Origin of the sequence: Pseudomonas simiae, assembly GCF_900111895.1 — a bacterium.
In the GTDB taxonomy this organism is placed as follows: domain Bacteria; phylum Pseudomonadota; class Gammaproteobacteria; order Pseudomonadales; family Pseudomonadaceae; genus Aquipseudomonas; species Aquipseudomonas simiae.
Genome location: NZ_FOKB01000009.1, coordinates 1 through 57,370 on the forward strand (window position 1 = coordinate 1; position 57,370 = coordinate 57,370).

Sequence of the window (57,370 nt, forward strand, 5' to 3'; positions counted from 1 at the left end):
CCTTTTGGCTTCGATGAACTGAAGCAACCTGCTGCCGAAACCTACATAACTCATTGTTTACCAAGGAGTTTTCCGTTTCGACTGCGCCGGAAGTGGGGCGAATTATAGACGTCTGGAATCTGCCGTCAACACCTTTTTCATATTTCTGTCATATCGGTCAAAAAACCCCAAAAAAGCGAAAGCCGGCCCGAGGGGCCGGCTTTCTACTTGCATTAAGACAAGCTAGGGAAAGCAAACTGCGACGCTTCATGACTGGCACGTTGCGGCCAACGCTGGGTGATTGCTTTGCGACGGGTATAGAAACGCACCCCATCCGGCCCATAGGCATGCAGGTCGCCAAACAACGAACGCTTCCAGCCACCAAAGCTGTGATACGCCACCGGCACCGGCAGTGGAACGTTCACGCCCACCATGCCCACTTCAATCTCGTCACAGAACAAACGTGCGGCCTCACCATCGCGAGTAAAGATGCAGGTGCCATTGCCATATTCGTGATCGTTGATCAGTTGCATTGCCGCTTCCAGGCTATTCACCCGGACCACGCACAGCACCGGGCCAAAGATCTCTTCCTTGTAGATGCGCATCTCAGGCGTCACACGGTCAAACAGGCTGCCGCCGAGGAAGAAACCCTCCTCATGTCCGGCGACACTCAAGCCACGACCATCAACCACCAACTCAGCACCCGCCGCCACACCGTCATCTATATAGCCACTGACTTTGTCACGTGCTTGCCCCGTCACCAGCGGCCCCATATCCAGGCCGCAGGACGTGCCCGCGCCGATCTTCAGCGCCTTGACCTGCGGCACCAGCTTGGCAATCAACGCATCCGCCACCTGGTCGCCCACGCACACGGCCACCGAGATCGCCATGCAGCGCTCACCGCAAGAACCGTATGCTGCCCCCATCAAGGCACTGACGGCGTTATCCAGGTCCGCATCCGGCATCAGCACCGCATGGTTCTTCGCACCACCCAGCGCCTGAACGCGTTTGCCGCGCTTGGTCGCTTCGGAATAGATGTACTCGGCAATCGGCGTCGAACCCACGAAACTCAACGCTTTCACTTCCGGTGCTTCAATCAGCGCATCCACAGCGCCCTTGTCGCCATGCACCACGCTCAATACGCCTTTAGGCAGACCGGCTTCCTGCAGCAGTTGTGCGATCAACAACGTCGAACTCGGATCACGTTCCGATGGTTTCAGAATGAAACAGTTGCCGCACACGATCGCCAACGGATACATCCACAGCGGCACCATCGCAGGGAAGTTGAACGGCGTAATACCAGCAACTACACCCAGTGGTTGGAAATCCGACCACGCATCGATGTTCGGTCCTACGTTACGGCTGTACTCGCCCTTCAGAATCTCCGGCGCCGAGCACGCGTACTCGACGTTTTCAATGCCGCGCTTCAATTCGCCGGCGGCATCTTCCAAGGTCTTGCCATGCTCTTCGCTGATCAATTGCGAGATACGTGCTTCGTTCTGCTCCAGCAATTGCTTGAAACGAAACATCACCTGCGCACGCTTGGCCGCAGGGGTGTTGCGCCAGGCAGGGAACGCCGCCTTGGCCGAGTCAATTGCCTGCTGGATGGTTTCACGGCTGGCCAACGGCACCTGGTGGATCACCTGGCCGGTGGACGGGTTGTACACGTCGGCACTGCGACCGCTGTCGTTGACCAACTCACCGTTGATCAAATGCTGGATAAGGCTCATGCAGGGCTCCTGAAAAATTGTTCTATATAGAAGGAGAAATCAGTCGATCTTGTTCAGCACTTCGCCGACCGCATCGAACAGGCGATCCAGGTCCTGCGGCTTGCTGTTGAAGGTTGGGCCGAACTGCAGGGTGTCGCCACCAAAACGCACGTAGAACCCGGCTTTCCACAAGGCCATGCCGGCCTCGAATGGACGCACGATCGCATCGCCGTCACGCGGAGCAATCTGGATCGCGCCGGCCAGGCCGTAGTTGCGGATATCGATGACGTTTTTGCTGCCCTTCAGGCCGTGCAGCGCATTTTCAAAGTGCGGTGCGACTTCGGCTACGCTCTGCACCAGGTTTTCCTTCTGCAGCAGGTCCAATGCCGCCAGCCCGGCCGCGCAAGCGACCGGATGCGCCGAGTAGGTGTAGCCGTGGGGGAATTCCACCGCGTACTCAGGCGTCGGCTGGTTCATGAACGTCTGATAGATCTCGCTGCTGGCAATCACCGCGCCCATCGGGATCGCGCCGTTGGTGACTTGCTTGGCGATGCACATCAGGTCCGGGGTCACGCCGAAACTGTCGGCACCGAACATCGAGCCAGTACGACCGAAACCGGTGATCACTTCGTCGAACACCAACAGGATGTTGTGCTGATCGCAGATCTCACGCAGACGCTTGAGGTAACCCTGTGGAGGCACCAACACGCCGGCCGAACCGGCCATCGGCTCAACAAACACGGCGGCGATGTTCGACGCGTCATGCAGCTCGATCAACTTGAGCAGTTCATCGGCCAGCGCAATACCGCCCTGCTCCGGCATGCCACGGGAGAATGCATTGCTCGCCAACAAGGTATGCGGCAGATGGTCAACATCCATCATCGCCTGACCAAACATCTTACGGTTGCCGTTGACGCCGCCCAGGCTGGTACCGGCGATGTTCACTCCGTGATAACCCCGGGCACGGCCAATCATCTTGGTCTTGGTGGCCTGACCTTTTAGACGCCAGTAAGCACGCACCATCTTCACCGCCGTATCGGCGCACTCGGAGCCGGAGTCAGTGAAGAACACATGGTTCAGATTGCCAGGGGTCAGGTCGGTGATCTTTTCCGCCAATTGGAAGGACAATGGATGACCGTATTGAAAGCCCGGCGAGTAGTCCAGCGTGCCCAATTGTTTGGCCACCGCTTCCTGGATTTCCTTGCGGGTATGCCCGGCGCCGCAGGTCCACAGGCCCGACAACGAGTCGTACACTTTGCGACCCTTGTCATCAGTCAACCAGCTACCTTCGGCCGCCACGATCAGGCGCGGGTCACGCTGGAAGTTACGGTTGGCGGTGTACGGCATCCAGTGCGCGTCCAGCTTCAATTGGCTGGCCAGGGACGAAGGGGCGTTTTCGGGCATGTTCATCAGCAAAACCTCGCAAGGCAAAAGGCAGCGTCGGGATTGAAAAGCGTTCTTGCAGCTAAGTTGCCACGGGGATAAAGTCGGTGAAATCCAACTTTTCTAACCTTCAGTCAGGCCGTTACTAAACTATGAGCATCCGTCGACCCGATCCGCTGGCCCAAGTCAGCGACTTCGATATTCGCCTGCTGCGCATCTTTCGCAGTGTGGTGGAGTGCGGAGGCTTCTCGGCGGCGGAGACTGTGCTCGGCATCGGGCGCTCGGCCATCAGCCAGCAGATGAGCGATCTGGAACAACGCCTGGGATTACGCCTGTGTCAGCGCGGGCGCGCCGGATTCTCCCTGACCGAAGAGGGCCGCGAGGTCTATCAGTCGGCGCTGCAACTATTGAGTGCCCTGGAAAGCTTTCGCACCGAGGTCAACGGCCTGCACCAGCATTTGCGCGGCGAGTTGATCATCGGCCTCACCGACAACCTCGTCACCCTGCCCCACATGCGCATCACCCACGCACTTGCGCAGCTGAAGGAGCGCGGCCCGGATGTGCAGATCCAAATTCGCATGATCGCCCCCAACGAAGTCGAACAAGGCGTACTCGATGGACGCCTACATGTGGGGGTCGTGCCCCAGGCCAGCGCCCTATCGGGGTTGGAATACCAGCCGCTGTACAGCGAACGCTCATTGCTCTACTGCGCCGTTGGCCACCCGCTGTTCTATGCCGACAATAAACAGCTGGACGATGCCCGCGTTGATGCCCAGGACGCCATCGCCCCGACCTTTCGCCTGCCTGCCGAGATCCAGGCCCACTACCAGGCGCTCAACTGCACCGCCAGCGCTTCCGACCGTGAAGGCATGGCGTTCCTGATTCTCACCGGCCGCTACATCGGCTACCTGCCCGACCACTACGCCAGCCTGTGGGTGCAACAAGGCCGCCTGCGAGCGCTGAAACCCGCTACACGTTTTTACGATTTAAGCCTCGCATCGGTCACGCGCAAGGGACGCCGCCCTCATTTGGTGCTGGAAAGCTTTCTGGAAAGTCTCGCGGCTACCCGCTAACTCGGCTCCAAGCCAAAAAGCTGAGCAGTTGGACAGTTTTTTGCAGAAGCACAAGGACCTTGAACCGTCCGACGCGAGTTTGCCCACCATGCCACCAGAATCCACCAGCCCCAGCGACCTGATCTACGGCCTCAACGATCGCCCGAAACCCGCCCCTGCCTTTCTCGCCGCACTGCAACATGTACTCGCCGCATTTGTCGGCATCATCACCCCGCCGCTGATCATCGGTTCCACCCTGGGCCTGGCCGATCATTTGCCCTATCTGGTCAGCATGGCGTTGATGGTTTCCGGTGTAGGTACCTTCATCCAGGCGCGTAGGCCATTTGGCATCGGTGCCGGGATGATCTGTTTGCAAGGCACCAGCTTTGCGTTTCTCGGCGCGGTACTGTCGGCGGGATTCCTGGTGAAGCAACGCGGTGGCAGTCCGGAAGACATCATGGCGATGATCTTCGGCGTGTGCTTTTTCGGCGCCGTGGTGCAGATCGTGCTGAGCCGCTTTATCGGACAGCTGCGCCGAGTCATCACGCCTTTGGTTACCGGGATTGTCATCACCCTGATCGGCATCAGCTTGATCAAGGTGGGTATCACTGACCTCGGCGGCGGTTTCAACGCCCCCGACTTCGGCGCCCCCACCAATCTGGCGTTGGGCCTGTTCGTCGTACTGACGATCATTCTGCTCAACCGCTGCAACACACCTTGGGTACGCCTCTCGGCAATCATCATCGGCTTGGCCCTCGGCAGTCTTGCAGCCTGGTTCAGCGGCAAGCTCGTGCCTCAAGCCCTCCCCGACCTGCCCCTGATCAGCCTGCCGGTCCCATTCCGCTTCGGTTTCAACTTCGACTGGAGCGCTTTCCTGCCGATTGCGCTGATTTATCTGATCAGCAGCATCGAAACCGTCGGCGATCTCACCGCCAACTGCATGATCGCCCGCCAGCCCATCAGCGGCCCTTCTTATATAAGCCGGCTTAAAGGTGGCGTTCTCGGCGATGGCGTGAGCTGCATGATCGCCGCCACCTTCAGCGCCTTCCCCAATACCACCTTCGCGCAGAACAACGGCGTGATCCAACTGACCGGTGTAGCCAGCCGTTACGTCGGCTTATATATCGGCGCGCTGTTGTTTTGCCTCGGCTTGTTTCCAATGATTGGCGCGGTGCTGCAGCAAATCCCCAAACCGGTATTGGGCGGCGCCACCCTGGTGATGTTCGGCAGCGTGGCCGCCGCCGGCGTGCGCATCCTCGCCCAGGCGCCCCTGGACCGGCGCAGCATGCTGATCATCGCCACCTCGTTCGGCGTTGGCCTGGGTATCGCCGCCCAACCGAACCTGCTGCACCTTATGCCGACGCTGGTACAGAATCTGTTCGACTCCGCCATCACCAGCGGCGGGCTGACCGCCATTGTGTTGTGCCTGTTATTGCCCGAAGCCGGAACAACCGAGACCGCCGCAAACCACACACCGGAAAGCGACACACTGGAACCGCTTTGACGGTTTTATTGCATCAGGACTTGTCTGAGGCTTGAGGGTGGGTTATCTGTGCACACGTCGTCTCTATCGATCAGCACGGAAACCTCCATGAGCCTCGAAGTTCCTGCCCACAGCAATCACGCCGGTAAGCCCGCCAGCCGCATTCGGCAAAAGAACGAACAAGCGATACTCCAGGCTGCTGAAGATGAGTTCGCGCGCCATGGCTACAAAGGCACCAGCATGAACACCATTGCTGCCAGCGCCGGGCTGCCCAAGGCTAACCTGCATTACTACTTCACCAACAAGCTGGGCCTGTATATTGCGGTGCTCAGTAACATCCTCGAACTGTGGGACAGCACCTTCAACACCCTGACCGCCGAGGATGACCCTGCCGTGGCCCTCACCCGCTACATCCGCACCAAGATGGAGTTCTCGCGGCGCCAACCCCAGGCCTCGCGGATTTTCGCGATGGAGATCATCAGCGGTGGCGAATGCCTTACCGAGTATTTCAGCCAGGATTACCGTGCCTGGTTCAGTGGCCGTGCGGCGGTGTTCCAGGCCTGGATCGACGCAGGCAAGATGGACCCGATCGACCCGGTGCACCTGATCTTCCTGCTGTGGGGCAGCACCCAGCACTACGCCGATTTCGCCACCCAGATCTGCCGCGTCACCGGTCGCACCAAGCTGACCAAGCAGGATATGGAAGACGCCGGCACTAACCTGATTCACATCATTCTCAAGGGGTGCGGCATCAAGCCGGCCCCGTAGACGAAGCGACTTATGCCTTTCACGCTCACCGGCCTTTGCGAGTTTCGCGAAGAAATACGCAAAAGCCGCTTTATTACCCTCGCGGCTCCCATCACCAGCCCGCAGGACGCACAGGCGTTTTTCGAGCAGCACAGCGACTTGAATGCCACACACAACTGCTGGGCCTGGAAGCTCGCCGACCAATATCGCAGCCATGACGACGGCGAACCCGGCGGCACCGCTGGCCGGCCAATACTGGCAGCCATCGAGGCACAGGGCTTTGATCAGGTCGCGGTGCTGGTGATTCGCTGGTACGGCGGCATCCAGTTGGGCACCGGCGGTCTGGCCCGAGCCTACGGCGGTGGCGCCAATAAATGCCTGCAGACGGCCGAACGCATCGAACTGATAAGCCGCGTGCCTTTGAGTTGCGCTTGCGGTTTCGCCGAGCTGAACCTGGTGAAGCTGCGCGTTGCTGACCTCGGTGGACTGGTGGTTGAAGAAACCTTCACCGCCAACGGCGTCGAGTTGCAGCTCGCCTTGGGCGAAGCACATATTGACACCCTGCAGATTCAACTCGCCGACCTCAGCCGTGGGCGTATCCTGCTACAACGCTGAACACCCTGAACCGCGACTCTTAAAGGAAGCTTTTCATGTCTACGCCAAAAACCGCATTGATCATCGGCGCCTCCCGTGGGCTGGGCCTTGGCCTGGTCAAGCAACTGCTCCAGCAAGGCTGGGACGTGACCGCCACCGTGCGTGATCCAAGCAAGGCCGACGCCCTGAAAGCCGTGGGCCCGGTACAGATCGAGAAGCTCGACATGGACGATCAACAAGCCGTGATCGCCCTGAGCCAACGCCTGAAAGAACGCACCTTCGACCTGCTGTTCGTCAACGCCGGCGTCAAGGGCCCCGCCAATCAGGAGCCGGGCCACGCCACGTTGGCAGAAGTCGGCCAACTGTTCTTCACCAACGCCGTAGCACCGATCAACCTGGCCCAGCGCTTTGTCGGGCAAATCCGCAAGGACACGGGCGTGCTGGCCTTCATGAGTTCGGTACTGGGCAGTGTGACCATCCCCGACGGCTCTGACCTCGCCTTGTACAAAGCCAGCAAAGCGGCACTCAATTCCATGACCAACAGCTTCATCACCCAACTGGGCGATCACACGTTGACCGTGCTCTCATTGCACCCGGGCTGGGTGAAGACCGACATGGGCGGCGAAAACGCGCACATCGACGTCGACACCAGCGTACGCGGCCTGGTGGAACAGGTGAACGCCTACACTGGCAAAGGCGGCCATCACTTCATCGATTACAAAGGCGACACCATCGCCTGGTAAATGCCCGTACGCTGTAGGAGCGGTCTTGCCCGCGATGGTCTCAAGGGCATCGTGCTCCTACAGATAGACCCGAACATGGACTACAAGTAAACTTTGCACCTCGCCTTCACCGGCGACCCTGGATCAGCAGACAGGGCAACACTGAGCTGGCAAACCTGAACCCATCATTCAGAGGAGCCGGCCAATGCCTGCGACCCGTATCTGGTTAAAAAACCCCCTCGCGATTTTCACTGCCAACGGCCTCGACGCCCGTGGCGGCCTGGTGCTGCAAGACGGTGTGATCACCGAACTGCTGGCCCAAGGCCAAGAGCCCGCACAGCCCTGCGCCCAAGTGTTCGATGCGCGTGAGCATGTGGTCCTGCCGGGGCTGATCAACACCCACCACCACTTCTATCAAACCCTGACTCGCGCTTGGGCGCCGGTGGTCAATCAGCCATTGTTTCCCTGGTTGAAAACCTTGTACCCGGTTTGGGCGCGGCTCACCCCGGAAAAACTCGGCCTCGCCAGCAAAGTTGCGTTGGCCGAATTGCTGCTCTCGGGCTGCACCACGGCAGCAGACCACCACTACCTGTTCCCCGACGGCCTGGAAAATGCCATCGACGTACAGGTAGAAAGCGTGCGCGAGCTGGGCATGCGCGCCATGCTCACTCGCGGTTCCATGAGTTTGGGTGAAGCCGACGGTGGCCTGCCACCGCAACAGACCGTGCAGCAAGGCCAAGTCATCCTTGAAGACAGCCAGCGCCTGATCCACGAATACCATGAGCGTGGTGACGGCGCGCAGATCCAGATCGCCCTGGCACCCTGCTCACCTTTTTCCGTCACCCCGGAAATCATGGCAGCCAGCGCCGAGCTGGCCAACCGCCTGGATGTGCGCCTGCACACCCACCTGGCGGAAACCCTCGACGAAGAAGACTTCTGCCTGCAGCGCTTCGGCCTGCGCACCGTGGACTACCTCGACAGTGTCGGCTGGCTCGGCCCGCGCACCTGGCTGGCCCATGGCATTCACTTCAACCCGGATGAAATCGAGCGCCTGGGCGCCGCCGGCACCGGTATCTGCCATTGCCCAAGCTCGAACATGCGTCTGGCGTCCGGCATCTGCCCTACGCTGGATCTGCTCGCTGCGGGCGCGCCTATCGGCTTGGGCGTGGACGGTTCAGCCTCCAACGATGCGTCGAACATGATCCTTGAAGCCCGCCAGGCCTTGTACATCCAGCGCCTGCGCTACGGCGCGGAAAAGATTACCCCGGAAGGCGTATTGGGCTGGGCAACCAAAGGGTCGGCGCAGTTGTTGGGCCGTACGGATATCGGTGAATTGGCCGTCGGAAAACAGGCCGATCTGGCGCTGTTCAAGCTCGATGAGCTGCGCTTCTCCGGCAGCCACGATCCGATCTCGGCGCTGCTGTTGTGCGGCGCCGACCGTGCGGACCGGGTGATGATTGCAGGCAAATGGCGCGTCATCGACGGTCAGGTCGAAGGACTGGACCTGCAAGGCTTGATCGCCGATCACACCCAGGCCGCGCGCCAGTTGATCGCCGGCTGATTACAACCCCAGCAGCGACAACATGATAAAGGTCGCAAACAGCACAAAATGGGTCATCCCTTCGATGGCGTTGGTTTCGCCATCGTTGAGGTTGATCGCACTGACAATCAGCGTGATAAGCACCATCACGGTCTGTACCGGGGTCATTGCCATCTGGAACGGCTGGCCGGTGTAGAGCGCCATCGCCTCCATCACCGGCACCGTCAGGATCACCGTCGACAGCGAAGCACCCAACGCAATATTCACCACCGACTGCATGCGATTAGCCAACGCGGCACGTAACGCCGTCAGGATCTCCGGCGCCGCTGAAATCGCCGCGACCACAATCGCCGTAATCACCGGCGGCGCCCCCGTGCCTTCCAACCCCAGATCCAGCGTCTTGGACATCACCTCGGCCAGTGCGCCGATCACAATCACCCCAAACACCAGAGTGCCAATGGAAAACGCCAGGTTGACCGGCGGCGCCTGCTCTTCTTCCGGCAGTTTCTTGCGGCGTTTTTCCGGGTAGCTGTAGCTGAAGAAATAACTGTGCGGCCCCACCTGCATGCGCAGGAACAGGGTGTACAACACCACCATCGCGCCAATGGTGAAGGCCGAGTAAATTTTCCAGTCGGCTTCGGGGATGAATTCCGGAACGACCATCGACACGCCCATGGCGGTAAGGATCATCACACTGTAGGTGCGTGCCGAATCATCGTTGTAGGACTGCTCGCCATGTTTTATGCCCCCCATCAACGCGGCCAGGCCGAGGATGCCGTTGATATCGAGCATGACCGCCGAATAAATGGTGTCACGCACCAGGGTGGGCGACGGCTCGTTACTCATCATGATCGCCAGGATCACCACTTCCACCAGGACGGCGGCGAGGGTGAGGATCATGGTGCCGTAGGGGTCACCAACTTTTTCCGCCAGTTGCTCGGCATGGTGGGCCACGCGCATCGACGCCACCACGATAAAGCCGATCAACACCACGCCGGCCAGCAACGCCGTGATTTGCCCGCTGTGAAGCATCCAGTGCTCCAACGGGTAGGCGGCGATGGCAGCAATCAGCGCCAGCAGCATAAATTTTTCTTGCTTGAGGGATGTGAGCATTCCGGGCCTTTTAGTGCGGCAAATCAGTCATTGATGGGGTACAGACTGCGTCACGCCGCTAACGTTTCGTTACACCTTAGTTCAAGTGGCCCTTGCGCGAATGCAACGAAAACGATCCTGCTGGTCAGGTTTTGCCGATTATTTCGGCCATGGGCTGTAGAATGCCGCCATTGCACCTGATGAGATTTTAGAAAATGTACGATTGGCTCAACGCCCTGCCCAAGGCTGAACTGCACCTGCACCTGGAAGGCTCGCTGGAGCCTGAGCTGTTGTTCGCCCTGGCCGAGCGCAACAAGATTGCGCTGCCGTGGAACGACGTCGAAACCCTGCGCAAGGCGTACGCCTTCAATAACCTGCAAGAGTTTCTCGACCTGTATTACAAGGGCGCCGATGTGCTGCGCACCTCCCAGGACTTCTACGACCTGACCTGGGCCTACCTGCTGCGCTGCAAAGAGCAGAACGTGATCCACACCGAACCCTTCTTCGATCCACAGACCCACACCGACCGTGGCATTCCGTTCGAAGTGGTGCTCAACGGCATCGCCGCTGCGCTGAAAGATGGCGAGCAGCAACTGGGTATCACCAGCGGCTTGATCCTCAGCTTCCTGCGCCACCTCAGCGAAGCCGAAGCGGAAAAAACCCTGGACCAGGCCTTGCCGTTCCGTGACGCGTTCGTGGCCGTGGGCCTGGACAGCTCGGAAATGGGTCACCCGCCGAGCAAGTTCCAGCGCGTGTTCGATCGTGCTCGCCACGAAGGCTTCCTCACCGTGGCCCACGCCGGCGAAGAAGGCCCGCCCGAGTACATCTGGGAGGCCATCGACCTGCTGAAAATCCAGCGTATCGACCATGGCGTTCGCGCCATCGAAGACGAACGCCTGATGCAGCGCATCATCGACGAGCAGATCCCGCTGACCGTGTGCCCGCTGTCCAACACCAAGCTGTGCGTGTTCGATGACATGGCCCAGCACAACATCCTCGACATGCTCGAACGTGGCGTGAAGGTCACGGTGAACTCCGATGACCCGGCGTACTTCGGCGGTTATGTGACCGAGAACTTCCATGCGCTGCACACCGCGTTGGGCATGACCCAGGACCAGGCCAAACGCCTGGCGCAGAACAGCCTGGATGCGCGGCTTGTAAAGCCATAACTGAGTCAATAACGATTGGCTATGTCACGCAGACATGGCCAATCGGGTGATTTCCCTGTGTCCTACGGCGTTGACCCGTAAAGCCTGGGACTCATTGATCACACTGATCCAGTTCGACTGCAGAAACAGTTGCAACAACCCCCCGCCCAACGCGCCGCCCAGATGAGGTTGGTGCTGGCTCCAGTCAAAACAATTACACACCAGCGGCGACGCCAGGGCCTGGGTAAAAATCCCCAGGTTTGCCAGGCGCTGCGCGCCCTTGACCGTGACATCGGCACGCTGCTCATGACGTTCTATCCAACCCTCTTCCAGCAGATGCTGATACAACTGCGCGCCCAATTCGCCGCCGAGGTGGCCATGGCACAACCGCGCATGGCGTAACAACGCCGGAGCAACCAGCGCTGGCGGTAGTGCCTCCGGCGCTCTGCGTGCGGCGCACGCCATGGTGGTCCTGGCCAAGGCATCAATAGCGGCGCTGACATCAGGCGCCGCAACACGGAACAAACGCTTGCCACGCCTGGCTTCCACTCGCAACACACCACTTGCCGTCAGTCGCGCCAGATGCGCGTTGGCGGATGTCGGTGACAACCCGGCAAGCGTCGCCAACTCGACGGGTGATTTGGCCGAGCCATCCATCAAGGCCCACAACATGGCGGTACGTTTGGGTTCGGCGAGCAAGCTGGCGATCTGACTGATGCAAAGTGCAGCTTCCATCTTTTCACTCCCTGTCGATTTATTTTTCTGCTGAAGTAGGCCCCAAAGTATAGGGGCGCAAACCGCCGGTTCCACGGCGTCTGACAGCGTAGAGAGGGACAAGATCTGAGTGAAATTTCCTGCTTTGATGGAGTCCGTTACGTTGCACCGGATCGCTCTGGCAATTGGGCGGTCAATGTCGCACAGCGGGACACGAGCATTTCCCGCAACAAGTTAACGGGTTTGCTCAATTGCGCCCGATGGGCACACAGCAGATTGAGCGGCGTGCGCTCGCCACGCAGCTCCGGCAGGATAAGGCGCAAGCGCCCGGCCAACACGTCGGTACTCACATCCAGCCACGACTTGTAGGCAATGCCGACACCCGCCACCGCCCAGCGGCGGACCACATCGGCATCGTCACTGAACCGGTCGCCGGTAACCGTCAGGCTGACTTCACGCTTGCCGTCGTGAAAGGTCCAGTGATCGTGGACCCGGCTGCCGAGCATATACAGCAGGCAATTGTGCTGGGCCAGTTGTCCCAGATGCCAGGGCTCACCATAACGTGCGAGATAGCTGGGAGAGGCACACAACACACGCACATTGTCCGGGGCGACGGGCAGCGCGATAAGGCTGGAGTCTTCAGGTTCACCATAGCGCAGGGCGATATCCACCGGCTGACGGAACAGATCGGCAATCCGATCGCCCAACAATAGCCGTACCGTGAGTTGCGGGTAGTCACGCTGGAATTCATCCAGCCAGGGCAACAGCTGATTGCGTCCGAAATCCGACGGGGCCGACAATTGCAGCACACCACTGACATGGTCCTGCCCGCTGGCCAATAAGCGTCGCCCTTCATCCAGCGAGCTCAAGGCAGCACGGGCATATTCCAGGAAGCCTTCACCTTCAGCGGTCAGGCGCAGGCTGCGAGTGGAGCGTGCCAGCAAACGCGTATTCAGTTGCTGTTCGATACGCTTGAGCGCCGCACTCGCCACCGCTGGCGACAGGTCCATCACCCGTGCCGCAGCCGACAGGCTACCCAGGTCTGCCGCACGTACAAACAACTGCAAATCATCAAAACGCAGCATGCATTACTGTCCATTATCAAAATTTTGTTGAAACAGACTGCTGTTTTAGCCGCTTTTATCTGCGCGGGAAATAGCCAATCATCTACGCATCCCGTTCATCACGTGTCTGGAGTTGAATATGCCCACTGCCTTTAACGTCATCGCCACGCTGATTGCCAAACCCGGCCAACAGGCCACCCTGGAAACCTTGCTGCGCGGCCTGTTGGAACCCACTCGCCTGGAAGCCGGTTGCGAGCAGTACGACCTGCACCAGGATCTGCAACACCCCGAAACGTTCTACATGCTCGAGCGCTGGAGCGACGACGCGGCGTTGGCCGACCACGACCAGAGCGCGCATATCCAGAGCTTTCGCGCCAAAGCCGCTGATGTGATCGAACACTTCGAACTCAAGCGCCTGAAATTTCTCGCCTGATCATCACCATTTTTCTGTAGGCGCGAGCTTGCTCGCGAAAATCGTCAACGAAAACGCAGCGTGTCTGGTTTAACGCGGCGCCCTTGAGTGTTTCGCGAGCAAGCTCGCGCCTACAGTCGGTTACCCTTGTTTTCTGGAGACATCATGAAAGCCATTGCCTACTACGCCTCACTGCCGATCAACGATCCAAATGCCCTGCAAGACATCGAACTGCCAGCGCCTGTCGCCGGCCCGCGTGACCTGTTGGTGGAAGTCAAAGCCATCTCGGTCAACCCGGTGGACACCAAGGTTCGCCAGAACGTCGCCCCGGAAAAGGGTGCGGCCAAGGTACTGGGTTGGGACGTGGCCGGTGTGGTCAAGGCCGTCGGCAGCGACGTGACGCTGTTCAAGGCGGGTGACAACGTGTTTTACGCCGGTTCCCTGGTGCGTTCGGGCGGCAACAGCGAACTGCATACCGTGGATGAGCGCATCGTCGGGCATATGCCGAAAAGCCTGGGTTTTGCCGAAGCTGCCGCGTTGCCGCTGACCGCCATCACCGCCTGGGAATTGCTGTTCGAACGCCTGCAAGTGCAGGAAGGTCAACAGGACAACGGCCAGAGCCTGTTGATCGTCGGTGCCGCCGGTGGCGTGGGGTCGATCCTGACTCAACTGGCCAGCCAACTCACCGGGTTGAAAGTGATCGGCACCGCTTCGCGTCCGGAAACACAAGAGTGGACCAAAGCCCTCGGCGCCGACCTGGTGATCGACCACAGCCAACCGCTGAGCGATGCGCTGAAAGCCGCCGGCCATCCGCAGGTGACCCACGTCGCCAGCTTGACCCAGACAGATCATCACCTGGACCAGTTGGTCGAAGCCCTGCAGCCCCAGGGCAAGCTGGCGCTGATTGACGATCCCAAGACGCTGGACGTCAGCAAGCTCAAGCGCAAGAGCCTGTCGCTGCATTGGGAATTCATGTACACGCGCTCGATGTTCGAGACCCCGGACATGATCGAACAGCACAACCTGCTCAACCGAGTGGCCGAACTGATCGACGCCGGCACCCTGAAAACCACGGTGGGTGAGCACTTCGGTGTGATCAATGCCGCAAACCTGCGGCGTGCCCATGCGCTGCTGGAAAGCGGCAAAGCCAAGGGCAAGATCGTGCTGGAAGGCTTCTGAACAACTAGCTGTCAGGGTCGTCCATTATTCATGTGAGTAATGGACGACACCGCTAGTCAGAGAGTTGACCTTTGTCATATTTGTGAGCGTATTCGGGTTTATATTGGCCGCCTTTGCCACGATTCTTTTACGTGAGGAAGTCAGCAATGAAAATCCTGATAAAAGCGTTAGCAAAATCCGCAGGCAATAAATGGCAGGTCCGTCTCGACCAAGACGCTTTCACCTTCCGCACCGAGGCCGAAGCCCGTGCCTTTGCCGACACCCTGCAAGCCCGTATCCAGGCGCCCCACCGTTTTCCGAACAGTCAGCAACGCTCCGCCGCTGGCTGACCCGCTGTTCAGACCTGAGCCTGCAACGCCCGTTTACGTTGCAGGCGCTGGGTTGACATCGCAATCGTCACCGCCAACACACCGCACAAGCTGATGACCATCGCCATCGGCATCGCCGTGCCGTCGTGCAAAACCCCAACCAACGACGCCGCCCCCGCCGCGACGCCAAACTGAATGCAACCGAGCAACGCCGAGGCGCTACCGGCCCGTGCGCCCTGCCCACTCATGGCACAGGCCGAGGTATTCGGCAAAATGCAGCCCAGGCTGGCAATGCAGATAAACAGCGGTACCAGCAATGGCCACAGCGCATCGGTGCGCAACGATGCAATACCGAGCAAGCTCAACGCCGCCAACAGGTAGACCCACACACTGCGCGACAACAGGAACGCCGGGCCGCGTTTGGACAGCAACCGCGCGTTGACCTGCGCCACCAGGATAAAGCCTGCGGCATTGGAACCGAACAGCCAGCCGTAATGCTCAGCCGGCACGCCGTAGAGCTGGATGAAGACGAAAGGTGAACCGGCGATGTAGGCAAACATCCCGGCAATCGAGATACCGCCGGTGAGGGCATAGCCCAGGTAGACCCGGTCCGACAACAACGCCGCATAGCGACGCAGCGACCCGGACAACGGCTGACGCGGCTGGTGGGCCGGAAAGGTTTCCGGCAGCCCGACCGCCACGGCGATGGCCGCCATCACGCTGAAGATCGACAGCGCCAGGAAAATCGACTGCCAGCCCCACAGCCCAACCATCAGCCCGCCGGCCAGCGGTGCGAGGATCGGCGCCAGGCCGGTGACCAGCATCAACTGGGAAAACACTTTGGCCGAGCCAACCGCATCGCATTTGTCACTGACCACCGCGCGGGAAATCACCATACCGGCGCAGCCACCGAGGGCCTGCACAAAACGCGCGCCGATCAGCCATTCCAGGGACGGCGCAAAGGCGCAGGCAAAGGACGCAAGGGTAAACAGGGTGACACCACTGAGCAGCGGGCCGCGGCGGCCAAAGCGGTCAGCCAGTGGGCCATAGATCAACTGACCGAGGGCCAGCCCACCGAAATACACCGCCAGGGTCAGCTGGATGTGTTTTTCATCGGTCGCGAAGGCCTTGGCCATGGCTGGAAAGCCGGGCAGGTAAAAATCGATCGCCAATGGCGCGAAGGCGCTCAAGGCACCCAGAATCAGAATTATGCGGAGGTTCATCGGGCACCCAAGTGAGACGGCAGCCCGATAGTCTAGCCGCGCTTGGGCGCATTGAACACGATAGCTCGCTAACTATTTATCCGCGTCAGGCAAGCTTGACGCTGTAGCCCTCTTCGGTGATCGCCTGGATCACTTGTTCGGCAGACAAACGGCTTTCGACGCCCACTTCCTTTGCCGCCAGGTCGACTTTCACACTGGCCGCCGGATCCTGGCTCTGCACTGCCTGGGTCACCGCTCGAACGCAATGGCCGCAGGTCATTCCTTCAACGCTGAATACTTGCATGACATGACTCCTTTGATGAGGTTGGACCCAGTCTCGACCTTGTCACGATGGCAAGGTCAAGTTCTGAAAACATCTGCCGGGCTGGTATTTGGCCGCTTCAAAGGCCAAGCTTCACCCATCTTTGATTCACACCACGGAGCATTCGCCATGCGCTGGTCGTTTTTTGCCCTTGCTGGCCTGATGAGCTTGTCGGCCGCTGCGCCCCAAGCCCTCGCCGCAGAAGACTATGCGGTGCTGATCATTTCCAGGGAACGCCTGGAAGTGCCGACCAACTGCGAAATCGGCCTGTACCTGAATGACCAGCTGGCAGGCCGGCTGTTCCAGGAACAGGCCACTTCGTTCAACCTGCCGGCGGGAAACCTGTCCTTGCGCCTGAAGCTGCTGCCGGGCCAATCCCCTGGCTGCCTGCCGGGGATGCTGGCGCCGCCGGCGCAGAACATTACGCTCAAGGCCGGGGATGTACGCAAACTGCGTATTGCCCAAGGCTCGGATGGCATGTATCTCAAGCCCGCCGCATTGGAATATTAAAGGCGCTTGACCTTCCCCACAGGTCAAGGTTGATCCTAGGGGCAACTTCTCTTGGAGGACTGCCCCATGAATGGATCCACCACCTTTGACCTGCCCATCAGCGGCATGACCTGCGCCAGCTGTGCCGGCCGGGTCGAGCGTGCACTGGGCAAGGTGCCGGGGGTGCAAAGCGTCAGCGTCAACCTGGCCAACGAACGCGCCCACGTTGAAGTGCTCGGCCAGATGGACCCGGGCGTGCTGATCGCCGCCGTCGACAAAGCCGGCTACACCGCCACCCTCCCCCAGAGCGAAAAGGCCACCGACGCGAATCAAGCCCAGCGCCTGCAACGCGAGCGTTGGTCGCTGCTGCTGGCGATCCTGCTGGCATTGCCGCTGGTGCTGCCGATGCTGGTGGAGCCGTTCGGCCTGCACTGGATGCTGCCCGCCTGGGCACAGTTTGCCCTGGCAACCCCCGTGCAATTCATCTTCGGCGCACGCTTCTATATTGCCGCCTGGAAAGCCGTGCGTGCCGGTGCCGGCAACATGGACCTGCTGGTGGCCATCGGCACCAGTGCCGGTTACGGCCTGAGTATTTATGAATGGCTCACCGCGCACCCCGGCATGGCACCGCACCTGTACTTCGAAGCCTCCGCGGTCGTGATCGCCCTGGTGCTGCTGGGTAAATACCTGGAGAGCCGCGCCAAGCGCCAGACCGCCAGCGCTATCCGCGCCCTGGAAGCCCTGCGTCCGGAGCGGGCGGTTCGGGTGATTGAAGGCCGTGAAGAAGATGTCGCCATCAATGCCCTGAAACTCAATGATCTCGTGCTGGTAAAGCCCGGCGAACGCTTCCCGGTAGACGGTGAAGTGGTCGAAGGACAAAGCCATGCGGACGAAGCCTTGATCAGCGGCGAAAGCCTGCCCGTCCCCAAACAACCCGGCGATAACGTCACCGGCGGCGCCATCAATGGCGAAGGCCGCCTGCTGGTACGCACCCTGGCCCTCGGCGCTGAGAGCGTGTTGGCGCGGATCATCCGCCTGGTTGAAGACGCCCAGGCCGCCAAGGCCCCGATCCAGAAACTGGTGGATAAAGTCAGCCAGGTGTTCGTCCCAGCCGTGTTGGTGCTGGCATTGGTGACATTGGCGGGCTGGTGGCTGTATGGCGCGCCCCTCGAGACCGCGATCATCAATGCCGTCGCCGTGCTGGTGATCGCCTGCCCTTGCGCCCTGGGCCTTGCTACACCCACCGCGATCATGGCCGGTACAGGCGTTGCCGCGCGCCACGGCATCCTGATCAAAGACGCCGAAGCCCTGGAACGCGCCCATGAAGTGAGCGCCGTGGTCTTCGACAAGACCGGCACCCTCACCTCCGGCGCGCCGAAGATCGCCCACCTGACGGCAGTGGATGGCAACGAGGCCTTGTTGCTGCAACAGGCCGGGGCGTTGCAACGCGGCAGCGAACACCCGTTGGCAAAGGCCGTGTTGGATGCCTGCAACGAACAAGGTCTGGCAGTGGCCGACGTGACGGCCAGCCAATCCCTGACCGGGCGCGGCATTGCCGGCACGCTGGATGGCCGGCAATTGGCCTTGGGCAATCGTCGCCTGCTGGAAGAAAGCGGCTTGAGCGCAGGCAATCTGGCCGACTCCGCCAAGGCTTGGGAGGCAGAAGGCCGCACCTTGTCCTGGCTGATCGAGCAAGGCGCACAACCCCGAGTGCTTGGGCTGTTCGCGTTTGGCGATACCCTCAAACCCGGTGCGCTGGAAGCGGTGCAGCAACTCAAGGCCCAGCGCATCAGCAGCCACCTGCTTACCGGTGACAATCGCGGCAGTGCCCGCGTGGTGGGCGAGGCGTTGGGTATCGAAGACGTGCACGCCGAAGTATTGCCCGCCGACAAAGCCGCCACTGTTACAGAGCTGAAAAAGACCGGCGTGGTGGCCATGGTCGGTGACGGCATCAACGATGCCCCGGCCCTGGCCGCTGCCGACATCGGCATCGCCATGGGCGGCGGCACCGACGTGGCCATGCACGCCGCCGGTATCACCCTGATGCGCGGCGATCCGCGCCTGGTGCCGGCCGCGCTGGAGATCAGCCGCAAGACCTACGCAAAGATCCGCCAAAACCTGTTCTGGGCCTTTGTGTATAACCTGATCGGCATCCCCCTGGCGGCGTTCGGCCTGCTCAACCCGGTGCTGGCCGGCGCGGCGATGGCCTTGTCCAGCGTCAGCGTGGTGAGCAATGCGTTACTGTTGAAGACTTGGAAACCGGAGCACCTGGAGGATCAACGCCCATGAACATCGGCCAAGCCGCACGCCAGAGTGGGTTGAGTGCCAAGATGATTCGTTACTACGAATCCATCGGCCTGCTCAAAGCCGCCCATCGCACCGACAGTGGCTACCGCGTATACGGCCAGGATGACTTGCACACCCTGGCGTTTATCAAGCGCTCGCGGGATCTGGGGTTTTCATTGGAAGAGGTGGGCAAGCTGCTGACCCTGTGGCAGGACCGGCAAAGGGCCAGCGCCGATGTGAAGGCCTTGGCGCGCCAGCATATCGAGGAGCTGAACCAGAAGATTCTGGAACTGGGGCAACTGCGCGATACCTTGCAGGACCTGGTGGAGCACTGCCAGGGCGATCATCGGCCGGATTGTCCGATTCTCAAGGAGTTGGCGTCCGGTAGCTGCTGCGCCTGATGGAATCTATCTGAATACCTGCGAACCCAATGTGGGAGCGGGCGTGCTCGCGAAGGCGGTGGATCAGTCAGCACACGTATCGACTGACACTCCGCTTTCGCGAGCACGCCCGCTCCCGCATTTTTGCGCTTCATCTACCCAAAGATCATTGCATCCAAGGCGGTGGCGGTTCTTCCGCCTTCTTGCTCTGTGGCGCTTCATCCTCCGCCCGAATCGCCTGGCGACGCTCTTCATCCAGCCGCGCCGCTTCGATTTCACGAATCACACCGCCGACATCCGCCAGCTCTTCGGGCTCATCGAACTCGCCGGTCAATACACTGGCCGGGTGCAGGGTCCCGGCTTCGTACAGCGCCCACATTTCCTTGGCGTACTTGGTCTTCTTCAACTCCGGAGCAAAGCGCCCGAAGTAGGAAGCCATGTTGCCCACATCCCGTTCCAGCATGCTGAAAGCGTGGTTATTACCCGCAGCATCTACCGCCTGGGGCAGGTCGATAATCACCGGACCGGTTGGCGTGAGCAGCACGTTGAACTCGGACAGGTCACCGTGCACCAGACCGGTACACAGCATCAGCACGATCTGGGAAATCAGGAAGGCGTGGTATTCGCGCGCCTGGTCCGGCTCCAGTACCACGTCGTTCAGACGCGGTGCCGCATCGCCGTACTCGTCGGCCACCAATTCCATCAGCAATACGCCTTCGAGGAAGTCGAACGGCTGGGGCACGCGAACGCCCGCACCGGCCAGGCGGAACAACGCCGCGACTTCGGCGTTCTGCCAGGCATCTTCAGTTTCTTTCTTGCCGAACTTGGACCCCTTGGCCATGGCCCGGGCCTGCCGGCTGTTACGGACCTTACGGCCCTCCTGGTATTCGGACGCTTGACGAAAACTTCGTTTGTTCGCCTCCTTGTAAACCTTGGCGCAACGCAATTCGTTGCCGCAGCGCACCACATAAACAGCTGCTTCTTTACCACTCATGAGTGGGCGCAGCACTTCGTCGACCAGACCGTCTTCGATCAGGGGTTCAATGCGTTTAGGAGTCTTCATCAGCTTTTATTGTGGGTCCTTTATTACCAAATACGCGTATGGCACTCGTTATACGGCAATCAGCTCGCCGGTGGGAGGGGCTACCGACCGTTGATCACTTAAGAATGCATCCAATATGCCAGTTTCAGCGCTCAATAATCGCCGTCACCCCTTGCCCGCCCGCTGCACAGATGGAAATCAGCCCTCGGCCCTTGCCTGCCGCGTCGAGCAACTTGGCCAGATTGGCGACGATACGTCCACCTGTGGCGGCAAATGGGTGCCCGGCGGCCAGGGAGCTGCCTTTCACATTGAGTCGACTACGGTCGATGGCGCCCAGGGGCGCGTCAAGTCCCAGACGCGTCTTGCAATAGTCCGCATCTTCCCAGGCCTTGAGCGTGCACAACACTTGGGCAGCGAACGCTTCGTGGATTTCGTAGTAATCGAAGTCCTGCAGCGTCAGACCATTCCTCGCCAGTAAGCGCGGTACCGCGTACACCGGCGCCATCAGCAAGCCTTCGGCGCCGTTGACGAAGTCCACTGCCGCCGCTTCGCCATCGCGCAGATACGCCAGGATCGGCAAACCACGCTCCTGGGCCCAGGCCTCACTGCCCAGCAGTACCAGCGAGGCGCCATCGGTGAGCGGCGTGGAGTTGCCGGCAGTGAGCGTGCCCTTGTCGCTGCGTTCGAAGGCAGGCTTGAGGGCGGCGAGTTTTTCCAGGGTCAGGTCGGGCCGCAGGTTGTTGTCGCGGGTCAGGCCCAGAAACGGGGTGAGCAAATCGTTGTGCCAGCCTTCGGCGTAGGCGGCGGCCATTTTCTGGTGGCTTTCCAGCGCCAGTTGGTCCTGCTCGGCACGGGGAATCTGCCAGGTCTGTGCCATCAATTCACAGTGCTGGCCCATGGACAAGCCGGTGCGGGGTTCGCCGTTGCGCGGCAGCTCCGGCTTCAGATGCTGGGGACGAAGTTGTAACAGGACTTTTAATTTGTCTGCCATGGATTTGCTGCGGTTGGCTTGCAGCAGGATCTTGCGCAGGCCTTCATTCACACCGATGGGTGCGTCGGAGGTGGTGTCCACTCCACCCGCAATCCCGCACTCGATCTGGCCCAGGGCGATTTTATTGGCCACCAGCAACGCCGCTTCCAGCCCCGTGCCACACGCCTGTTGAATGTCGTAGGCCGGGGTCTGCGGCGACAGGCGCGAGCCGAGCACGCATTCGCGGGTCAGGTTGAAGTCACGGGAATGCTTGAGCACCGCGCCGGCAGCCACCTCGCCCATGCGCAGGCCGTGCAGGTTGTAGCGTTCGATCAGGCCTTCCAGGGCAGCTGTCAGCATCGCCTGGTTGCTCGCCGTGGCATAGGGGCCGTTGGAGCGGGCGAAAGGAATGCGATTACCGCCAATGATCGCTACACGGCGCAATTGAGTCATGGAAAGCTCCCTGATGGTTGTGGGTGGAATCACCAAGCCTAGCCTAGGCTCAATCGAACGACTGCCACCCTGGGGTGGTCAACCCTTTGAACCCCAGCCTTCGGAGAGCGTTCCATGTCTGACCGTTATATCGACTTCGCCAACTCAAGCCTCGGCCATCGCCTGGTCGCCGCCATTGGCCTGCCGTCACCGGTACGCCTGGAACGCTGGCAAGCCGGGCGCCTGCGTCCGGTGGAAGGTGCGCTGCTGCTGGGCGGCGGTGCGCTGGTGAGCCATGTGCAGGCATTTGCCAACAGACTCACCGACGCCATTTACACGTACGGCAGCGAGACGTCGACGTGGATTCCCGGCCACGGCCCCAAGCTGAAAGCCGTGGTGTTCGACGCCAGCCATTTGCAACACACAGACCAACTTAAACAACTGCGTGAGTTCTTCCAGCCGCTGCTGAAAAATCTCGATAACAGCGCCCATCTGGTGATCCTCGGTCGCGCGCCGGAAACCCTCAGCGACCCGTTTGCCGCTAGCGCCCAGCGCGCTCTTGAAGGTTTCAGCCGCTCGCTGGCCAAGGAACTGCGCAATGGCGGCGTGTTGCAATTGCTCTACGTCGGCGACGGTGCCGAAGACCAACTGGAAGGCGCGCTGCGCTTTTTTCTCTCGCCGAAAAGTGCGTATATCTCCGGCCAAGTGATTCGCCTGCAAGCGTGCGCCACTCCGGTTGAGGATTGGACGCGGCCACTGGCCGGGCGCAAGGCACTGGTCACCGGCGCCGCCCGTGGCATTGGCGCGTCCATCGCTGAAACGCTGGCCCGCGACGGTGCCGAAGTGATCCTGCTCGACGTGCCCCAGGCCAAGGCCGACCTCGAAGCCCTGGCCGCGCGCCTGGGTGCACGCACCGTCGCGCTGGATATCTGTGCTGAAGACGCTCCCAGCCAATTGATCGAACAGTTGCCCGATGGCCTCGACATTCTGGTGCACAACGCCGGGATTACCCGTGACAAAACCTTGGCCAACATGACGCCGGAATACTGGGACGCGGTGCTGGCGGTCAACCTCAATGCGCCACAGGTGCTGACCAAGGCGCTGCTCGACAGCGGCACCCTGCATGACAACGCCCGCGTGGTGTTGCTGGCGTCGATCAGCGGCATCGCCGGCAACCGTGGGCAGACCAATTACGCCGCGAGCAAGGCCGGGTTGATCGGCCTCGCACAAGCGTGGGCACCGTTGCTCAAGGAACGCGGTATCAGTATCAACGCCGTGGCCCCCGGTTTTATCGAAACCCAGATGACCGCGCATATCCCCTTCGCGTTGCGTGAGGCCGGGCGGCGCATGAGTTCGTTGGGCCAGGGCGGCCTGCCGCAAGACGTCGCAGAGGCCGTGGCCTGGCTGGGCCAACCGGGTTCCGGAGCGGTCAGCGGGCAAGCGTTGCGGGTGTGTGGGCAAAGCCTCTTGGGAGCATAAGCATGCAATGGAAGACGCTAGGCACTACTCCCTTTTTGCCGCCGCTGTATTGGCGCGCAGCGCTCAAACGCAAGATCACCGGCAGCACGTTGCCCGAACAGGGATTGCGCTGTCGGGTGAGCATCAATCCCAAGCACGTGGCGGCGTATCGCAAGGTCTGCGGTTTTTCCGACAGCCCGGTCTTGCCGGCGACGTATCCCCATATCATGGCGTTCGGATTGCAGATGCAGTTGCTGACGGACAAAAACTTTCCGTTCCCACTGCTGGGGTTGATTCACCTGAGTAACCGCATCCGCATTCATCGCCCGCTGGGTGGGGTGAGCGAATTGTCCGTCGGTGTCCACACGCAGAACCTCAAGCCCCACCCCAAGGGCGCGACCTTTGATCTGATCACCACCGTCGAGGACTCACTCGGCCTGCTATGGGAAGCCGAAAGCCGCATGTTGTGCCGCGGCGTAAAACTGCAAGGTGAACCCGAGGATGACGCCCAGCCCGCCCCCACTCAGGTCAGCGAACTGACCCGCTGGAAGGCCCCCGCCGATATTGGCCGCCGTTATGCCCGGGTCTCCGGCGACTACAACCCCATCCACCTCAGCGCCTTGACCGCCAAGCTGTTCGGTTTTCCCCAAGCCATCGCCCACGGGCTGTGGAACAAGGCGCACACCCTCGCCGCCCTTGGCGAACACTTGCCCGCCGCCAATATCGAGATCAGCGTTGAGTTCAAAAAACCCGTGCGCCTGCCCGGAGAAGTAACGTTATTGGCCAGTGCCGCCGGGTCCAGCGGCGAGTTGTGGTTAAAAGGCGCGGGCGGTATTGAACATATGGTTGGCAACTGGCAACCGATCGCCTGAAATAAACTGATTAATTGTATATATACACCCTAAGTACTAGCGGACTTTTTTAAGTCCGCTTTTTTATTTAACTTATTGTTTTTTAATAAATAAATACCTTGATACATCCTCCCCTTACACCCTTGGCATTAGTCGCTTAGCCGATACACTGCTGCGGTATATAAATCGTTAATACCAAGTAGAGCATTGAGAGGAGGCACCGCCGGGGCTGTTATAGCCACACGGACAAACACATCACGACCTCGAGAAGCAGTGAGTGTTTGAAGACAACCAAGGTTGTACAGGTGCAAGGAACTCAATCATGAAAACTCAAGTAGTGTTTTGGAAAGCAAGTACCGCGCTGGCCCTGGCAGTAGCACTGGCACTCGGCGGCTGCAGCAGCGGTGGTGGTGGGCATAAATCCAGCGTGGCATCGTCCTCACCGGATGCGGGTGCGGGAACGGGTGGTGGCACCGGTGGCGGTGATGGTGGAACCGGTGGTGGCACTGGTGGCGGTACTGGCGGAGGCACAGATGGTGGTACTGGCGGAGGCACTGGTGGCGGTACCGGCGGTGGCACTGGTGGCGGTACCGGTGGCGGTACTGGCGGAGGTACTGGTGGCGGCACAGGCGGTGGCACAGGCTCGACAACCACTCCCCTGGTGACTGGCCAGATTGTCGGCACTCTGGGCGGTACTGTCGGTAATGTGGGTGCTGCGGTTGGCGACCTTGGCGACACTTTGAACAACGTTCCCATCGTCGGCACCACCGCTGGCGGTCTCGTCACCGCTACCGGCGACGCCGTCACCAGCATTGGTACCGGCGTGACTGCCGGCCTGGGCTCCCTGGGCACCAACAGCAACTCCCTCGGCATCACCGTGGCGGGCGTCGGTAACGGCGTTGCCGACCTGGGTGACGGCCTTTCGACCACCGGCAAATCCCTGTCGACCACACTGGGCGGTATTCCAGTGGTGGGCGGCTTGACCGGCGGTGTCGGCGGTGCTGCCGGCGGCCTGGTCGACAAGGTAGGTCAGACCGTCACCATGCTGGGCGATACATTGAGCACCGCCAGCACCACCGGACCGCTGGGTTCTCTCACTAACACGGTCGGCGGCAAAGTGTTGGTGCCCGTGGTCTCGCTGGTGGAAAACACCACCGGCAACCTCGGCAAGGCCACCGGCCTTGGCAACCCGGTCAATGGCCTGCTGGATAAAGTCGGCTCGACGGTGACCGGCCTGGGTGGCCAGGTCGCCAGCGCGGGCGGCACCGGCAATCCGGTTACCAACATCGTAGGTGGCGCATTGACCGGCGTCGGTGGCGTGCTCGACAAATCCGGCGGCTATGTTGCCCCAGCGGGCGGCGGCGCGAAATCCGGCCTGCCCGAGTTGGTGGGCGGCCTGATCGCCAACGTCGGTAACGGTCTGAATGTCGGCAACACTAATGGCACTGTCAGTGCCGCCGGTGTAACCGGTGGCGCCCTCGGCGGCACTGTTGCCTCCCTGGGCACGGTCATCGGTGGCAATGGCATCAGCAACACGGCAGCCACATCGCCCGTTGCCGGCTTGGCCACTCAGGTCGGTGCGGCCCTCAACCCAGTGACCTCCGGCGTCGCCAGCCTGACGCAAAATATCGGAACCACCACGGGCATCGGCGCGCCGGTCAACGGCCTGGTGACACAAGTGGGCGGCGCCGTCAGCGGTATCGGTGCCAACCTGACAGCCGCCAACGCCAACCCGATCACCAATGCCCTCGGAGGCACCGTCAGTGCGGTGGGCAGCACCGTAGGCTCGGTCGGTGGGTTGGTCACAGGCGGCACCGGCACCAGTGGAGGCCTGCTTGGCGGCCTGAACGTAGGCGCCAACGCCTCGGCGGGTGGCAGTGCAAACACCAACACCGGCAGTGGGCTGGGCGGCTTACTGAACGGCCTGACCGGCAAAAAATAGAATTGCACCTGGCCGATTAGACGGCCTCCCCTACAGCGCCTACGCTTGGTTGAGACGAGAGACCCCAATAAGTCTCTCGTCTTTTTTATGGGGCTGGAATCATGCCCTCCCGAACCGAGTCCCAGAACCCGGCGGGCCCGAAACGCTGCTGCAGTTGACCATGGAGTGTCCTATGCGCGTGTTGACGCCGATGTTAGTGCTTACCCTCAGTGCCTACGCACAGGCCGAGACCCTTCCCAACTTCCTCAACAGCAACGACACCATTCGCAACTTGCCAGTGCCCAACCTTCCCGCCGACGCCTATCGACCGGTCACGCCGCAAACCCAGGTGCCCGAAGCTCCGCCCACTCAGGGCCAGCCGCTGTTGATGGACACCAAGGTCACGATTCGCAAGCTGCAGATCGAGGGTGGCACCGTCTACCCGCTCGCCGAGACCGCCAAGGCCTACGAACCGTTGATTGGCCATGAGACCAACCTGGCGCAACTGATCGAAGCCACCCGTGGCATTACACGTCGCTACCAGCAAGACGGTTATCTGTTGTCCTACGCATTCTTGCCCCAGCAAGACTTCGAAAATGGCCTGGTGCGCGTGGTGCTGGTGGAAGGCTATATCAAGGACTACCAGCAAAGTGGCGATATCGGCTCGGTCTCGGCTTACGTCGACAAACTGGCCAATAAACTCCTGGCCGAACGCCCACTGACTCGCAAAACCTTCGAGCGCTACACCACGCTCATGGGCCGTATCCCCGGTGTCACCCTGCAAGCGCAAGTACCGCCGCCAGGCACTACCGACGGTGGCACACGCATGCAGATCACCGCCAGCCGCAAGCCCTTCACCAGCAGCATGAGCATGACCGATGACAACCGCGGTGGCCTGCAGGCCTTGCTCACTGGCACAAGCAACTCCCAAACCTCAATGGGCGAGCAGCTCAATATCAGCGGGCTGTTCCCACCTGGCGAAGATAAAGAGCACTACTACCGCGTGGGCTACAGCCAGTTCATCAATGCCGAAGGCACCCAGTTGGCGCTCGCCGCCGAACGCTACCGCGCCGACCCCAACGCCAACCTGCAACTGGACGGCGGCTTCGAGCTAAAGCCGCACCAGTCCATCGATCGCTACTCCATCGGCCTCAGCCACCCGCTGGTAGCCTCTCCGACTGAGTCGCTGACCCTCGGTACGCGCCTCTACGCAGTGGACCAGACCACACGCTACAAACTCGTGGGTTACCCCCAACGTTTCGACATCGAAACCAACCTGCGTGCCCTGGCGTTCGAAGGTGACTGGCGCAAATCCGACACCCGCCAACTGCGTATCCTCAGCGCCGGCCTGTATCAGGGAATAAATGGCCTGGGCGCCAGGACCCACAGTGATTTTGAAGGGCTCAAGCCCGACCTGGACTTTTTCCGCCTGCGCCTGTCCGGCGTACAAAGCGACAAGTTCTTCGATAACTGGCAAGGCGTACTGTCGGGCGCGTTTTACTGGAGCAATGACACCCTGCCCGACAGCGAACGCGCCACGTTCGGCGGGCAGAACTTCGGTCGTGGCTACCCTGACGATCAAGGCTCCGGTGACAAGGGTTGGGGGGTGGCTTATGAGTTCAACTACAGCTACAACCGCGCCGGCGACTGGGTGAGGATCCTGCAGCCCTATGTCGTGTTCGACCGCGCCAAGAGCTGGTTCAACGATCTGCCAGTCAAGAGCAACGATATGTCATCGGCTGCCGTAGGGCTGCGCTTCGGGGACAACAAGTACTACAACATCGCCCTGGAAGCGGCCAAGCCGATGTCGGATATCGCGCTGGACAGCTTCAACCGGCGGCCACGGTACACGTTGAGCTTCAGTTATCAGCTCTGATCCCGCCCTGTAGGCGCCGGCCTGGCGCCTACAGCCTGGATTTCGGCAGGGGAAACAGGTTGTTCAGCGTATCAATCAACCGCACCAGGTAGATCGGCTTGCGAAACAAGTCCAGCACCTGCAAGCGCAGCATATCGCTCACGTCATCCATCTCGGCATGACCGGACATCACAATCACTGGCAGGTGAGAACGTGAGGTGTGCTCACGCAGGCGTTTGATCAAGGAGATGCCGCTTTCTTCGGGCATACGCAGGTCGGTGATGACCAGGGCAATATCGGGGTGGAGTGTCAATTCTTGCAGGGCGAAGGTGACGGAGGTGGCGGTAAAACAGACAAACCCCTCATTTTCAAGGGACTCGGCAAGTTCGATCAGGGCGTCCTCTTCGTCGTCCACCAAAAGAATTTGCTGGCGGTTAGGCGAAGAGGCGCTCATGGCTGTACCTGAACAGAAAGAACTTTGATAGGCAGTTTCCACATGTACAAAGGGGCGTTCACGTCGTCATTTTAGTCGCGACGCTATCGAAGATAGACTTGATCTTATCTCCAAGCCCTGTACCGGCCCCCACGATCACCAGTGCAACCATTGCCACGATAATCGCGTACTCAATACCCGACGCGCCATCTTTACGTTGAAAAAAGAGTTGGGTCTGGACATACATCTTCAACATCAGCTCAAGGAACATGAGACTTCTCCCTAAAACGCCTTTAAAAGCCGGAACGGCTCTAGTACCAGATGATCGCGGCGTGCCGTTAGAGCATTGTCAACAAACCTCGGGCTCACAACTGTAAGAACGGATTAATCACAAAGTATTAGTCGCAAAGTTGACGCAATGACCCCGGCCTTTAAACGGTTGCGCTTCCAGTTCAGATAATTTTTTTCCGGGTTAATGGCATTTTGTCCTAGCTGAGCTACCTTCAAATAGCCAAATCGTTAGATGTTCATTACAGCCAGGTTGCGGATTAACCCGATTGGATTAAACGGGCATGCAGTGCAACGGGGAAAGGGAGAGCCGTCATGAACAGTCGCATCAGCATGGTCCTGGCCGGCTTGTTGCTGATTGGGGCATTGATCGCCGGGTACTGGGGGCTTGTATTGAGCCGCGCACCGGAGCCCGTCGCCGCCCCCGTTGCACCTGTCGTTTCCGTGGATAACACCGTCGCTGCCGTTGAAGACCAGACCCGCCAACCGGTGGTGGTGCTGGTGCACGAAGTGTCCGCCTTTACGCCACTGACCGCCGCTGACCTGGCCATAGAAAAACTGCGTACCGTACCCGCCGGCAGCCTGTCCCAGCTTGACCAAGCCATCGGTCGTATCCCCCTTCGCACCTTGGGGGCGGGCACTTGGCTCACCGAAGAAAGCTTCAGCAGCGGCGGTCCGCTCGCTCGCATGATTCGCCCGAACGAGCGGGCACTGGCCGTGGCGGTGGATGAGGTGAGCGGCGCCGGAGGCCAATTGACCCCCGGGGACTACGTGGATGTATTGCTGTTCCTGCGCCAGGATGCCAGCAACGCCGAACAGTCAGCTCAGATCGTCCTTCCAGCGATGCGCCTGCTCAGCGTTGGCGACCAGTTGGGCCTGGCCAGCGATGGCACCCCCGCGGTGCCACCGCCGGCCACGGTCGAAGAACGCGCCCAGGCAGCACAACGTCGGGCCGCCGCGCGCACCGTGGTGCTGGCGGTGCCGGAGCCGCTATTGAGCCGCCTGATGCTCGCCGCCCAAGCAGGCACGTTGCGCCTGGCCGTACGCAGCGCCGAGGAGCAACTGCTCAGCCGCTACTGGGCCGGCGAAAGCGACGCATCACAAAGGCTGGAAAGCGCCAACCGCGACCTCTACCAATTCACGCAACTGGCCCTGACCGGGCCGCCCAAGCGAGTCACGTCCGCCGCAAGTGAGCCTGGCGTTCGGCGTGGCATTGAAGTCATTCGCGGTGCCCAGGCGGCTCCCCTCACCCCGTAATCGAACAAGGATGCCTTGAATGAGCCAGCGCTACGCACCCGTGTTCACGCAAATGGCCTGGGCCTTCCTGCTGTCGAGCCTGCCGCTCGGCGTGGCCTTGGCGGCGCCAGGCAATTGCAGCGCCCTGGGTCAGTTGCCTGCCGTGGTCGAGGTAGGAGAAGGTCTGCAACAAGAGCTGCAATCGCCCGTGGCCATCACCCGGCTGGCCATCGGCGACCCGAAAATCGCCGATGTGCGCGTGAATGGCGACCGTAATTTCCTGCTGACCGGCGTCTCGTCCGGCGCCACCAGCCTGTTGGTGTGGACCGCCTGCGCCCGTTCACCGCGCCAGAGCATGGTGTTCGTCAAGGGCAAGGCCACCTCGGCGCTGACCAGCCTGTCGCTGTCGCCGTCGGAAGACCCTCTGCTGCCCAGCCAGGTGCAAACCGATATTCGCTTTGTCGAGGTCAGCCGTACCAAGCTCAAGGAAGCCAGCACCCGACTTTTGGGCTCAGGCGCAAACTTTTTCTTCGGCAGCCCCAACCTGCTGTCCCCTTCGGAAGGCGTTTTCAAGCTGCCGGTAAACACTGAAGGCTTCAACGTCGGTTTCGGTGGCGGTCGGGTCAAAGCCATGATCAACGCGCTGGAGCGCAGTGGTTTCGCCTATACCCTGGCACGTCCCAGCCTGGTGGCCATGAGCGGCCAGAGTGCTTCCTTCCTGGCTGGCGGCGAGGTGCCGATCCCGGTGCCCAGCGCAGGCAGCGACACGATCTCCATCGAATACAAGGAGTTCGGCATTCGCCTGACGCTGACGCCGACAGTGATTGACCGCAACCGCATCTCCCTCAAGGTCGCACCCGAAGTCAGCGAGCTGGACTACAGCAACGCCGTGCAGATCCAAGGCATCCAGGTGCCGGCCCTGACGGTGCGCCGTACCGACACCAGCGTGTCCCTGGCCGATGGTGAAAGCTTTGTGATCAGCGGCCTGATCAGCAGCAACAACCGCTCCACCATCAACAAGTTTCCAGGGCTGGGCGATATCCCGATCCTCGGGGCGTTTTTCCGCGACTCCAATATCAGCCGCGAAGAAAAAGAGCTGTTGATGATCGTCACACCGCACCTGGTACAGCCATTGGCCGCCAACGCCCAACTGCCGTCCTTGCCCGGCGAAAAACTGCGCAGCTACGACCCGAACTGGTACCGGTTGTTTTTCCTGGAAAACGGCAATTTCGACCGCCGTAGTGGACTTTCCCAATGAGCGATAGCCTGAGCCAGACCTTTCTCGCCATCACCCGCAACACCACTGACCTGGAGTGGCTGCAGGGCGCCCTGGCGCCCCTTGGCCAGGTCGTGAGCGCCGGTACCGGCAGCCTGGACGAATTGCTCGCGCTGGTCGACGTCACCTTCGCCAACCTGGTATTCGTGGGCCTGGACCGTGAGAACCTCGTGACCCAGAGCGCACTGATCGAAGGTGCCCTGGAGGCCAAGCCGATGCTCGCCGTGGTTGCCCTGGGCGATGGCATGGATAACCAGCTGGTCCTGAACGCCATGCGCGCCGGCGCCCGCGACTTCGTGGCCTACGGCTCACGTTCAAGCGAAGTGGCCGGCCTGGTGCGACGCCTAAGCAAGCGCTTGCCAGCCGTCGCCCACAGCGCGCAACTGGGCGGCCTGACCGTGCTGTTTGGCACCCAGAGCAATGCCGACGGAGCGATGCTGGCGACGCACCTGGCCTTGGTGGTGCAGAAAAGCGGGCAGCAAACGTTGCTGCTCGACCTGGGCCTGCCACGCAGTGACAGCCTGGCGCTGCTCGGCCTGGAAAGCACGTTCAATTTCGGCGACGCGCTGAGGCATTTGCGCCGCCTCGATTCCACCTTGATCAACAGCGCCTTCACCACAGCGCTGGACGGCTTGCGCATCCTGGCGTACGCCACCGGTGATGAACCGCTCAAACTGACCAGCGCCGCCGAATTGTTCATGCTGCTCAGCGCACTGCGCCAACATTTCCAGCATATCGTCGTGAACATTACCGGGCAGCCCGACAGCGAAGCGTTGCGCACCTTTGTCAGCCACTGCGACAAACTGCTGTGGTGCACCGACCAGAGCGTACTGGACTGCCGGCGCAACCTCGCAGTGCTCAATCGCTGGCGCGAAAAAGGCATGAAGCTTGATCATGCCAAACTGGTAGTAGACCGCTACATCAAAGCCTGCGCACCGGACATCGAAGCCCTGGAAAAAAGCTTCGGTCTTGCGTGCATCGCCGTACTGCCCCTGAGCGCGGAATTGCGCCTTAATGTGAAAAACCAGGGCCAGCCCCTGTTTGCCCTGGCCCCACGCGAACCCTTGACCCAAGCCGTGCGCACGTTGGGTGAGCTCCTGGCTAAACGTTCTGAGGGGCTTGCAAAACCGTCAATGCGTTGGTTTGAACGCCTCCTGGGATCAGGACAATGAACGGCGAAAAATTATTTGGCGGCCCCGCCCGCAGCACAAGCGGCAGCACCGATAACGACGGCCTCAAACTGGTGTTGCATCGCTACATCATTGACGCCATCGAGGAGTCGGGCAAGAACCTGCTCGAAGGCACTCGCCAATCCCTGGCGCAATTTGTCATCGACAAGGTCTCCGAGTACATCACACGCATGCGCCTGGCGATTTCGCGCTATGAGATGGAACGCCTGGCCGAAGAAATCGTCGATGAACTCACCGGTTTCGGCCCGCTTGAGGTGTTGCTGCGTGACCCGTCGGTGACCGAGATCCTGGTCAACGGCCCACACCGGGTGTTTATCGAACGTGACGGCCTGCTGCACCAGAGTGACTTGCGTTTCATTGACGATCATCACGTCGAACGCGTGATGCAGCGCATCCTCGCACCGCTGGGCCGACGCCTGGACGAGTCCTCGCCGATGGTGGATGCGCGCTTGCCCGACGGCAGCCGGGTCAATGCGATCATCCCGCCGATTGCCCTGGATGGGCCCTGCCTGTCGATTCGAAAATTCCGCAAGGACATGCTCAAAAGCACCGACCTGGTCGCCATGCAAACCATCGATCAGAGCATCTTCGAGTTCTTCCAGGAGGCCGTGGGCAAGCGCTGCAATATCCTGATCAGCGGCGGCACCGGCACCGGCAAGACCACGTTGCTGAACATTCTCAGTCAGTTGATCAACCCCCACGAACGCCTGGTGACCATCGAAGACGTGGCCGAACTGCAGTTGGGTCATCCCCATGTAGTTCGCCTGGAGACCCGCCCGCCGAATGCCGAAGGCCACGGTGAGGTACGTTCCAGCGACCTGATCCGCAACGCCCTGCGGATGCGCCCCGATCGCATCATCCTGGGCGAGATCCGCGGTGTGGAGGTGCTCGATGTAATGACCGCAATGAACACCGGCCACGACGGTTCCATGAGCACCGTGCACGCCAACAATGCCCAGGATGCGTTGCTGCGCCTGGAAACCCTGGTGGGGCTGACTGGCCGGGTGATTGCGGAGAAAACCCTGCGCCAGATGATCTGCGCCGCGCTGGACGTGATCATCCAACTGACACGCATGCCCGATGGCCGTCGCTGTGTGAGCGAGGTGGTCGAAGTCGTGGGCGTGCGCGATGACGTGTATGTCACCAATACCCTGTTCCGCCTCGACCGGCGCACCGGCTTCGGTTTCCTGCGCGAAGCCCTCAACCCGGCCGGCGACAAACTGCGCCGCGAATCGACCTTGCAGTCATAGGGAGCGTTGGATGACAGGACCGGTGTTGTTGCTTATCTGCCTGCTGCTGATCGCCCTGTCGTTCTGGCAGTTTCACCATGGCCTGCGCAAGGCCCGGACGGACCGCGTGCTGGAACGGCTCGGCGACGGCCAGCCCGAGACCCAGGAACCGAGTACCACCTGGACCGGCCTTGAGCACATGTTCCAGCGCGCCGGGCTGGGCAAACCCACGGACCGCCTGGGCTTGTGGCTGAGCGCCTGGGTGGTCGGCGTGCTGCTGGGCTGGCTGCTCGCGGACGGGCTGGGCCTGATCGCGATGATCGTTGGGCCACCCCTGCTACTTCGCGTGTACATCAGTTGGCGTTATCAGCGCCGCGTGCAGCGTATGGTTGAGCAATTGCCGCAGTTGTTGGACCACAGCGTCCGTAGCCTCAAATCCGGCAGAACCCTGGCCGACTCCGTACTGGGGGGGATCGAGGGCGTCGAAGCGCCCCTCAAGGACGCCATGGGACGAGTGCAGCGCAACGTGCGCATGGGGGTGAGCCTGCCCGATTCAGTCAGCGATTTCGCCGAGTTCTACGAACAGGACGAATTCCGCCTGTTCGCACTTGGCCTGAAGGTCAATCACCGCTATGGCGGTAACGCCAGCGAGTTGCTGGAAAACCTGATCAAAATGATTCGCGAGCGGGAACAGGGCGCCCGTCAACTCAAGGCCATGACTGGCGAAACGCGCATGACCGCGTATGTGTTGGGCGGCTTGCCAGTGCTGATCGTGGGTTACTTCATGATGGTCAACCCCAGCTACTTGATGACCATGTGGAACGACGACACGGGGCGCATCATGCTGTTCAGCGCGCTGGCCATGGACCTGGGCGGCACCTTTGTCATGTGGCGCATGCTGAGGAGTGTCTGAGATGGCACTTCTGGCCTGCGCCTTGTTGCTCCTCGCCGCTGCGGTATTGGTGGGGGGCCAATTGCTCGAGAACCGCCGGCGCGAACGGCGAGTGGCGGAACGCTTGCAGGGGCGGATGGCCGGCGAAGACCGGCTCGGCAGCCTTATGCGCCAGCTGGGCGGCAGCGCCCTGGCACAGCGCTCGGTCAGTCTGGACAACGAGACGCAGACCCTGCTCAACCGGGTCGGTTGGCGCAAAGCCAGTCAGCGCTCGTTGTTCGCAGCCTTCCAGATCGGTACGCCTATCGTGTCACTGGGCCTGACCCTCCTCGGCCAGCAACTGCTCTTCCCCCACGCAACCCCGGTATGGATTGCCTCGATGTTTGCTTTGGGCATTGGCTACCTGCTGCCAAAACGTGTGCTGGCCGCTGCCGCCAAGCATCGCCAGCAGACCATCGCCAAAGAGGTCTCAACCTTCATTCCACTGCTGCGCATTCTGTTCGAGTCCGGCATGGCGGTTGAACAGTCGCTGCGCGTACTGAGCAACGAAGCCCAGCGCCTGCTTCCCGCGCTGACACACGAATTACGCTTGATCCTGGCACGGGTCGATTCCGGGCTGGAGCTTGGCGAAGAGCTGGGCAAGACCGCCCGTTTGCTGGAAGTGGATGAGTTCACCGACACCTGCATCATCCTCCAGCAGTTGATCCACCAGGGCGGCGGCGCGATGAAGTCCTTGCTGGCCCTCAAGCAGTTGCTTGACGACCGCCGCCTGACCCGCCTGCAGGAATACATCTCGAAGATGTCGGCCAAAATGTCGGTGGTGATGATGGTGTTTCTGTTCCCCGCTTTGCTGATTGTGCTTGGCGGCCCGGCCTTCATCGGCATCGCCCGCGCGTTGAGTCACTTTTGAGGAGACATTGATGAAAGTACTGATTGCCGGCCTGGCCCTGCTGATGCTCAGCGGCTGCGCCACCAATGGCCAATCACCCTGGGCAGCGTTGACCTCACCGGGCAGTTGCGCCAAGCCGAGTTCGGAGCAGGAACTGGCGCTCAACCTGTCCGATGATTTGGCCAACGAAGGCAAGTTGCACGCCAGCCTGGCCAACCTGCAAAGCCTGCCCGACGGCTTGCCCCAGGTGCGGCAACGCAAGGCCCGCACTTACCGCCTGCTCGGGCGCAGCGAAGCCGAACCGTTGTACCGCAGCCTGCTCGGCACCTGCATGACTGCCGAAGGCGAGCACGGCCTGGGGCAATTGGCGGCCGCCAAGGGCAACAACGCCCTGGCCATGACCCACCTGCAACGGGCGGCGCAGCTGGCGCCCACTGACGAAAAGATCCGCAATGACTTGGGCGTGGTGTACCTCAACCAATTGCGCTTGGAAGACGCGCGCTTTGAATTCATGACGGCCATCGAACTCAAGCAGGGCGACCCGTTGGCCGCCGTCAACCTGGTAACGCTGTTGATCTACCAAGACGACTGGGGGCAAGCGGCCAAGGTCGTCAGCCAGTTGGGTCTGAGCCGCGAGCAGTTCACCGATGCCCAGGCCCGCGCGGAAAAACTCAAGGGCGCTGGCGCGGCGGCGCGCAAAGTAGCGGCGGTCCGCGATGCCCTGCCTGTGAGTCTCAAGTAAGGAGTGATCGATGAAAGCACATTACCTGATCGGCCTGGCGCTGTTACCGCTGGCCGCAATGGCCATCGAACCGGGCCCGTCGTCCCCGCAGCAGGCGGAAACGGAAAACTGGATGGCCCTGCAGATCAACGGGCCGGTGGCTTCGCCGACGCCGCAAAGGGCCACACCCGCGGAACGGGAGCAGTCCTTGCAGCGGTGGCTGGACAGTTACAAGCACCCGATTCCCGAGTTCTTTGAACAGGATGTCGGCGGGAAATCGCCGGGCGGAGGGAGTAATAACTAGTGCGCCGTCACCCGCTGACGCATCGCCGAGTTGCTCGGTGAAAGGGCCAGCGCCAGTTGGGTGCGGTTATGCATATGGGTCAGGCGCAACACCTGGGACACGTATAGTTTGACCGTGTTTTCGGTGATCCCCAGTTCGCAAGCGATCTGGTAATTGGTCTGGCCTTTGCCTACCAGGCGCGCTACGTCCAACTGGCGCGGTGAGAGTTGGTTGAAGATAGTCGGAACCTCCACAGACCCGGCGTCTTCGGCGACCAGCTCACCATCATCCGTCCCCCCCGCACCAGGGCTGCGGCGCACCTTGTCGAGATCCTGGTACAGGTCATTGATGGATTCCGAGAGGTATTGCAGCTTCTGGTTCAAGTGCCCCAGTTGCAGCTCTTTCTGCCGCTCTTCCAATGCCGCTTCCTGACGCTGGAGACCTTCAAGCAATTCGTCGAGATTGATCGGCTTCTGGTAGTAATCCGAGATCCCCGTGCGCAGGGCCTTGATCACGTCCTGTTTGTCGGCCCGTCCGGTGAGCATGATCGCCTCAAACGCCCGAGCCTTACCGGCCACTTTTTGCATGGCTTGCACCAACTCGATGCCGTCCATGTCTGGCATATGCAGGTCGCACAACACCAGCCCGATTTCGGCGTCTTCGCTGAAGCGCTGCAACGCCTGCCGGCTGGAACCACACGGGACGCACCGGTAACCACTGCTTTCGAGAAATTCACAGAGCTCTTCCACAATCAAAGGTTGATCGTCGACGACGAGCACTTTTACCGCCGAGGTAAGCTTGTTCACGCGCTACTCCATGCCTGGCAAACCAAAAGATTGGCCTATCCTTTTGGCGAAGAATCCTACATATCTATGCAATAAACGTAGACCTACTTTCCGACTATGTACATAGCGATAGAAACCTTGTGCGATTAATGAATCCAAAGCCAATACAGCGCAAACCCGGTCAGTACAAAGGGGGCAAAAGGCTGCTTGGTTGACGCTGCAGTAAGCCCATTGTGCTGACGCGCCCTAAGCCGTTGACGGATAAGCACCCAGCCACCTTGGAACACCGCAGCACCAATCAAAGACCACAACAACGCATCCCACGTACTGGCCAGGGCCAGGGCGGCCAGCAGCTTCACGTCCCCGGCGCCAAAACGGCCCAGCGCATAGCCGGGCAAGGTCAGCAGCAGCGCCACGGCAAAGGCCCAGCCCCCCTCACTGGCGGGCGCTCCCAGCCAGGTAGCGCCGTTCCACACCAAGTAAGCCAACGCCAGCAGCGCCACCCCCAGGGTCAAGCCATTGGCGATTTGCCGTTGACGCATATCCTGCAATGCACAGAGCCCCAGCCAGACCAGTATCACCACGCCATGGATCACGTAAAAAACATCCCTTTTCGCTGATTGATTCTATGCTGATATCAAGTAGTAGCCGTCAGGGTAGACGCAGTCATGAAAACAGGCCTGCCTAGAAAGCAAAAAGGTGCGGCGGCGATTGAGTTCGCCCTGGTCTTCGGGATCTTTTTTGCGGTGTTCTATGGGTTGATCAGCTACAGCCTGCCGCTGCTGTTGATGCAGTCGTTCAACCAGGCTGCGGCGGAGGGAGTGCGCCAGGCCTTGTCCGTGGACCCGGTGGCCGCCGGCACCGCTTACTCCACCCAGGTCAAAGACCGCGCCAAAACCACGGTGATCAACCAATTGAACTGGATCCCGTCCAGCTTTCAGTTCTCCTCCAGCTTCATTACCACCACCTACGACGGCACCACGCTGACCGTGGAGATCACCTACCCCACCACCAACCTTTACTCTGTATTCCCGGCACTGGTGGTACCGGGCATAGGCCCCGTCCCAAATCTGCCGGCCAACTTGACCGCCCGTTCGAGTCTCAAGTTTTGACCTCTGGAGACAAGCTCTTCGGGCGCCTGCTCGGCCGCACCAGCGCCCCGCACCTCGATACGCCCGGCGTGCCCATCCCCGGGCTGCACTTGCGCCTGGATCCTCAAGGACACGTGTTGAGCGTTGGCGGCACGCTGAGCCCGCAACTGACGCCCTACAGGGTGGGCGACCCGCGCCCGCTGCTGCGTGAACTGCTGTGCGCCAGCAGCGCCCTGAGCATTGAAGGCAGCCCGGCTGATTGGCAACACCAAAGCCTGGACCTGGACTTCCAGGGCGCTACCGGCCAAGTGCTGCACACGCGTGGCTGGATCGAACCCGAGGAGGACGGCTGGTACCTGCGCCTGCAGGACGTTGGCGACTTGCTGGCCGGCAGGCAACTGGCCCAGCACCGCGAGCAGAACCATCAACTGGCCTGCCAGATGAGCGAGCAATTGCGGGTGTGCAGCCTGACCCGCCTGCCCGAGGTGCTCAACGAGCACCTGCGCAGCCTCGCCCAGCGCTGGCGAATCCCCTGTGTGGCCCTGGCGTTGCTCGATGCAGATGACCAGGGTTGGCGGGTCTACAACCAGTATGCGGCCCACGACGCCCCGGCCCTGTGGCAGGCCGGCCAGCACCTGGGCACCAGCCTGGACAGTGCCAGCGGCAACACGCCACTGAGCCTGGCCCAAGGGCGCGACGACAACCCGCGACTGCACAGCATTTTCGGCAACTCTGATGGGTTCCTGGTGCCCTACCGTGACAGCCAGGGTGTCGCCGCCTGGTTGCTCTGCGGCTTCTACAGTGGCCAACAACACACCAGCGAGCGGGACTGGCTGAACCTCACGGCCGCCCTCGCCGCCCCACTGCTGAGCCGCTTGCGTGAACAACGCTACCACCAACAGCTCGAACGCACGGAAGCCCTGCAAGGTTTACTCGGCACCGGCTGGTGGGAACTGCTGCCAGCCACTCAGGAGATCCAGCTCGCCCCGCAATTGCTGCACAGCCTCAGCCTGGAAGACAGCCCGACCCGCCAGGCGCTGAGTCAGTGGCTGGCGCTGATCCACCCCGCCGATCGCCAGGCACTCACCAGCCGCCTGCACGACCTGCAAGCCCTGGGTAAACCGCTGCTGACCAGCGTACGCCTGCAACGCAGCGACGCCGAACAAAAGCCCCTCTGGTATCGCGTGCAAGGCCAAGTGCTGGGGGTCGGTGATAACCGCCGCTGGATCGGCTTCATGCTCGACATCAGCGACATCAAGAACCAGCAACTGCAAGCCGCCGCCGCCCATGCGCGCCTCGATAACCTCATCGCCAGTTCCCCCGCGGTGATCTATGTGCAGCGCTACGTCAGCGGCGCCCTGCACCCGGCGTTTTTCAGCGACAGTCTGTTGCCACTGCTGGGCTGGACCTTGGCCGACTGCAACCACGACAGCCTGGCATCGCTGATCCACCCGCAGGACCGTGAGCTGTACTTCGAGCGCAGTCGCCAGCTATTGCGCGAGGGTAGCGTGCGCAGTCGCTACCGCCTGCGCGACAAACAGGGCCATTACCACTGGCTGCTGGATGAAGCCAAGTTGCTGCGTGATGACCTTGGACTGCCGCTGGAAGCCGTCGGGCTCTGGCTGGATGTCACCGACGCAACCTTGGCCGCCGAGCACATCAAACAAAGCGAAGAGCGCTACCGCATCCTGGTCGAGGACTCCCCGGCGATGATCTGCCGCTACCGCCCGGACCTGACCCTGACGTTCGGCAACACACCGCTGGCCAACTACCTGGAATGCCCACCCGAGCAACTGCCAGGACTGAACCTGGGGGATTGGCTGTCGGACGAACAGCGCCAGGCCTTTGCGCACCGCATCGGCCAGTTGAGTCCTGAATTCCCGGTCAGCACCGCCGAAATCAGCCTGGAACTGCCCGGGCGCGAACATGCCTGGTGGGTGTGGTCGGACCGGGGCGTGTTCGACGAGCAGGGCGCGCTGGTGGAAGTACAAGCCGTGGGCCGCGACAACACCGAAGTGCGCCGCTCCCAACAGCAACTGACCCAAAGCGCCAAGATGGCCACCCTCGGCGAAATGGCCACGGGCCTCGCCCATGAGATCAACCAGCCCTTGAATGTGATGCGCATGGCTATCGTCAATGTGCTCAAACGCCTGAGCAACGGCGATGCGCAAATCGACTACCTCACCGAAAAACTCCAACGCATCGACACCCAGGTGCAGCGCGCAGCGCGCGTGGTCGACCATATGCGCGTGTTCGGCCGCCGCTCGGAAATCGAACAACAGCCCTTCGACCCGTCGCAGGCGGTGGAAGGCACCCTGTCGCTGCTCGGTGACGGCTTGCGCGGCAAAGGTGTGGACGTGCGCATCACGCCGGCGGATTTTAAGGTGCAGGTCAAAGGTCACGTCGACCAGTTGGAGCAAGTGCTGATCAACCTGATGGTCAATGCCCGCGATGCGCTGTTGAGCAAGCGGCAAAAAGACCCTGAGTTCCGCCCCTGGATCGCGGTGCACTGCGAGCATGACAGCCGGCATGTGCGGATCTGGGTGGAGGACAACGGTGGCGGCATAGACCCACGGTTACTGGAGCGGATTTTCGAACCGTTCTTCACCACCAAGCCGATTGGCGTGGGCACGGGGCTGGGGTTGTCGGTGAGCTACGGGATTGTGGAAAACATGGGCGGACGCCTGAGCGTCGCCAATGCAGAGCAAGGCGCGAAGTTTTGTGTGGAGTTGCCGATCAGCTAGATCACCAGGTAGGCGCGGCCCATGTGACAACTGAGGTTGGCGCCGACTTCGGCGTTGCCGAGGCTGATGCCCAACGCCGAGAGCAGTGTGTTGACGATGGGGTCGAGTATCGGCGCCAGGACGTTTTGGACAAGGCCGACCACCGAGCTGATGATGGTCGCCAGCGCATTGGTAACGGTGCCGTTCGCCGGGTTGGGTGTGCTGCCGCTTGGCGGTACGTAGGTGACCTGCAGACCGTTCAGGGTATTTCCCAGGCTGAACAGGATATCGGCAGTGCCGGGTGGGCTTTTGTAGATCGTTGCCGCGTTGATGTCATTTACCGGAGAAAACACCAACGTATTGGTTTGCGCGCCTACGGTGGACAACGCTCTCAGATTCAAGCCGCCACCGACGCCGGCAGTACGCGGACCGCACACCAATGTCAGCAGGCAAAAGCGCTGGCCAAAATCAATCAGCCGCACCGGCTGCACATTGACCGCCGCAGACGATGAAAAGGCCGACACCGGCTCAACGTAACCAACGCCCAAGGTGGCGAGTGAAGTGGTGGCTCGCACCGTCAACGACTTAGTGGCCGGCGTGGCGCAATTGAAGTCTGTCACGTGGCTCTCTGCACTGGCCGCCTCGATATAGATGGATAAGGTCTGGTTGATATCCACGTCAGCGACATTACAGCCCACTAAGCACACGACACCGGCCACCACATCGAGAAGATTCAAGTTCAACAAACCACCGACCACCTTGGATACCGGCGTCGCCAGCCCGGTCAGAATCGATGTAACCCCAGACACTGCCTTGATGATCGGCGCGTCAATCTTGACCAACGTGCGTACCTGGGCAGTTCGCACAACAATCTGATCCGTCGGCGGATTATTCAAAAGCCCCGCCTTGGCCTTTGCCGGATTGCCAATCGCCGACAGTTGCGGTGGCTCGATGACTTTGGTCTGGATCGAGACGGTGCCTACCAGCGGAATATTCACCTGGGCTGCGGCACTGACCGCACTTTTGCTACTGGAGAGTTGCGCCACGGTCTCCAGCAACTGAAACAACTGCACACTGGTGTTCAAGGCCGCCGCCGGCGTTCCGGTAGCGACTTTCAGCAAGTCTCCAACCTTTAGAAGCTGGGTATTCGGCGCGATGGCCTTCACTGTAATCAAATCGTTGATGACCGCCGTGGCGACCGCGCCGTTTTTTTGCAGGACCTTCACGGCGGCGTCGAGCAACTGGCTGGCGGATACGGCGGTGCTCAGCAGCGCATCGTAGTCACCCGCCTTTACGTTCAATTCAATCGCCAACTGATCCAGATAGCTGAGCAGGTTCACGTTCGTCGTCAACAGCCCGTTCCAGCCCGCGGCCGTCAGCGACAGGCTACCGCCCAACAGATTGCCGATGACCATGTTCAAGAGTGGAGAGTTACCCGAGTTCACCGATGCCAGAGCGGTGCGGATCGTCAGCTGCGCCACAGGCGGTGCAGAAGCCGCCACCGCCGTTGCAGTCAGGACGGTTTGCGCCGCCACAGGCGCGCCGCCAAACAGGCTCCAGATTCCACTGGCGATACTCGCCATCACGGTGCGGGTCGCGACCACGCGCACGGCGTCGTTTTTGGTGGCGTCTGCGGTAAACACACGGATATTGCTGGCATTGCTGGCCAATGTGCCGCAGGTCACGGCCAGCCCACGGCTGCTGTCGCCGGCGACCACGGTGAAGCCGTTGCGGGCGGCGTTTTCCTTGGCATAGTCATTCGCGGTGGTGGTGGGCGTGCACAGGCCGCCACGGCTGGCGGCTTCGAGGGCCGAAGTGTCGGCGATAGATTGCAACTTGCGCTTTTCCAGGTAGAGGCGACCGCTGTCCACCGCCAGCAACATAAACACCAAGGCCACCGCCAGGGTGCCCGCTGCCATCAGGCCAATCGCACCACGCTGACTGGAACCAAGTCGGGGAGACATCAGGCACTCCTTAGCGCTTACTCTCCTTAGTTGGTGTTGAGTGTAGACAAGGGCTGGCCAGTCGCCAGATGAATGACTGACAGAGATTTATTGGCTGACCTCGTTCCAATGTGGGAGCGGGCTTGCTCACTCCCACATAGAATCTGTGCCGGGTTTTAGCGGGGTGGGTAGCTGGAGAGGACGCGAGTGACGGTGCTGCGAATGGCCTTGTCACGATCCTGGGGATTGGGCGAGGCGGCCATTATCTGTTCGTCGCTGCCGCGCCACACCAACTTGCCATCCTTGCCGTCGAGCAGGTCGATCTGGAGGGTGGCGACTTTGTAGCTGATGTTGCGCGTTTCGTTGTACATCGGCGCGCCCCAATAGCCATTCCATGGGCCGCCCCAGGCGCCGCCGTAATTGGTGGTGACTTGTTGCTGGCGGTCTTCGACGATCAGGTAGGCCTGCACGTTCACGTCAGCCTTGCTACCCGGCGCCGCTGGGCGCAGGCCGCGCTGGTCGAGTTGTTCGCCCACCGCCTGGCGGATGCGCTGTTCGGTGAGGTCGCTCTTGATGCGTGGGTCATCCGGGCGGTATTGCAGGGCCGGGTCTTTCCAGGCCCAGCTGCGGTAGGCGCCGAAATCCCGGCTGGGGTCAAAATCGTGGTTGACCTGGCTGGTCTGGCAACCGCCCAGCAGCACTGCAACTGCAAGCGTAGCGATACGACGAAACATGATTGTTCTCCAAAGAGCGAGCCGCACTGAAGATGGGAGTAGCCGTTAACTGGGAGGATACGCTGTCATTGCCTTTTGCACCGCCTGGCGCAAAGCATCTCCCCGCTCACTGAGACTTCCCTGGCTGCCGGTTTCCGCGCTGGCACTCCACACCGGCTGGTCGGTGCGGGCATCGAACAGATTGACGCGAACCACCACGACCTGCACTTCATAGGTGCGCACGATCGGCACCGAGTTGTACATGCCGTACCCATTTCCATAGCGGTTGTAACCGCCGTAACCGTAGCCGTAGTCATCCTGGACCTGCTTGAGGCGCTTCTCCAGGCGCACATCGGCACTGACAAAGAGGTCTGCCGGACGATTATCGTGCAACGGGCGCAGCCCCCGTTGGTCAAGGGCACCGCTGACCGCTTCGGCAATCTGCGCCGAGTCGGCCCAGGCCGTGCCCGCCGGCAGCTGGCCGTTGCGCCAGGCCCAATTACGGTAGGCGCCATAGTCGCGCACGGGCGCCGGGTAGGCGCTGGCATCAAAGGTGGTGGCAGCCTGGGGCGGCGCTGGAGGAATCGGCGCCGAAGCGGCAACATAGGGGTTTGGGCTGGAACACGCGCCCAGACCAAGACACAACAGGATCAAACAGAGACGACGCATTTCGACCTCCGCAGACTGGGCCGCTTAAACCGGACGGCAGATCCAGTGTAAATAACGCCCAAGTCCGGCAAAGCTTGGGTGACGACGGTGAGCGAGTTCCATCTCCAAAAGGTCCTGCAAATCGGCGCGGGCCTGGAACTCCACTGGCATATAGTCGTGGAACACCCGCACGCCACTTTGGCTTTCGACCTGCCAAAGGCCTTCGAGTTGCGCCGCCAGCTCACGTGGATCGAGAGGTTGTTGCGGCGTAAGGCTCTGTTTTTCGCCGGCCATGTCGTTCTTACGCATTTTGCGGAAGTGGCCTTTGAGCAGGTTGCGGTAAATCAGCGCATCGCGGTTGTAGAACGCCAGCGACAGCCAGCCGCCCGGCACCGTGAGCTGGTGCAGCACCGGCAGGATCGCATGGGGTTCGGCCAGCCATTCCAGCACCGCGTGGCACAGCACCAAGTCATAGGGCTCGGTGAGTTGGCCAAGCAGGTCTTGCCAGGGCGCATGAATAAAGGTGGCGGTCTGCCCTGCGTCGGCGAAGCGTTGGCGGGCGCCTTCGAGCATCGGCTCGGCAGGCTCGGCCAGCGTGACCTCATGGCCTTGTTCGGCTAGCCACAGCGACATATGGCCCAGGCCTGCGCCGATATCCAGCACGCGCAAGGGGCGTTTGGGCAGCGCTTCGGTCAGGTCGGCCTGGAGCACCGCGAGGCGAATCGCGCCTTTGGCACCGCCGTAGATTTTCTCGGCGAAACGCGTGGCGAGTTGGTCGAAATGACGATCACTCATGGGCAAACCGCCGTTCGCTGTCGGCCAACTTGGCGCGCACCACTTCGTTCATGTCCAGGCCCAGCTCGCTGCACAGCAACAGCAGGTACAGCACGATATCGCCGACTTCCTGTCCGGCATGGGCGAGTTTGTCGGCTGGCAATTGACGCGACTGGTCTTCGGTCAGCCATTGGAAGATTTCCACCAGTTCGGCCATTTCCACGCTGGCGGCCATGGCCAGGTTTTTCGGGCTGTGGAATTGTTTCCAATTATTTGTATCGCGAATGCGGTGCAGGCGTTCGGTGAGGTGTTCGAGGTTCATGCGGGGGCTCCTGAAGGTGGGTAGCTTCGGGGGGATTGGCGGTTAAGGCAAGTGAATCTCTGGTGTGCTTGAGGACGCCTTCGCAGGCAGGCCCGCTCCCACATTGGAATGGGTTTGCAAATCAAAAGGTAGGCTTGCCTGCGATAAGGCTCTAGTCGATGACGCTGAATTCTAGGCGGGCGGTCTGGCCGGCTTCGTCGAGGACGCTGAGTTGGTAGCGGCCCAGGTGTTCGAAGCTGGCGTTGATGAAGTCCTGGTTGGCGCTGTCGCCCAGTGGCGCGCCGTTGAGGAACCACCAGCGCCGCCCGCTCCCTCCCAAGGCGGAGATTTTCAGGCGCAGGGCCTGTTGGCTGGCGGCGGGCAGGCGCAGTTGGTCGCCTTCGCGCACGCCGACAATCGACAGCGGTGACGACGCGGCCAACGCCGGTGGCGGGCAATCGGGGTCGGCGGCCGGGATGCGTGCTTCGCGGCGCTCGACCCGTGGCAGCCAGGGTTCCAGGGGCGCGGGCCACAGGGCGATGTTTTTCAGCTCGGCGCCAGGGCAATGGGCGTCGACCCGCAAGCCCTTGGCATTGACCCAAACGCTTTCCATCAACCCCACGCTCAACGGCTGGTCCAGTGCCTGCAACGTCGGCGGCGTGGTGTTATCCAGGGTCCAGGCAAAACGCTGGCGGCGGCAATTGGGATCGCTGCGGCTCATGGGCTGGCCCAGCGGCCAACAGATCGCCGCCACGCCGACATTGGCCGGCACCGGCTTGACGGGGGCGCTGATGCCGCGCTGACTGTCACGGTTGGTCAGCACGTCGTGCACTTGCAACATCAACGGCGCTGCCGAGGCCAGGCCGAACTGGCCCGGCACTGGCGTGCCGTCAGGGCGGCCGATCCACACACCGATCAAATAGCGCGGGCCCACGCCGATTGCCCAGGCATCGCGAAAACCATAGCTGGTGCCGGTTTTCCAGGCCAGTACAGGGCGCTGCACCAGCTCGGCACGCGGGTCGCGGTCGGGCCGCGCCTGGCCGCTGAGGATGCGCCGCACGATCCAGGCGGACCCTGGCGACAGTAAGGGCCGTTCCCTCAGCGTATCGTCCGGCTGTAATCGGAGGGTCGCGCTCTTGCCGTCCCGGGCGAAGGCGCTGTAGCCACTCACCAGGTCTTCGAGACGACTGCCTGCACCGCCCAGAATCAGCGCCAGGTTCGGTTCGGCCAACGCCGGCAGCGCCAGAGGCACGCCGCCGATGCGCATTTCGGCGGCAAAGCGCTTGGGCCCATAGGCTTCCAGCAACTGCACCGCCGGCAGGTTGAGCGAACTGGACAGCGCCGTACTCGCCGGTACCGCGCCGGTAAAGCCCATGGAGAAGTTGCCCGGCCGGTAATCGCCATAACGCCGGGGCACGTCCTGCAACAAGGATTCGGAGTGGATCAACCCGTCATCCAGGGCCATGCCGTAGAGGAACGGCTTCAGGGTGGATCCCGGCGAACGCAAGGCGCTGATCATGTCTACATGGCCGAAGCGCTTGGCATCGTTGATGTCCACCGACCCCAGGTAGGCGCGCACGGCCATGCTTTCCTCTTCCACCACCAGGATGGCGGCGGAAGTATGTTCCGGCAGACGCGCGCGCCAACCCAGCAGCAAGTCTTCAAGACGGCGTTGCAACGTGGCATCCAGGGTGGTGCGGATCAGCGGCGGGCTGTCGGGGCGATTCAGGCGGCGCGCGAGCAACGGCGCCAGGCTCGGTTCCAGGCGTGGGGCGAGCAGCAACGGTTCTTCCAGGGCTTCATCGACGACCGACTGTGGCCACACCTGGAACTCCGCGAGGCGCCGCAGCACCTTGTCGCGGGCTTCCTGGGCGCGCTGGGGATGGCGATCCGGGCGTAAGCGACTGGGCGCCTGGGGCAGTACGGCCAGCAAGGCCGCTTCGGCGTGAGTCAGTTGCGAAGGGGATTTGCCCAGGTATGCCCAACTGGCCGCCGCCACGCCCTGCAACGTGCCGCCAAACGGCGCGCGGTTCAGGTAGAGGTTAAGGATTTCTGCCTTGGACAGGTGCCATTCCAACTGCGCCGTGCGCCACAGCTGACGCAACTTGCCATGAAAGGTGCGCGAATGCGGATCCAGTAACCGCGCCACCTGCATCGACAAGGTGCTGCCCCCCGACACCACGCGCGCGCCGGTAAGGTTCTGCCAGGTCGCCCGCGCCAGCGCCAGCGGGTTCACGCCAGGGTGCTGGTAGAACCAACGGTCTTCATAGGTGAGCAATGCGTCCAGGTAATACGGTGACACTTCGTGGGTCTGTACCGGGTAGCGCCACACGCCATTGGCATCGGCAAAACGCCACAACGGCGTGCCATCCTCGGCCAGCACCACTCGCGCCAGGTCATCCTGAGGCAACGGCAACGGCCAAACCCGATCCGCCCCCCACAACAACACCACCACCAACACCACTGCCCCCAAAGCCCAGCGCAGTAAATGTGGGAGCGTACACCCGCAAATGACACAACTTAATCGCAAACTCAAACGGGCAAACCTCTATGCTGGTAGGGAACTAGCCTGTTGCAATAACAACCAAAGGCACAGACACGCCCACCTTCTCATCAGGACACACATATGCAGGTAGAAAGCTTTTTCGAATGGTTGGGCCAGGCGCTCGGTTCCATCATCCGTTTTATCGTCGACGGGCTCAGCGGCCTGTTCGGTGCGCTGACCAATGCGGGTGGCAACTTCATCGATGGCCTGTCTCGCACGTTGGGCATGGACACCTCGATCATCAGCATCATCACCCTGATCATCGGCCTGATGCTGCTGTACTCGGCAGTGCGCGCCTTCATGCGGGCGTCGATCATCATGGGCATCATCTGGCTACTGCTCGGCCTGTGGCTCCTGAGCTGGGTCGTCCACTAACCCCAGAGTATCCCCAAACTACTGTGGGAGCGGCGGTGCGAGCAAGTCGAATCGTCGCACCGCCGCTCCCACATTTAGACTCCATCTCACATTGAAATATCAGCGCCCTTGATCACCAGGTCCGCCGGCGTCTCACCCACCGCCTGCCAGTTCGGCCGGTACATCGACTCCACTTGCGGCGGTGGCACGCGGTAGGTGCCCGGCGTCACGGCACGCGCCAGGTACAGCAAGTGCGTCGTGCCGGAGCCTTCCAGGTTGATCGCCGCTACGTAGCGGTCATCGCGGAACTCTTGATGCTTGAGCGATGCGTTCTGCATCGACTCACGCCACTCCTTCACCTGACTGCTGGCGTTTTCCAGGCTGGCGGCGCTTTGGGCTAGGTTCTGGTTCTCCAGCTCCAGGCCGGCCGGCAACAGGTCCACCACCAACGCGTCCGGCACCCGCTGCTTGGCACTGACCGCCAAATGCACCAACACCAGATCGCCGCTGTTGAGGCTGCGCAGGTTCAACGGCTGGCCGTTCATGCCCAGGTATTCGCGGCGAATGCTCAGGTTGTCGCCGCCCGGTGCAGGCGGTACTTGTGGGTAACCCGAAATGGTCAGTTGCTGATACACCGGCGTCTCGCCCTGATTGCTCAAGGTCAAATCACTGGACAGCAGCTTGCCTTCCAACTCCAGCGTCGACTGTTGATTGTTCAGTTCCTGCACACCACCACTGCCCGTCAATGACACCTGCCAGTTCGAGTCCGGCTTGGCAAACCCGAGACGCCCGGCCAGGAACAGCGAATTGCGCTCCTGGGTCGACAGGTACGGGCTGGCCGCCAGTTGATCCGACAGCGTAAACAAACGCTCCTCACGCTTGCCCTTGGCCAAGTCGTTCTCTTCCAGCAACGCCAGGATCATCGCCTGGTCGCGCAACGGGCTACCGTAATCGGCCAGCCATTCATTGGCATTGCGCTGTGCCGCCAGGCCGGCGAGCAAGGCTTGGTCCGCACGCGGCTGGTCGCCCATCTTCTGCAGCGCGATGGCCAACTGCACCAGCGGCAGGCCAGAGCGCGCATCGCTGCGACGTTCGAAAATGCTGCGCAATGCGCCCAACGGCGCCTGCTGACTACGCGCCAAGACCATACCGGCGTAGGCCTGCACGGCAAAGCGGGTGTGGTCGGCGTTGTCGCTGTAGTCGACGTCAATCAGGTTACGTTCCTGTACGTAGCGCAGCAGGCGCTCACTGGCCTTTTTCAAGGCTTCAGGCGGCACCGCAAAACCCTGGTCGCGAGCGCGCAGCAGGAAGTCGGTGACGTAAGCCGTCAGCCAGTATTCTTCTTCACCGTCCGCGCCCCACAACCCGAAGCTGCCGTTGTAGCGCTGCATGCCCAGCAGGCGCTCGATACCCAGCTCGATCTTGCGTTTACGTTCACTGTCCGACTCGCCCTTGATCGACAGGCGCTTGAGCAACGCATCGTCGGCATACAGCGACGGATATAGACCGCTCGCAGTCTGCTCCAGGCAACCGTAAGGGTAGGCCTTGAGTGCACTGATTTGCGCACCGAGGTTCAGCGGCGGCCGGCTCGACAGGCTCAGCAGCGCCTGTCGCCCCGAGGCGTCGAACTGATCCAGCGTCCCCGCCGGCAAGCTCCACGGTTGATCCTTCAGCACCGCACGATAGTGCTTGAGCAGCGCCGGATAGGCCGGACGCACACCCAGGGTCCATTCGCGCGTGAACGGCGGCAGGTTCTCTCCCGGCAGATCCAGGCCATTCACTGTCACCTTGACCTTGCCCTGTCCCAACCCGCCCCAGGCTTTCACCGGGATCCGCAGGGTGGTGCGCTGGCCTTGTTTGAGTTCGACGCTTTGCACGCCGCTGTTGACCAACTCCAACTGCCCATCGGCGCTCAGCTGTACATCGAGTTTCTGCGGTTTGCCTGACAGGTTGGACAGGTCCAATGCCAACGTGGTCTGGTCGCCCCCCGCCATGAAGCGCGGCGCCGACAGCTCGGCAATCAGCGGTGCGGCAATCACCGTCTTGGCTTCGGCCATGCCGTAGCGATCGTCGCTCCAGGCCTGGGCCATCAGGCGCAGTTCACCGTTGAAGTCGGGGATGTTGACGCTGACTTCACCCTCGCCTTGCTCATTCAAGGTTACCGGCGCGCTTTGCAGGGCGACGATGGTCACACTGGTGTCCGGGCGCTTGCCGCCCTTGGCCAGCGCCGCGTCACCACCAAATGCCAGGCTGGCCAGACGGCCCTGGCCGGCTTCGATCAACTGGCCGTAGATGTCGAACTGGTCCACGCCGTAGGCCTTGCGGCCGAACAGGCTGGAATACGGATCCGGCGTCGGGTATTCGGTAATGTTGAGGATGCCCACGTCCACTGCCGCCACCAGCACGTGCACCTGTTTCGGCACGCTGCCGTCGGCATTTTTAGCCGCGATCTTCACCGTCAGCGGTTGTTTGGGGCGCATTTTTTCCGGCGCAGTGAGGGTCACGCCCAGTTTGCGCTGGGTGCGATCCAGCGGCAGGTGCAGCAGGCCCACGGCGCGTTTGGGGGTGATGTTGGCCTTGCGCTCGCCTGGACGAATCACCAGGGCGCTGACATACAAATCATGCCGCGACCATTTCGGATCGAGTTTCACAGCGAAGCTCTTGCCCTCGGCCGGCACATCGATTTCCTGCCACCACAGCGGGCCTTCCGCAGACTCCACCAGCAGGTAGCCCTTACCGGCCGCCGGCGGTGTGACGGTCACGTTGGCCGTATCGCCATCGCCGTAGGCTGGTTTATCCAGAGCGAGCTTGACCTGATCAGGGCGCACGGCGCCGCCTTCGGTGTTGTCCTGAGCCTGGTAACCCGCCCAGAAGCGCAGGCTGCTGACCAGCCCGGTCTGCGGATCTTCCACTTCGACGCGGTACGGGCCCCACTCCACCTGGAAACTGACCTTGGCGGTGTCGCCGGCCTTGATGTTCAGGGTCTGTTCGTCGAGGTTGAGGAATTTCTCGTTGAAGTGATAGCTCCAGCCATCGTTCTCGGAGTAGTTCCAGTAGTAGTCACGGCGCTCGCGCACCAGGCGCACCTTGAGGTTTTGCGCGGCGAGTTTCTGCCCGTCCTGGTTGGCCAGCAGTACTTCGAATTCCGCCGGGCCATCGCCATTGGTTTCCTGGCCGTCAAACAACCCGCGCAGGCCCGGAAGCTGCTCGGCGGGCCAGATCGGCTGCACCAGACGCCGCGTGATCGGTCGCCCGCCGGACTCCTGCAGGCTGGCTTGCACGATCAGTTGCAACGGCGACTTGGCCTCGGCCCACTTGCTTTCCAGGGTCAGCGTTTCCTGGCCCTTGGCGTCGAGCACGCTTTCTTCCAGTTCGAAATCCTGGCTCAGCTCTTCTTCGGTCACGGAGCCGAACTGATAGCCCGGCAGCGACTTGACCGCTTCGCGCAACGGTCGCACATAGACTTGGCCGCTGACGCGATTGCCCGAGGCGGGCGCGCCATACAGGTAACGCCCGTTGACCTGGATCACCGCGTCATTCGCCGGGCTCAACGCGGTGTCGCTACCCTTGAGTTCCAGCGCCAGGCGCTCGGGCAGGAAGTCTTCGACGAGGAACTCATAGAGCTGTGGCTTGCCATCGCCCAGGTCGAACACCAACTGCCAACGCCCGGTCGGCGCTTCGCCGGCCAGTTGCAGTTGATATTGATAGAGGCCGGAGGCGTCGGCGTCCCAGACGAATTTACGGCTGACCTGCTCATCCGGGCGACGCACTTCGACGCTCACCGGCTGCGGTTTGACCGCGTTGCCGTCCTTGTCGCGCAGCAAGGCGTTGAGCAGCACGGTTTCGCCAGGGCGATACAGGTCACGCGGACCGAACACAAAGAACTGCAAAGGGTGGGAGGGTTGGCCGCCAATGTCGAACTCGGCCAAGTCCAGTGCCGCGCTGTCGAGGCGCAACATACTGGTCTGTTCCCCCTGCTTGGCCAGCAGCACCTGGGCCTTTTTCGGCAATGGCAATTCGGCGTGGCCGCCCTTCTCGGTCTTGCCCTGGCCCAGCACGCGACCTTCGGCGTCGAGCACTTCAAGGTCGACGCCATCCAGCGCCTTGCCACCTTCCAGCGCCTGGGTAAACACATCCAGGCGGTTGGCGTAGCGGTGCACCGACAGGCCGATATCACTCAGGGTAAACAGCGTGGCCGGCTGCGAATAGTTGTAAGTGCCCGAGGCACGCATCACCGCGAGGTAAACGCCCGGTTGCTGCAATGGCTTGAGGCCGGCGATCGGCAGCAGCAGGGTCTCGCGGGTGTTGCGCGCCGGGTTCAAGTCGAAACGTCCGCCGTAGACCAGGTCGGCCAGGGGCAGCAGTTCGCGGGATTCATAACTTTGCAGGCTGGTGTTGCGGCCCCACTGCGCGAGAAATGTGGGCAGGGATTCGGGTTTGATGCGGAAGAATTCGACGTCGATCTTGTCGACGTTCAGCGCGATCACCGGCAGCCCTTCAGCCAGGCGGGTTGGCAGCAAGGTGCCACGGCTGGCGAAGCCGACAGTGGCTTGCAGGTCGCGGGTTTCCAGGCGGGCGGTGTACTCGGCGGCAAGCTTGTTGTCGTTGACGGCCTTCACACCAGCGTCGACGGTCAGCACCAGTTTGCGCTGCGGTTCGAGGTGGCGCAGGCGCAACTCCATCAGGTTGTCGGAGATCTCCCAGGCACCATCGACCTTGCCGGACTTGCTGTCCACCAGGTGAAGCTTGTCAGCAAATTTCTGATCGGGGTCCAACGGAATGGAAAAACTCACGGAAAGCGTGCTGGCACCGTCGAGTTGTACTTCGGACACGTCCACCACACTCAACTCACGTCCGGCGTAACGTTGCTTCAGCGCCGCCACATCCACCGCGGCCTTGGCCGGTTTGGGCGCCACTGTCGCCGCTGCGGGAGCGGTTGGGGCCGCCGGTTTATCGGAGGAATCGCAGGCGCTCAGCAGGGCCAGCGCGCAAGCAAGGAACAGTCCTTTGTTAAGCATGGGGCACTCGTTGTGAGGGGGTCCGAGAGGTGAACTATATATCAGCCCGCGGGGGGTCGATGTGGTGCTGGTCACATTGACCGACGGAGGGTGGTTTGGTTCTGATGTCATCCTGGATCAAGCCAAATCCCACAGCCAAGGGCAGCCAGTTACAATGCCGCTCCCCCAAGGAGCCTGCATGCCCACCTTACTCACCGACTGGCGCCACCGCCCCACCCACCGACGCGTCTGGGCCCTGGCCGCGCCGATGATCCTGTCGAACATCTCGGTGCCGCTGGTGGCCCTGGTCGACAGCATGGTGATCGGCCATCTGCCCCACGCGCACCAGTTGGGCGCCGTCGCGGTCGGCGCCAGCCTGTATACCTTTCTCGCCTGGGCCATGGGTTTCCTGCGCATGGGCTCCACCGGCTTCGCCGCCCAGGCTGCCGGACGCAATGATGGGGCGGCGCTGCGGCAGATCCTGCTGCAAGGCCTGCTGCTCGCACTGGGCCTGGCAATGCTATTGGGCACTGTCGGCATTCCGCTGAGCCATCTGGCCCTGGAATGGATGCAGCCGTCTCCCGAACTCAATCAACTGACCCAAGATTTTTTCCACACCCGCCTGTTCGGCCTGCCCGCCGCGCTGGCCAGCTATGCGCTGGTCGGCTGGTTCCTTGGTACGCAAAACGCCCGCGCGCCTTTGGCGATCCTGCTCACCACCAACCTGGTCAACATCGCCCTGAACCTGTGGTTCGTACTCGGGCTGGATTGGGGGGTGGTCGGTTCGGCGCGTGCGTCCGTCGTGGCGGAATGGACCGGCGCTTTGCTCGGCCTGGCGATGACGCAAAAAGCCCTGCGCGCCTACCCCGGCCATATCGCCTGGGCTGCGCTGAAATGGTGGGCAAGCTGGCGACCACTGCTGGCGGTCAACCGCGATATCTTCATCCGCAGCCTCGCGCTGCAATCGGTGTTTTTCATGATCACCGTGCAAGGCGCCCGCCTGGGCGACGCCACCGTGGCCGCCAACGCGCTGCTGCTCAACGGCCTATTGCTGACTGCCCATGCCCTGGATGGACTGGCCCACGCGGTCGAAGCCCTGTGCGGCCACGCCATCGGCGCCCATGACCGCCAAGCGCTGCGCCGCTCGCTGGTAGTGGCCGGCGGTTGGTCGCTGATCGCCAGCGTCGGCTTTGCCCTGCTGTTTACCGTCGCCGGCCACCTGTTTATTGCCATGCAGACCGACATTCCCAGCGTGCGAGAAACCGCCGATATCTACCTGCCTTACCTCGCGGTATTGCCGTTGATTGCGGTGTGGAGTTACTTGCTGGATGGTTTGTTTATCGGCGCGACGCGCGCGCGGGAAATGCGCAATGGCATGCTGTTGACGGTGGTTTTGGTGCTGCCCATTGCCTGGGCGTTGCAAGGATTGGGCAACCACGGGCTGTGGATAACCTTCCTGGTGTTTATGACGGTGCGCAGTCTCACCCTTTGGGCGATTGCCTGGCGCCTAAATCGGCAGGGGCTATGGCTAGGTAGTAGCTGAAAGAATAAGATCCCGGCGTGGGAGCTGGCTTGCCTGCGATGGCGGTGGGTCAGACAACATTCCAGCACTGACACACCGCCATCGCGGCGGTTCGACAAGCCCGGCTCCCCATTAGAGCCGGGTCACGTCACTTATGACGACAGGTACGAAGAGCGCGTCAGCCCCAGACGCAACGCATCCAGGAACTGGGTACGCTCACTGGCACTGATCTTCGCGCTCGCACATTTATCACGGTAATGCGTCATCAACTCCTCCGGCGACAAGTGCACATAACGCAGCATGTCTTCGATCGTGTCGTGGGTCTCGATACCGGCGCTGTACACCGAACCGTCTTCACGCTGGTAGATGTTCACCGAGTCGGTGTCACCGAAAAGGTTGTGCATATCACCCAGGATTTCCTGGTAAGCACCGACCAGGAAGATACCCAGCAAGTAGTCCTCGCCTTCGTTCAAGCCGTGAACCGGCAGGCTGGTCTCGATGGACTGCTCGTCGACGTATTGCTTGATCTTGCCGTCGGAGTCACACGTCAGGTCTTGCAGTACGGCACGGCGCAGCGGCTCTTCGTCGAGACGGTGCAGCGGCAGGATCGGCAGGACCTGGCCGATGGCCCAGGTGTCCGGCAGGCTCTGGAACACCGAGAAGTTGCAGATGTACTTGTCGGCCAGCTTGTCGTTGAGCTCGTCCAGCACCTGGCGGTGCGAGCGCTGGCGGGCCTTCAGCGAGTTATGCAGGCGGCGGCACACGGCGAAGTAGCATTGTTCGGCCAGGGCTTTCTCGGCCAGGGTCAGCTTGCCGTCGGCGTACTGGGTGGCCACGTCGCTCATGTAGTGGGTGGCGCGCCAGTAGGTTTCGGTGACCATCTCGATGTCGGTCGGGCCGAGCAGGTCCACCAGCCACTGCACGGTTTCCGGCAGGGCTTCCTTGTTCTCGATCACCGGCACGTCGTCGTTGTGCTTCTCGACGTCGGTCACCTGCACCACCAGCATGGCGTGGTGGGCGGTCAGCGAACGGCCACTTTCGGAGAAGATGTTCGGGTGCGGCAGGCTCTGCGCGTCGCAGAATTCCTTGAGCATGCCCACGACCACGCCGGCGTAGTCGTCCATGTCGTAGTTGATCGAGCTGGCGTTACGCGAGTGGGTGCCGTCGTAGTCCACGCCCAAGCCACCGCCGACGTCGATGTGGTCCACCGGCAGGCCGAGGTTGCGCAATTCGCCGTAGTAACGGATGGCTTCCTTGAAACCGTGCTGGTAGTCGGCCAGGTTGGCGATCTGCGAGCCCATGTGGAAGTGCAGCAGGCGAATGCCCTGGTCCAGGCCGGCGGCGCGGAAGCGCTCGACGACGGACAACAGCTGCGCCGCCGACAGACCGAACTTGGACTTCTCGCCACCGGTGTCCGCCCATTTGCTCGACGCCAGGGACGACAAGCGCACGCGCAGGCCGACCTGTGGCTTGACCTTGAGGCTGGCAGCCTCTTCGATCACCAGTTCAACTTCGGATTCTTTCTCGATCACGATGAACACGTTGTGGCCGAGTTTCTGGCCCATCAGCGCGAGGCGGATGAACTCACGGTCCTTGTAGCCGTTGCAGACGATGGTGCCGCCCTTCGGCGCCAGGGCCAGCACGGCCAGCAGCTCGGGCTTGGAGCCGGCTTCGAGGCCGATGGACACGTTTTGGGTGGCGATGATGTTTTCGATCACCGCTTCCTGCTGGTTCACCTTGATCGGGTACAGCGCGGTGTACTTGCTCTGGTATTCCAGGCGCTCGATGTTCGAATCGAAAGCGCCGGTCAGTTGGCGTACACGGTCTTGCAGGATGTCGGGGAAGCGCACCAGCAGCGGCAACGACAGGCCGCTCTTGCGCAGCTCGTCGACTTGCTCGTACAGGTCGACTGGCGTGCTGTTCGGGCCGTTCGGACGGACTTCAACGCGACCGGCATCATTGATCGCGAAATACCCGGCCCCCCAATGGCGAATCCCGTAAACACTGCGGCTGTCCGCAACTGTCCATTGGCTGCCATCGTCTTTGCGTGTGCGTCGTACGGACATCGAAGTCCCCTATAAATGAAGTCGAAGGCACCGCCCCTATCAGAGGCTGGCGCAGTCTAAAGAATGAAAATGACGATTTGCCTGCGTGCAAGGTAGGACCCCACGCGCAGGACAGAGTTTAGACACAGGTCGGAAGA

The 57,370-nt window shown here is 61.4% G+C and carries 50 protein-coding genes; 29 read left to right on the forward strand and 21 right to left on the reverse strand.

Annotated elements, in window-relative coordinates:
• Nucleotides 1-212 precede the first annotated feature (212 nt).
• Together BMZ57_RS23575 and aptA are read right to left on the reverse strand one after the other, a co-directional pair.
• Nucleotides 213-1,709 carry a CoA-acylating methylmalonate-semialdehyde dehydrogenase gene (locus tag BMZ57_RS23575; RefSeq protein WP_010213404.1) on the reverse strand — a complete coding sequence of 499 codons (1,497 nt, stop codon included), beginning with the start codon at nt 1,707-1,709 and terminating at the stop codon, nt 213-215.
• A gap of 39 nt (nt 1,710-1,748) precedes the next feature.
• Nucleotides 1,749-3,098, reverse strand: coding sequence for an omega-aminotransferase AptA (gene aptA, locus BMZ57_RS23580; protein ID WP_010213406.1), 1,350 nt, complete (start codon nt 3,096-3,098; stop codon nt 1,749-1,751).
• Nucleotides 3,099-3,223: 125 nt separating this feature from the next.
• On the opposite strand from aptA, the gene BMZ57_RS23585 reads away from it, so the two are divergent.
• From BMZ57_RS23585 to BMZ57_RS23610, 6 genes are all read left to right on the forward strand, one after another.
• On the forward strand, nt 3,224-4,144 hold the full coding sequence (locus BMZ57_RS23585) for a LysR family transcriptional regulator (RefSeq protein WP_010213407.1): 921 nt from the start codon (nt 3,224-3,226) through the stop codon (nt 4,142-4,144).
• 88 nt (nt 4,145-4,232) lie between these two features.
• Nucleotides 4,233-5,627: a uracil-xanthine permease family protein gene (locus BMZ57_RS23590; RefSeq protein ID WP_010213408.1), complete on the forward strand. Its 1,395-nt coding sequence runs from the start codon at nt 4,233-4,235 to the stop codon at nt 5,625-5,627.
• Between the two features lie 87 nt (nt 5,628-5,714).
• Nucleotides 5,715-6,374 (forward strand): TetR/AcrR family transcriptional regulator, encoded by a 660-nt coding sequence (locus tag BMZ57_RS23595; protein WP_010213409.1) that lies wholly within the window; start codon nt 5,715-5,717, stop codon nt 6,372-6,374.
• Between the two features lie 12 nt (nt 6,375-6,386).
• On the forward strand, nt 6,387-6,968 hold the full coding sequence (locus BMZ57_RS23600; protein ID WP_010213410.1) for an IMPACT family protein: 582 nt from the start codon (nt 6,387-6,389) through the stop codon (nt 6,966-6,968).
• A gap of 35 nt (nt 6,969-7,003) precedes the next feature.
• Complete coding sequence (locus BMZ57_RS23605; protein ID WP_010213411.1) at nt 7,004-7,690, forward strand: SDR family oxidoreductase; 687 nt, start codon at nt 7,004-7,006, stop codon at nt 7,688-7,690.
• Nucleotides 7,691-7,874: 184 nt separating this feature from the next.
• Nucleotides 7,875-9,230, forward strand: a complete 1,356-nt coding sequence (locus BMZ57_RS23610) for an 8-oxoguanine deaminase (protein WP_042570906.1) — start codon at nt 7,875-7,877, stop codon at nt 9,228-9,230.
• On the opposite strand, the gene BMZ57_RS23615 is transcribed toward BMZ57_RS23610, so the two are convergent.
• Entirely contained in the window at nt 9,231-10,322 is a 1,092-nt protein-coding gene (locus BMZ57_RS23615; protein ID WP_010213414.1) for a calcium:cation antiporter, read from the reverse strand.
• 194 nt (nt 10,323-10,516) lie between these two features.
• On the opposite strand from BMZ57_RS23615, the gene BMZ57_RS23620 reads away from it, so the two are divergent.
• A complete protein-coding gene (locus BMZ57_RS23620) occupies nt 10,517-11,470 on the forward strand; it encodes an adenosine deaminase (protein ID WP_021493192.1) in 954 nt (317 codons plus the stop codon).
• A gap of 24 nt (nt 11,471-11,494) precedes the next feature.
• On the opposite strand, the gene BMZ57_RS23625 is transcribed toward BMZ57_RS23620, so the two are convergent.
• Both BMZ57_RS23625 and vimR read right to left on the reverse strand, forming a co-directional pair.
• Nucleotides 11,495-12,184: an ArsR/SmtB family transcription factor gene (locus BMZ57_RS23625; protein WP_010213418.1), complete on the reverse strand. Its 690-nt coding sequence runs from the start codon at nt 12,182-12,184 to the stop codon at nt 11,495-11,497.
• A 137-nt stretch (nt 12,185-12,321) separates the two neighbouring features.
• The gene (gene vimR / locus BMZ57_RS23630) at nt 12,322-13,248 is read right to left on the reverse strand and encodes a transcription regulator VimR (RefSeq protein ID WP_045791332.1); all 927 of its coding nucleotides are present in this window, start codon (nt 13,246-13,248) and stop codon (nt 12,322-12,324) included.
• 118 nt (nt 13,249-13,366) lie between these two features.
• Here vimR and BMZ57_RS23635 point away from each other — a divergent pair, with 118 nt between their 5' ends.
• The 3 genes from BMZ57_RS23635 (at nt 13,367) to BMZ57_RS23645 (ending at nt 15,147) form a co-directional block, all read left to right on the forward strand.
• Nucleotides 13,367-13,660 (forward strand): putative quinol monooxygenase, encoded by a 294-nt coding sequence (locus tag BMZ57_RS23635; RefSeq protein ID WP_010213420.1) that lies wholly within the window; start codon nt 13,367-13,369, stop codon nt 13,658-13,660.
• A gap of 144 nt (nt 13,661-13,804) precedes the next feature.
• A complete protein-coding gene (locus tag BMZ57_RS23640; protein WP_021493194.1) occupies nt 13,805-14,818 on the forward strand; it encodes a zinc-binding alcohol dehydrogenase family protein in 1,014 nt (337 codons plus the stop codon).
• A gap of 146 nt (nt 14,819-14,964) precedes the next feature.
• On the forward strand, nt 14,965-15,147 hold the full coding sequence (locus tag BMZ57_RS23645) for a hypothetical protein (protein WP_010213424.1): 183 nt from the start codon (nt 14,965-14,967) through the stop codon (nt 15,145-15,147).
• Between the two features lie 8 nt (nt 15,148-15,155).
• Here the strand turns inward: BMZ57_RS23645 and BMZ57_RS23650 are convergent, their stop codons facing one another.
• Together BMZ57_RS23650 and BMZ57_RS23655 are read right to left on the reverse strand one after the other, a co-directional pair.
• Nucleotides 15,156-16,349: a multidrug effflux MFS transporter gene (locus BMZ57_RS23650; RefSeq protein ID WP_010213426.1), complete on the reverse strand. Its 1,194-nt coding sequence runs from the start codon at nt 16,347-16,349 to the stop codon at nt 15,156-15,158.
• A gap of 85 nt (nt 16,350-16,434) precedes the next feature.
• Nucleotides 16,435-16,632 carry a heavy-metal-associated domain-containing protein gene (locus tag BMZ57_RS23655; protein ID WP_010213427.1) on the reverse strand — a complete coding sequence of 66 codons (198 nt, stop codon included), beginning with the start codon at nt 16,630-16,632 and terminating at the stop codon, nt 16,435-16,437.
• A gap of 147 nt (nt 16,633-16,779) precedes the next feature.
• Between BMZ57_RS23655 and BMZ57_RS23660 the strand changes: the two genes are divergently transcribed.
• The 3 genes from BMZ57_RS23660 (at nt 16,780) to cueR (ending at nt 19,826) form a co-directional block, all read left to right on the forward strand.
• A complete protein-coding gene (locus BMZ57_RS23660) occupies nt 16,780-17,160 on the forward strand; it encodes a hypothetical protein (protein ID WP_010213428.1) in 381 nt (126 codons plus the stop codon).
• A gap of 66 nt (nt 17,161-17,226) precedes the next feature.
• Complete coding sequence (locus tag BMZ57_RS23665; RefSeq protein WP_069672784.1) at nt 17,227-19,428, forward strand: heavy metal translocating P-type ATPase; 2,202 nt, start codon at nt 17,227-17,229, stop codon at nt 19,426-19,428.
• Entirely contained in the window at nt 19,425-19,826 is a 402-nt protein-coding gene (gene cueR, locus BMZ57_RS23670) for a Cu(I)-responsive transcriptional regulator (RefSeq protein WP_010213432.1), read from the forward strand. The genes BMZ57_RS23665 and cueR overlap by 4 nt, the downstream gene beginning before the upstream one ends.
• A 145-nt stretch (nt 19,827-19,971) precedes the next feature.
• On the opposite strand, the gene BMZ57_RS23675 is transcribed toward cueR, so the two are convergent.
• Both BMZ57_RS23675 and BMZ57_RS23680 read right to left on the reverse strand, forming a co-directional pair.
• A complete protein-coding gene (locus BMZ57_RS23675) occupies nt 19,972-20,868 on the reverse strand; it encodes a PA4780 family RIO1-like protein kinase (RefSeq protein WP_021493196.1) in 897 nt (298 codons plus the stop codon).
• A gap of 124 nt (nt 20,869-20,992) precedes the next feature.
• Complete coding sequence (locus BMZ57_RS23680; protein ID WP_038452649.1) at nt 20,993-22,270, reverse strand: acetyl-CoA C-acetyltransferase; 1,278 nt, start codon at nt 22,268-22,270, stop codon at nt 20,993-20,995.
• 114 nt (nt 22,271-22,384) lie between these two features.
• Between BMZ57_RS23680 and BMZ57_RS23685 the strand changes: the two genes are divergently transcribed.
• The 4 genes from BMZ57_RS23685 to BMZ57_RS23700 all read left to right on the forward strand — a co-directional run bounded on the left by BMZ57_RS23685 (nt 22,385) and on the right by BMZ57_RS23700 (nt 28,355).
• The gene (locus tag BMZ57_RS23685; RefSeq protein WP_010213435.1) at nt 22,385-23,728 is read left to right on the forward strand and encodes a 3-oxoacyl-ACP reductase; all 1,344 of its coding nucleotides are present in this window, start codon (nt 22,385-22,387) and stop codon (nt 23,726-23,728) included.
• Nucleotides 23,729-23,730: 2 nt separating this feature from the next.
• Nucleotides 23,731-24,579 carry a MaoC family dehydratase gene (locus tag BMZ57_RS23690; RefSeq protein WP_021493199.1) on the forward strand — a complete coding sequence of 283 codons (849 nt, stop codon included), beginning with the start codon at nt 23,731-23,733 and terminating at the stop codon, nt 24,577-24,579.
• 301 nt (nt 24,580-24,880) lie between these two features.
• Entirely contained in the window at nt 24,881-26,500 is a 1,620-nt protein-coding gene (locus BMZ57_RS23695; protein WP_074900649.1) for a collagen-like triple helix repeat-containing protein, read from the forward strand.
• A gap of 172 nt (nt 26,501-26,672) precedes the next feature.
• Complete coding sequence (locus BMZ57_RS23700) at nt 26,673-28,355, forward strand: ShlB/FhaC/HecB family hemolysin secretion/activation protein (protein WP_010213441.1); 1,683 nt, start codon at nt 26,673-26,675, stop codon at nt 28,353-28,355.
• A gap of 28 nt (nt 28,356-28,383) precedes the next feature.
• Here BMZ57_RS23700 and BMZ57_RS23705 read toward each other — a convergent pair whose 3' ends face one another.
• A complete protein-coding gene (locus tag BMZ57_RS23705; RefSeq protein WP_010213443.1) occupies nt 28,384-28,788 on the reverse strand; it encodes a response regulator in 405 nt (134 codons plus the stop codon).
• A 58-nt stretch (nt 28,789-28,846) separates the two neighbouring features.
• Nucleotides 28,847-29,038 (reverse strand): Flp family type IVb pilin, encoded by a 192-nt coding sequence (locus BMZ57_RS23710; protein WP_010213444.1) that lies wholly within the window; start codon nt 29,036-29,038, stop codon nt 28,847-28,849.
• A gap of 332 nt (nt 29,039-29,370) precedes the next feature.
• On the opposite strand from BMZ57_RS23710, the gene cpaB reads away from it, so the two are divergent.
• From cpaB to BMZ57_RS23750, 8 genes are read left to right on the forward strand one after another with little or no spacing between them, the layout of a single operon-like run.
• Entirely contained in the window at nt 29,371-30,312 is a 942-nt protein-coding gene (cpaB, locus tag BMZ57_RS23715; RefSeq protein WP_069672786.1) for a Flp pilus assembly protein CpaB, read from the forward strand.
• A gap of 19 nt (nt 30,313-30,331) precedes the next feature.
• Nucleotides 30,332-31,549, forward strand: coding sequence for a type II and III secretion system protein family protein (locus tag BMZ57_RS23720; protein ID WP_047544000.1), 1,218 nt, complete (start codon nt 30,332-30,334; stop codon nt 31,547-31,549).
• Nucleotides 31,546-32,739 (forward strand): CpaE/TadZ family protein, encoded by a 1,194-nt coding sequence (locus BMZ57_RS23725; RefSeq protein ID WP_069672787.1) that lies wholly within the window; start codon nt 31,546-31,548, stop codon nt 32,737-32,739. The genes BMZ57_RS23720 and BMZ57_RS23725 overlap by 4 nt, the downstream gene beginning before the upstream one ends.
• Nucleotides 32,736-34,007: a TadA family conjugal transfer-associated ATPase gene (locus tag BMZ57_RS23730; protein WP_021493204.1), complete on the forward strand. Its 1,272-nt coding sequence runs from the start codon at nt 32,736-32,738 to the stop codon at nt 34,005-34,007. Before BMZ57_RS23725 ends, BMZ57_RS23730 begins: the two co-directional genes overlap by 4 nt.
• A gap of 10 nt (nt 34,008-34,017) precedes the next feature.
• On the forward strand, nt 34,018-34,899 hold the full coding sequence (locus tag BMZ57_RS23735) for a type II secretion system F family protein (RefSeq protein ID WP_010213449.1): 882 nt from the start codon (nt 34,018-34,020) through the stop codon (nt 34,897-34,899).
• Nucleotide 34,900: 1 nt separating this feature from the next.
• Entirely contained in the window at nt 34,901-35,788 is an 888-nt protein-coding gene (locus tag BMZ57_RS23740; protein WP_010213450.1) for a type II secretion system F family protein, read from the forward strand.
• Nucleotides 35,789-35,798: 10 nt separating this feature from the next.
• Nucleotides 35,799-36,509, forward strand: coding sequence for a tetratricopeptide repeat protein (locus tag BMZ57_RS23745; protein WP_042570897.1), 711 nt, complete (start codon nt 35,799-35,801; stop codon nt 36,507-36,509).
• Nucleotides 36,510-36,519: 10 nt separating this feature from the next.
• Nucleotides 36,520-36,792 (forward strand): DUF3613 domain-containing protein, encoded by a 273-nt coding sequence (locus BMZ57_RS23750; protein ID WP_042570896.1) that lies wholly within the window; start codon nt 36,520-36,522, stop codon nt 36,790-36,792.
• Here the strand turns inward: BMZ57_RS23750 and BMZ57_RS23755 are convergent.
• Complete coding sequence (locus BMZ57_RS23755) at nt 36,789-37,577, reverse strand: response regulator transcription factor (protein ID WP_069672788.1); 789 nt, start codon at nt 37,575-37,577, stop codon at nt 36,789-36,791. The two genes, BMZ57_RS23750 and BMZ57_RS23755, sit on opposite strands and share 4 nt — an antisense overlap.
• Before the next feature lie 125 nt (nt 37,578-37,702).
• Complete coding sequence (locus BMZ57_RS23760) at nt 37,703-38,152, reverse strand: prepilin peptidase (protein WP_010213455.1); 450 nt, start codon at nt 38,150-38,152, stop codon at nt 37,703-37,705.
• A gap of 72 nt (nt 38,153-38,224) precedes the next feature.
• Here BMZ57_RS23760 and BMZ57_RS23765 point away from each other — a divergent pair, with 72 nt between their 5' ends.
• Nucleotides 38,225-38,668, forward strand: a complete 444-nt coding sequence (locus BMZ57_RS23765; RefSeq protein ID WP_042570895.1) for a TadE/TadG family type IV pilus assembly protein — start codon at nt 38,225-38,227, stop codon at nt 38,666-38,668.
• Nucleotides 38,665-41,391 (forward strand): PAS domain-containing sensor histidine kinase, encoded by a 2,727-nt coding sequence (locus BMZ57_RS23770; RefSeq protein WP_045791338.1) that lies wholly within the window; start codon nt 38,665-38,667, stop codon nt 41,389-41,391. Before BMZ57_RS23765 ends, BMZ57_RS23770 begins: the two co-directional genes overlap by 4 nt.
• Here the strand turns inward: BMZ57_RS23770 and BMZ57_RS23775 are convergent.
• The 6 genes from BMZ57_RS23775 to pbpC form a co-directional block, all read right to left on the reverse strand.
• The gene (locus tag BMZ57_RS23775) at nt 41,388-43,334 is read right to left on the reverse strand and encodes a pilus assembly protein TadG-related protein (RefSeq protein WP_045791339.1); all 1,947 of its coding nucleotides are present in this window, start codon (nt 43,332-43,334) and stop codon (nt 41,388-41,390) included. The genes BMZ57_RS23770 and BMZ57_RS23775 overlap by 4 nt on opposite strands.
• 155 nt (nt 43,335-43,489) lie before the next feature.
• Nucleotides 43,490-44,047 (reverse strand): DUF4136 domain-containing protein, encoded by a 558-nt coding sequence (locus BMZ57_RS23780; RefSeq protein ID WP_010213466.1) that lies wholly within the window; start codon nt 44,045-44,047, stop codon nt 43,490-43,492.
• 45 nt (nt 44,048-44,092) lie between these two features.
• The gene (locus BMZ57_RS23785; protein WP_069672789.1) at nt 44,093-44,695 is read right to left on the reverse strand and encodes a DUF4136 domain-containing protein; all 603 of its coding nucleotides are present in this window, start codon (nt 44,693-44,695) and stop codon (nt 44,093-44,095) included.
• Between the two features lie 24 nt (nt 44,696-44,719).
• Nucleotides 44,720-45,469: a methyltransferase gene (locus BMZ57_RS23790; protein WP_010213471.1), complete on the reverse strand. Its 750-nt coding sequence runs from the start codon at nt 45,467-45,469 to the stop codon at nt 44,720-44,722.
• A complete protein-coding gene (locus BMZ57_RS23795; RefSeq protein ID WP_010213473.1) occupies nt 45,462-45,770 on the reverse strand; it encodes a MazG-like family protein in 309 nt (102 codons plus the stop codon). Before BMZ57_RS23795 ends, BMZ57_RS23790 begins: the two co-directional genes overlap by 8 nt.
• A 151-nt stretch (nt 45,771-45,921) precedes the next feature.
• On the reverse strand, nt 45,922-48,234 hold the full coding sequence (pbpC, locus tag BMZ57_RS23800; RefSeq protein ID WP_074900658.1) for a peptidoglycan glycosyltransferase PbpC: 2,313 nt from the start codon (nt 48,232-48,234) through the stop codon (nt 45,922-45,924).
• Between the two features lie 141 nt (nt 48,235-48,375).
• Here pbpC and BMZ57_RS23805 point away from each other — a divergent pair, with 141 nt between their 5' ends.
• Nucleotides 48,376-48,669, forward strand: a complete 294-nt coding sequence (locus tag BMZ57_RS23805; protein WP_010213476.1) for a hypothetical protein — start codon at nt 48,376-48,378, stop codon at nt 48,667-48,669.
• 86 nt (nt 48,670-48,755) lie between these two features.
• Here BMZ57_RS23805 and BMZ57_RS23810 read toward each other — a convergent pair whose 3' ends face one another.
• Entirely contained in the window at nt 48,756-53,666 is a 4,911-nt protein-coding gene (locus BMZ57_RS23810) for an alpha-2-macroglobulin family protein (protein ID WP_069672790.1), read from the reverse strand.
• Nucleotides 53,667-53,844: 178 nt separating this feature from the next.
• Between BMZ57_RS23810 and BMZ57_RS23815 the strand changes: the two genes are divergently transcribed.
• Nucleotides 53,845-55,188 (forward strand): MATE family efflux transporter, encoded by a 1,344-nt coding sequence (locus BMZ57_RS23815; RefSeq protein WP_010213479.1) that lies wholly within the window; start codon nt 53,845-53,847, stop codon nt 55,186-55,188.
• 131 nt (nt 55,189-55,319) lie between these two features.
• Here BMZ57_RS23815 and speA read toward each other — a convergent pair whose 3' ends face one another.
• On the reverse strand, nt 55,320-57,233 hold the full coding sequence (speA, locus tag BMZ57_RS23820; RefSeq protein WP_010213480.1) for an arginine decarboxylase: 1,914 nt from the start codon (nt 57,231-57,233) through the stop codon (nt 55,320-55,322).
• Nucleotides 57,234-57,370 lie beyond the last annotated feature (137 nt).

Excerpts from the sequence above, each read along its gene's own strand:
- BMZ57_RS23575 (WP_010213404.1), bottom strand. The coding sequence starts at position 1,709 with ATGAGCCTTATCCAGCATTTGATCAACGGTGAGTTGGTCAACGACAGC.
- aptA (WP_010213406.1), bottom strand. The coding sequence starts at position 3,098 with ATGAACATGCCCGAAAACGCCCCTTCGTCCCTGGCCAGCCAATTGAAG.
- BMZ57_RS23585 (WP_010213407.1), top strand. The coding sequence starts at position 3,224 with ATGAGCATCCGTCGACCCGATCCGCTGGCCCAAGTCAGCGACTTCGAT.
- BMZ57_RS23590 (WP_010213408.1), top strand. The coding sequence starts at position 4,233 with ATGCCACCAGAATCCACCAGCCCCAGCGACCTGATCTACGGCCTCAAC.
- BMZ57_RS23595 (WP_010213409.1), top strand. The coding sequence starts at position 5,715 with ATGAGCCTCGAAGTTCCTGCCCACAGCAATCACGCCGGTAAGCCCGCC.
- BMZ57_RS23600 (WP_010213410.1), top strand. The coding sequence starts at position 6,387 with ATGCCTTTCACGCTCACCGGCCTTTGCGAGTTTCGCGAAGAAATACGC.
- BMZ57_RS23605 (WP_010213411.1), top strand. The coding sequence starts at position 7,004 with ATGTCTACGCCAAAAACCGCATTGATCATCGGCGCCTCCCGTGGGCTG.
- BMZ57_RS23610 (WP_042570906.1), top strand. The coding sequence starts at position 7,875 with ATGCCTGCGACCCGTATCTGGTTAAAAAACCCCCTCGCGATTTTCACT.
- BMZ57_RS23615 (WP_010213414.1), bottom strand. The coding sequence starts at position 10,322 with ATGCTCACATCCCTCAAGCAAGAAAAATTTATGCTGCTGGCGCTGATT.
- BMZ57_RS23620 (WP_021493192.1), top strand. The coding sequence starts at position 10,517 with ATGTACGATTGGCTCAACGCCCTGCCCAAGGCTGAACTGCACCTGCAC.
- BMZ57_RS23625 (WP_010213418.1), bottom strand. The coding sequence starts at position 12,184 with ATGGAAGCTGCACTTTGCATCAGTCAGATCGCCAGCTTGCTCGCCGAA.
- vimR (WP_045791332.1), bottom strand. The coding sequence starts at position 13,248 with ATGCTGCGTTTTGATGATTTGCAGTTGTTTGTACGTGCGGCAGACCTG.
- BMZ57_RS23635 (WP_010213420.1), top strand. The coding sequence starts at position 13,367 with ATGCCCACTGCCTTTAACGTCATCGCCACGCTGATTGCCAAACCCGGC.
- BMZ57_RS23640 (WP_021493194.1), top strand. The coding sequence starts at position 13,805 with ATGAAAGCCATTGCCTACTACGCCTCACTGCCGATCAACGATCCAAAT.
- BMZ57_RS23645 (WP_010213424.1), top strand. The coding sequence starts at position 14,965 with ATGAAAATCCTGATAAAAGCGTTAGCAAAATCCGCAGGCAATAAATGG.
- BMZ57_RS23650 (WP_010213426.1), bottom strand. The coding sequence starts at position 16,349 with ATGAACCTCCGCATAATTCTGATTCTGGGTGCCTTGAGCGCCTTCGCG.
- BMZ57_RS23655 (WP_010213427.1), bottom strand. The coding sequence starts at position 16,632 with ATGCAAGTATTCAGCGTTGAAGGAATGACCTGCGGCCATTGCGTTCGA.
- BMZ57_RS23660 (WP_010213428.1), top strand. The coding sequence starts at position 16,780 with ATGCGCTGGTCGTTTTTTGCCCTTGCTGGCCTGATGAGCTTGTCGGCC.
- BMZ57_RS23665 (WP_069672784.1), top strand. The coding sequence starts at position 17,227 with ATGAATGGATCCACCACCTTTGACCTGCCCATCAGCGGCATGACCTGC.
- cueR (WP_010213432.1), top strand. The coding sequence starts at position 19,425 with ATGAACATCGGCCAAGCCGCACGCCAGAGTGGGTTGAGTGCCAAGATG.
- BMZ57_RS23675 (WP_021493196.1), bottom strand. The coding sequence starts at position 20,868 with ATGAAGACTCCTAAACGCATTGAACCCCTGATCGAAGACGGTCTGGTC.
- BMZ57_RS23680 (WP_038452649.1), bottom strand. The coding sequence starts at position 22,270 with ATGACTCAATTGCGCCGTGTAGCGATCATTGGCGGTAATCGCATTCCT.
- BMZ57_RS23685 (WP_010213435.1), top strand. The coding sequence starts at position 22,385 with ATGTCTGACCGTTATATCGACTTCGCCAACTCAAGCCTCGGCCATCGC.
- BMZ57_RS23690 (WP_021493199.1), top strand. The coding sequence starts at position 23,731 with ATGCAATGGAAGACGCTAGGCACTACTCCCTTTTTGCCGCCGCTGTAT.
- BMZ57_RS23695 (WP_074900649.1), top strand. The coding sequence starts at position 24,881 with ATGAAAACTCAAGTAGTGTTTTGGAAAGCAAGTACCGCGCTGGCCCTG.
- BMZ57_RS23700 (WP_010213441.1), top strand. The coding sequence starts at position 26,673 with ATGCGCGTGTTGACGCCGATGTTAGTGCTTACCCTCAGTGCCTACGCA.
- BMZ57_RS23705 (WP_010213443.1), bottom strand. The coding sequence starts at position 28,788 with ATGAGCGCCTCTTCGCCTAACCGCCAGCAAATTCTTTTGGTGGACGAC.
- BMZ57_RS23710 (WP_010213444.1), bottom strand. The coding sequence starts at position 29,038 with ATGTTCCTTGAGCTGATGTTGAAGATGTATGTCCAGACCCAACTCTTT.
- cpaB (WP_069672786.1), top strand. The coding sequence starts at position 29,371 with ATGAACAGTCGCATCAGCATGGTCCTGGCCGGCTTGTTGCTGATTGGG.
- BMZ57_RS23720 (WP_047544000.1), top strand. The coding sequence starts at position 30,332 with ATGAGCCAGCGCTACGCACCCGTGTTCACGCAAATGGCCTGGGCCTTC.
- BMZ57_RS23725 (WP_069672787.1), top strand. The coding sequence starts at position 31,546 with ATGAGCGATAGCCTGAGCCAGACCTTTCTCGCCATCACCCGCAACACC.
- BMZ57_RS23730 (WP_021493204.1), top strand. The coding sequence starts at position 32,736 with ATGAACGGCGAAAAATTATTTGGCGGCCCCGCCCGCAGCACAAGCGGC.
- BMZ57_RS23735 (WP_010213449.1), top strand. The coding sequence starts at position 34,018 with ATGACAGGACCGGTGTTGTTGCTTATCTGCCTGCTGCTGATCGCCCTG.
- BMZ57_RS23740 (WP_010213450.1), top strand. The coding sequence starts at position 34,901 with ATGGCACTTCTGGCCTGCGCCTTGTTGCTCCTCGCCGCTGCGGTATTG.
- BMZ57_RS23745 (WP_042570897.1), top strand. The coding sequence starts at position 35,799 with ATGAAAGTACTGATTGCCGGCCTGGCCCTGCTGATGCTCAGCGGCTGC.
- BMZ57_RS23750 (WP_042570896.1), top strand. The coding sequence starts at position 36,520 with ATGAAAGCACATTACCTGATCGGCCTGGCGCTGTTACCGCTGGCCGCA.
- BMZ57_RS23765 (WP_042570895.1), top strand. The coding sequence starts at position 38,225 with ATGAAAACAGGCCTGCCTAGAAAGCAAAAAGGTGCGGCGGCGATTGAG.
- BMZ57_RS23775 (WP_045791339.1), bottom strand. The coding sequence starts at position 43,334 with ATGTCTCCCCGACTTGGTTCCAGTCAGCGTGGTGCGATTGGCCTGATG.
- BMZ57_RS23780 (WP_010213466.1), bottom strand. The coding sequence starts at position 44,047 with ATGTTTCGTCGTATCGCTACGCTTGCAGTTGCAGTGCTGCTGGGCGGT.
- BMZ57_RS23785 (WP_069672789.1), bottom strand. The coding sequence starts at position 44,695 with ATGCGTCGTCTCTGTTTGATCCTGTTGTGTCTTGGTCTGGGCGCGTGT.
- BMZ57_RS23790 (WP_010213471.1), bottom strand. The coding sequence starts at position 45,469 with ATGAGTGATCGTCATTTCGACCAACTCGCCACGCGTTTCGCCGAGAAA.
- BMZ57_RS23795 (WP_010213473.1), bottom strand. The coding sequence starts at position 45,770 with ATGAACCTCGAACACCTCACCGAACGCCTGCACCGCATTCGCGATACA.
- BMZ57_RS23805 (WP_010213476.1), top strand. The coding sequence starts at position 48,376 with ATGCAGGTAGAAAGCTTTTTCGAATGGTTGGGCCAGGCGCTCGGTTCC.
- BMZ57_RS23810 (WP_069672790.1), bottom strand. The coding sequence starts at position 53,666 with ATGCTTAACAAAGGACTGTTCCTTGCTTGCGCGCTGGCCCTGCTGAGC.
- BMZ57_RS23815 (WP_010213479.1), top strand. The coding sequence starts at position 53,845 with ATGCCCACCTTACTCACCGACTGGCGCCACCGCCCCACCCACCGACGC.
- speA (WP_010213480.1), bottom strand. The coding sequence starts at position 57,233 with ATGTCCGTACGACGCACACGCAAAGACGATGGCAGCCAATGGACAGTT.